The sequence below is a fragment of the Vibrio sp. Vb1574 genome (assembly GCF_033338675.1).
In genome coordinates this window covers 1-57671 of sequence record NZ_JAWOTC010000022.1, presented here as the reverse complement: position 1 = coordinate 57671, position 57671 = coordinate 1, and the positions used below count along the sequence as shown (strand labels likewise).

Below are 57671 nucleotides of genomic sequence, written 5' to 3'. Positions count from 1 at the left end.
CGCGTTTGCTGCACTGAAACATTACTCCTTCCCGGGGGGCCGCCACTTCCAAATTCCGTTTACGGCAATGGGCGCGGCTTACTATAACCTACGTGACAAACTGGCGATTTAAGAGATAAGGAATATCCAATGAGCAAAGTAGTGAAATTTGCAGCCCTTCAACTGACGAAAAGCTGGGATCTGGAAGATAACTTAGCCAAAGCAAAAAATGCGATTCGTGAAGCAGCACAAAACGGTGCGAACGTGATTCTTCCTCAAGAGCTGTTCGCCGCACCTTACTTCTGCAAAAAACAAGAAGCGAAGTATTTCGAGCTTGCAGAAGAAACGGAGAATTGTCGTCTTATTAAAGAGATGAGTGCGTTGGCTAAAGAGCTCGGCGTGGTGATTCCTGTCAGCTACTTTGAAAAAGCGGGCAATACGTTTTTTAACTCGCTAGTAATGATAGATGCCGATGGCACGGTACTAGATAACTACCGCAAGTCACACATTCCTGATGGCCCGGGCTACAGCGAAAAGTACTATTTTAGCCCTGGCGATACCGGTTTCAAAGTGTGGCAAACCAAGTTCGGTAAGTTCGGTGCTGGCATTTGTTGGGACCAATGGTTCCCAGAGCTTGCGCGCAGCTTGGCTCTGCACGGCGCGGAAGCGATTTTTTACCCAACTGCAATCGGTTCTGAGCCTCAAGATCCGACACTGGATTCACGTGACCACTGGCAACGTACAATGCAAGGTCACTCGGCAGCAAACCTCGTTCCAGTGATTGCGTCAAACCGAGTGGGCACTGAAGTCGATGATGGTATCGAGACGACGTTCTATGGCTCTTCTTTTATCACTGACCACACTGGTGCAAAAATTGCCGAAGCACCGCGTGAAGGTGAAACCATCATTTACGCAGAAATCGACCTCGCTACGACAGCGAAAGCGCGTCACGCGTGGGGCTTGTTCCGCGACCGTCGTCCAGACCTTTACACCAGCGTTGGCAAACTAGCCGTTTAAAGAGGCGTTAAAATGAAGTTATCGACAACACCAGCGCAAGATGGCTTCTATTTTCCGGCTGAGTTTCAGCCGGTTAGTGAAGTTTGGCTAGCGTGGCCAGAAAGGAAAGACAACTGGCGTGATGACGCATTACCCGCGCAAGAAACCTTTGCCAGAATCGCGAACTTAATCGCGGATGTGACCAATGTGTGCGTGGCGGTATGCTCGCACAACTTTGACCGAGCGCGTCAAATGCTCCACTCAGACGTACGTTTGGTGGAAATCCCATTTAACGATGCGTGGATGCGCGATATCGGGCCGACCGTGCTTGTTAACCGAGCGGGCGAGCGCCGTGGGATTAGTTGGCAATTCAACGCGTGGGGCGGCGAATACAACGGGCTTTACGACAACTGGCAGCAGGACGATCTTGTCGCTGGCTCGGTGTGCGACATCATCGGTATTGATTATTACCGCGCACCGTTTGTACTTGAAGGTGGGGCGATTCACACCGATGGTGAAGGCACCCTTTACACCACAGAAGAGTGCTTACTTAGTCCGGGGCGAAATCCACAGTTGAGCAAAGCGCAAATTGAAGAGCAGTTAAAGGCGTATCTCGGTATCGAAAAAGTCATTTGGTTGCCAAATGGTTTATTCAATGACGAAACAGACGGCCATGTTGACAACCTGATGCACGTTATCGCTCCGGGTAAGGTGGTACTGAGTTGGACCGATGACCCAAGTGATCCGCAATACGCGTTATCTCGTCAAGCGGAACAAGTACTGAAATCTCAGCACGATGCGAAAGGGCGCAATATTGAAATTGTCCGTTTGCCATTACCGGGTCCGTTGCATTACAGCGAGCGCGAAGCCAATGGCATTGACGCCAGTTCGGGAATGAGTCGACAAGCTGGCGAACGCCTAAGTGCCTCTTATGCGAACTTTCTTATCGTCAACGAGCATGTGTTCTTGCCGATGCTGGACGAAGAGACCGACGCTATGGCGATCGATATTTTGCAAAACGCGATGCCGGAATACCAAATCATCGCGATACCGTCGAGAGAGGTTCTACTCGGCGGAGGGAACATTCACTGTATTACGCAGCAGATCCCTGCTTAAACATAAACTCGCCGCTGGCTTAGCGGCGATGATGAGTTGTCAAAAGGAATGACCATGCAACAGATACAAAACCAAAGCCTTGTTTCGTTTATGGTAGCGAATCCACAACAGGGCATTGCAGTGACTAATCCGGCGACCGGAGAACTCCTCGGGTACGCACCAGTTTCAACCGAAAACGACATTTTAAATGGCATTGAACGTGCCAGTGTGGCGCAGAAAGAGTGGGCGGCACTGCCAGCAAAAATGCGTGCTGGCATGCTCAATCGTTGGTTCCAACTCCTGTTAGAAAACAAAGTCGACCTTGGCCGTTTGATGACGTTAGAGCAAGGTAAGCCGCTAGCGGAAGCTCAAGGTGAAGTGCTTTACGGCGCGAGCTTTATCGAATGGTTTGCTGAAGAAGCGAAGCGTACCTACGGTGAGACGATTCCTGCGCCAAGTGCGGACAAGCGTTTGGTGACCATCAAACAGCCAATTGGTGTCGCCTGTGCGATTACACCTTGGAACTTCCCAATTGCGATGATCACGCGCAAAGCAGGGCCAGCTTTAGCAGCAGGCTGTAGCTTTGTGGTAAAACCATCTGAATCTACGCCGCTGTCTGCGTTTGCGGTTGCAGAGCTTGCCTATCAAGCGGGTATCCCACGCGATGTGCTGCAAGTGGTATTGGGGGAAAACTCCCGTCAGGTCGGTGCTATCTTCACTTCACACCCGTTGATTCGTAAGTTGTCTTTCACTGGCTCTACTCAAGTCGGTAGCGTGCTGATGCAGCAAAGCGCGGCTGACATCAAACGTACCTCAATGGAGCTCGGTGGCAACGCGCCATTTATCGTATTCGATGATGCGGATATTGATGCAGCTGTGGCAGGCGCGATGGCGTCGAAATTCCGTAACGCAGGTCAAACGTGTGTTTGTGCGAACCGTTTCTATGTACACAGCAAAGTGTATGACGAATTCGTTGCTAAGTTTGACGCTGCGGTTCAGCAGCTCAAAGTTGGTAACGGATTGGAAGAGGGGGTCAACATTGGTCCAGTGATCAGCGAGTCAGCGAAGCAAGGCATTCAGACGCTTATTGATGGTGCTATCGAGCAAGGCGCGAAGCCGGTTTCAGAGCTTAAAAAGCTCGATGGTCTATTTATGCAGCCAGTGGTTCTCAAAGACGTTACTCACGACATGAAGATTGTTTCCGAGGAAATCTTTGGCCCTGTCGCGCCAGTGATTCGTTTTGACAGCGACGAACAGCTAGTCGAAATGGCGAACGACACCATCTACGGTCTCGCGTCGTACTTCTACAGCCAAAACATTCACCGTGTTTGGAAAATCGCAGAAGCGCTCGAATACGGCATGGTCGGCATTAACGAAGGTATGATCTCTACTGAAGTGGCTCCTTTCGGTGGTGTTAAGCAGTCCGGTATCGGACGTGAAGGAGCAAAACAAGGTATCGATGAATACATGGACGTGAAATATCTCTGCTTTGGCGGCAACTAATTAAGGACAAAACAATGACAAACCAACAACTACACGAAAGAAGAAGCCAAGTTATCGCTCAAGGCATGGGCGCACTGTACCCACTTTACGTCGAGAAAGCAGAAAACGCTTACGTATGGGATATCGAAGGCAACAAATACATCGACTTTGCAGCGGGTATCGCGGTGACTAACACCGGGCATTCTCACAAGCGCATTAGCGAAGCGGTAAAAGCTCAGCTGGACAACTTCTCACACACGTGTGCGATGGTTACGCCATACGCGTCATTCGTAGAGCTGGCTGAAAAGCTGACAGAACTTGCACCAGGTGAGACTAAGAAGAAAGCGATCTTTCTAACCACTGGCGCCGAGGCGGTCGAAAATGCCGTAAAAGTGGCACGCGCTCATACAGGCCGTAGCGGCGTGATAGCGTTTAAAGGCGGCTTTCACGGTCGCACAAACATGACTATGGGGTTAACTGGTAAAGTTGCGCCATATAAAGCAGGCTTTGGTCCTTTCCCGAATGAAATCTACCACGCGCCGTACCCAAATGCGTTCCACGGCATCAGTGTGGAGCAAAGCTTACAAGCGATCGACGATCTATTTGCTTGCGATATCGAACCTTCACGCGTTGCGGCGATCATCTTCGAGCCAGTGCAAGGTGAGGGCGGCTTCTACAAAGCACCTGAAGCGTTTGCACAAGGCTTGCGTCAGCTGTGTGATAAGCACGGTATTATGCTGATTGCCGATGAAATCCAAACGGGTTTTGCTCGTACCGGTAAAATGTTTGCAACAGAGTACCTAGGCATTGAACCAGATCTAATGACAATGGCGAAAGGCATTGCTGGTGGTTTCCCAATCTCAGCGGTGGTTGGGAAAGCGGATGTGATGGACTCTGCGCTGCCGGGTGGTTTAGGTGGCACTTACGCGGGCTCTCCACTTGGTTGTGTTGCTGGTCTTGAAGTGCTGAAAATCATCGAAGAAGAAGATTTGTGTGCTAAAGCGATGGGCATTGGTGAAGTGGTCAATGCACGTATGACCAAACTGCAACAATCTGTGCCTGCTATTGGTGAAATCCGTACCACGGGTGCAATGATGGCGATTGAGTTTACTGACCCAGAATCAGGCAAACCACTGCAAGAGATGACCAAAGCGGTGATTTCTAAAGCGCAAGAAAACGGCCTTATTCTGCTTTCTTGTGGAGTAAAAGCGAACGTGATTCGTCTGTTACCTCCACTGACCATCGAATCTGACGTACTGAACGAAGGCTTAGATAAGTTGGAAAAAGTGATTCTTGAAGTGGCGTAATTCACGCGCTTTTAAATAGCAATAACAAATCAAGGAAGCGGTTGGCATCAATCGTTTCCTTTTTGTTTTTTAGCGTATCTGCTGCCTATCTAAAAAGTATTGCTCAAGCTCCAAGTCGTCACTTTTATTACGGATGACTTAACAATTGGGCTCGTTCTTACTTTCCACTTAGTCGTTACTTTGTTCTCCTCGAATGTGGTTTGGTGCTCGCATTCTAAATCCCGACATCTGAAAGCCACTTGAGTCTATAATTTTATTGAGCGTCATTCCTCACTTTTTGGACTATAAAAATGAGATAGTATTCATATCCCACTTAGGTTGCTTGTCAGATTAGTAGGACGAACTTTGATAACAAAGAATACAAGGTATGCCATTTTACTCGGCTTAGTTCCCATCGCCATATTTGTAGTGGCCTTTCATTCGATAACCAACTTTTACGTCAACTCGGTAAAAGCGTCGAAAATAGATGCTTACGTAGAATATTTAAATCAAAGGTCTGCCTATTTGGACAGAGCAATAGTGAAGCAGATTGCTCAGTTAGATTTTACTTGTAGTGATAGTGATGTAAGAACTTTACGCGACCCACGTTTTTATAACCGTTACATTCGTTTTATTGCGATGACCACAGAAGGCGGAAAAACGTGTTCCACGGTTGGTAGTGAAGTGTCTCGCCCATCTAGTAGTGAACGATTTCAGATGGATGAGAACTTTTTCGCATCACTCATTTTGCCGCAACAGAATGACCAAATAGAGTGGATGGTCATTTATGATAATGAACACGTTGAAGTCTTCTGGGTACTTGATAACAGTTGGGTTAACGAGGTAATAAAAACGCCTTGCAAAGACTGCCTATTTGTAGAGTTTAAGTATGATGAACCAATATTTGGTGATTTAACGATAAGCCGTGGCAAAGCGAATATTGCAGGAGAAGAAAACGCACTCTCAAAAGAGTTTTTCTTTTCAGGAGAGTCTCAAGCCAACATGCTCATCAAGATATTCAGCGGTGAAAAACTTAAAAATTATGCTCAGGAAAGAGTACTTTTGTGGGGCGGTCTTGTAAGTGTGCTTGCTGGTCTTGTGACTGCCTTTGCATACATATCTGGTAAAAGCTTGAGAAAATCCATTACAGGTCTAATTGAAAATGGGATTAGTAATGCAGAATTTATTCCTTACTACCAGGCGATTGTCGATAGTCGCGATGGTAAGACAGTAGGATATGAAGCTCTGATTCGATGGTCGCGACGTGATGGAATGGTGCCACCAAATATGTTTATTGGTGCTGCAGAAGAAAGTGGCCTGATTATCCCGATGACCAATCAGCTTATTCGTAAAATCATACAAGACTTAAGTGACTTACCCGAGCATACGTGGGTCAGCATCAATATTGTTTCCTCCCATTTAGAGTCAGGTGTATTAACGAAGTTGCTGTCGGAGTTAAATTGGCCAATCTCTAATAGAATTCATTTTGAATTGACCGAGAGAATACCAGTAAAAGACACTGAGGCCGCGAAAAAAGAGATTTTGTATTTAACGAATAAAGGCTACAAGTTCAAAATTGACGATTTTGGTACCGGATATGGTGGCTTTTCTTATCTACAAGACTTGGGCATCCGATGTCTAAAAGTGGATAAGATGTTCATTGATCCAATAGGATCTGACGACCAAAAATTGAAAGTGCTGGACTCAATTGTGTCTGCAGCGAACAAAGCGGAATGTGAGATGATTGCAGAAGGTGTAGAGAGCCAGGCTCAAGTCGAATACCTGGCTCAGCATGCGATTTACCTTATTCAAGGTTATGTTTACGCTAAACCAGAGCCCCTGACTAACCTTGCAAGTGCTTAATAGCCATAACGTCATAACATCCCGCTTTAAAGGTGCCAGTTGCCTAGGTTAGCGCTGATTTCTGCTGGTAGGCTCACACTTGAGGATTCCTAACACTCTCATTACTCCTAGAGTGTTAGGAATTAACGTTACTTAGGAGGAGAGTGCGGCTCTTTTCGTTTTGATTGACGTAATGAGCTGAGGTAGTAATGACATTACGATCATTCCTAGCATTAAGCTGTATTGCAGAGGAGTGAACGTTTCCCCCAATAGCAGTAGGCCCGAAACAATGCCTGCGACTGGGTTTGCAATACCACCAAAGGTAAAATCTACGACCGACATCCGCTGTAATAACCATACATACATGCCATACCCTAATGCGGTGTTCAGAATAACTACCCACAGTAACCCTAGAATATTCGTCATGGATACGTCCTGAACGACCGTAACATATGGCTCTGGATTGTTTATCGCCAGCACACTTGTTGCGATAGACATAATCACGCCACCCAAAATGAGCTGCCATGTTAGCACTGTCCACCAGTGCATTTTTGTACCTAGTGACTTTGTTACGCTACTTCCTATCACGATGCACATAATGGCGGAGATCATCGCAAGTAAGCCCACGGGTTCGAGAGAAATAGAGCTAGGATCAAATAAGAACCAAGCTAAAGCAATCAAAGTTGCGCCGCTTATCGCTTGAATGCCACTAGGCTGACGTTTGTAGACCGCCCAACCAAACAGCATCGCAAAAACGGGGACCGAAACCATACCAACACCAGAGATGGCAGAAGGAAGCGTCAACGCCATGACAAAAATGAGACCAAAGAAGCAAGCGATGTTGATGGTTCCTAAAACAAGCAGCACTTTCCACTCACTTCTTTTTGGAAACGAGGGCTTTATTGCCAGCAACAAAAGACCCGCAGGCAGTGCCCTTAGAGCACCAAGTAAAACGGGAGGCCAGTCCGGTAGAGTAAACTGAGTAACAGCATAAGTCGTCCCCCAAAAAAAGGCAGGAATCATCGCAAGTAAAATGTTCATGTTAAATATCTTTATGTAGAGATAATTAAATGTAACGATATCGGCAAGGTGGCTTTTTGTAAAGTATCTTTATGTTAAAATAAAAAATATATGATGTTTGGAGAGAAATAATGGATGCAATTGATAGAGTGGTAGAGCAGTGGGCTAGGGAGAAGCCAGACCTCGACACTGAACCGATGGCAATAATGGGTCGACTAATGCGAATTGCAAAACACATGGAATCTAGGGTCGCCGAGCTACATAAGAAGTACGATCTGAAAATGGGTGAATTTGATGTGTTAGCGACACTGCGTCGAGCTGGTTCACCATATTGTCTTACTCCCTCAGCGTTAATAGAGTCAATGATGCTCACTTCGGGTGCGATGACCAATCGCTTAGATAAACTAGAGAAGAAAGGGTTTATTACCAGAACCCATAGCAAAGAAGACCGACGTAGCGTCACCGTTGAACTAACAGAGCAAGGCTTAACCTTAATTGACAAGCTAATTTTGGAGCATGTAGACGTTCAGCAATCGTTATTGCATGGTTTAGAAGGCAATGAAAAAGAGCAGGTTAACCAGGCGTTAAAATTGCTATTGCCACAATTTGAGTGAGAACGCAGAAGGAGGTAGGGGATATGAAAAGCAAAGAACTAGAACAATACTTAAGTACCTTCATGTGTGCAGAAAGTGATTTCCCATTTGGGCCTGAAGCGCTTGTATACAAAATCAAAGGCAAGATGTTTGCCATCATTGCAGAGAGAAACGGTCGGGAGTATGTCAGCGTAAAAGTAAAACCAGAAGATGGAGAAGTCTTAACGTCGCAGTTTACGGATATTATCCCGGGTTATCACTTAAATAAGCGTCATTGGATAACGGTTTATTTTAACGGTGATGTCGAGGATGGGTTGATTCAAGATTTGTGTGAACGCTCTTATGCTCTTGTCGTTGCCAAGCTGCCGAAAGCACAACGAGCGTTGCTTGGTGAGTAATCGGCAACGCACTGGCCTCTGTTGTCTTGTCGCTCGTTGCTCGTAGCCTTTACGGAAAAATTCGCACCTTTTTCATCCTCGAGCTATATAAGAATAAGAAGGTGGAAAAGGGGAATGATATGCGAGCATTATCTGAATGGCTAAAAGAATATGGTGAGAGTCACCAAAACCCTATCAACCAAAAGATTCACACAATCGCAGTTCCAGGTATTTACCTTTCTGTGGTTGGACTTATTTGGTCGATTCCCCAGATTTCATTATTAGGCTTCGAACTTAATTGGGTTTGGGTAGCGGTGATCCCCACTTGGGTTTTCTATTTTCGTTTGTCTCTGAGCGTATTCATGATGATGATCGGCTACACATTAGCGTGCATTGGCCTTATTTGGTCTCTAGAGGTATTGATGTTGCCCGTTCTGCATATTTCTATGCTCTTGTTTGGTGTATTGTGGATATTGCAATTTATCGGTCACAAGATTGAAGGTAAAAAACCGTCGTTTTTTGAGGATTTACAGTTTCTACTCATCGGCCCGATTTGGGTGTTCAGAAAACACTAGCGATAAGCAAAATCAGGCATCATCCGAATGACACAAGACATATAACGTTCAGAGATTATGTAGCTCTTACTACAGAATACCTCTCCTTCTTATTGCCACGACAAGCATTCACTTTAGATACGCACTATGATTAAAGAGGTGCCAACGCACTTTACGCTATCGAGATGCTTAAACTTACGGCAAGTTTACTTTAGGGGGGGATGAATGTACGATCGACAATATAAATATGCCTATTGGAGAGAAGAGCGTAAAAAAGGCAAATGGCACTATATATTAAAGTCCTTCTTTATGATTTGTTGTGCATTACTGCTTGGTAAAGTCATCGGTTTGTTCATTTTTGGAGAGCTGCATTCTTTAAGCGACATTTGGGAACAACTCCCAGCGGATGTTTTTATTATGATGCTCGTGGGCTTTCCAATTAGTGTCCTTGGTTGGTACCACGAAGAGTCAAAGTTTTTCCGGGCACTGCGACGCAAAGAAAAGCGGTTAAAAGGCAATCAAAATAAACCGAAATAGAGTAACCTTTGTCTCTGTTTGGATTGCCACTTACCTATCTGATCGATTCTATCCCTTCCAGTTGTTTAGCGTTTAGTTACGTGTTGCAAAAAGCCTTCTTAATACAACAAACAGCCCCCAGTGTTGTGGAAGTTGGTACTGTAAGAAACATTAAAAAACGAAGTTGAGCATTAGCGTATAAAGGCTCGCACTGTCATCCTTTGGGGCTGATGAAAACGCGCCAGAGCTATTATTGTAGGCGTTGAACCTTTGCCATTCTGCGTTTAGGGAAACGTTGTAATCTAGGTCGTATCTCAATCCGAGTAAGAAACTGTCTCCACTTTTTTTATCCCGACTATTAAACTGCTGACCGTAAACAATATAAGGAGTCAGCTTGTTTACATTATAACTTGTTGTCGCGTACCAAGATGAGGAAAGATTGCTGGTCTGTCCTTCTACCATAATCACAATGTTATCGAGCTCGTATCTTAACCCTAGAGAGAACAGATCGATCGTGTTGTTTTTTTCTGTTTCAACTAGACGGTCAATGATTGTGGTTCCGCCACCGGGAGTGGACTGCTCAATGTTAGAGAGCGTCGTTGTTTGATCATAATCGCCGTGGAGGTAGGAAAAATTCCAACGATAGCTCTCTCCGCTTAGCGTTAAGTTCATCCCTGCAGTATTGTTTGACTCAATTTCCAATTCAGTACGTTCATTGATGGTTACGTCACTATTGTCTTTAAACCCGACAAACGGCATGGCAGTAAGTACGACTTGCTCATTGAGGTCATGAATCCAGCGTGCAGATAGGCCGTTATAAGCCGTGATACCTAGAATGCTGTCATATACCTCATTCGGTGGGCGGGCTTGGGTAAAAGCGTGGCCGACATAGTTGTACTCAGACATCAAAAACAGTGGCAGTCTTAAGCGTCCTCCTCGTATTTCTATGTTTTGATAGGTATAAGCCAAATACGCCCACTCGAGCTGAGGCGAGCTCCAATGGTCTTGCGGGCGCTTTACGACTTGTGCGGATGCCCGAAATGCCTTGTGAAAATAATCGAGCTGCATGCCGAAAGTGGTATCGCAATCGAAACAAGATTCATCGCCAATAAAGCGGTTAACTAGTAACGTAGTTGGGTTATCGGATTTTGCCCACGAAGTAGAGCCAAAACCACTTAAAGAAAGTTGTTCTGTTAGTTCAATCGTGGCTGAGCTCGGAAAGGTCGCGATACTCAGCGATAACATGGTTAAATATTTTTTCATATCAATTCTCCGAGCTAACCACACATAAAACATGAGCATTACTAGGGACGCTCGATGTTGGGGCATAACCAATTCTATTGGGCTTCTCTTGCATCCATGCTATGAGGTCATCAATGCTGGAGCGTGCAATCACTTTTGGCGGTCTAGCTTTACCTGAAAAAGACAAGCTTGCCCAATGCGCGTTCATTTGCGCTAAATTTTTGTTGAGAAGATAACGATAGAACTCAGCTCTTTCTGTTGATGTCGCAGGCCAGTCAGAGAGTTCAATTCGCTGGCCTTGTAAAAGTTGCGTCTTCCCTCTGTACAACTTTCGCGCTTTATTGACAGTGAGCGGAGAGAATTCGTCATTAAATGAGAAAACGGCGTAGCTCTCTGCAGCGAGAGCTTGGCAATCTAATGAAAGAAGGGCAATCAGAATAAACAGATAGCGTTTTATGTAACGCAAAGGAAAAGCAACGCGAGAATGATTTCTACTCATAGAATCCACCTACATTGCTTGTTCAATTTGATACAACAGTTTTTCTTTGCGCACAGGCTTTGGTACGTAGGCATCCATTCCTGAATCAAAGCAGCGTTGAATATCATCATCAACGACGCTTGCTGTTAATGCGATAATGGGCGTCTTAGCTAATCCTTTACTCGCTTCATAAGCTCTAATTTGCCTAGAAGCTTCAAACCCATCCATTATGGGCATCATGCAATCCATCAAAATAACATCAAACTTTCCATCTTTTTGGAACATTTCGACTGCAATTTGTCCGTTTTCTGCGACTTCGAATTGATAGCCTGCTTTAGATAGCAATAGAGAAGCCACTTTCTGGTTCACTCTATTGTCTTCGACAAGCAAGATACGTTCGGAGCGAATAGGCGTTACCGTTGCTTCTGGTTGCTCTGAACTCGCAGGTAGTTTATGAGTTGTATCGAGAGTAGTGTTCTCTTGGTGTGGTTCAGCAGGCGTCGTGTTGGAAACACGTAACCCAATTGCCTTATCTAACTTCTCTTTAAGCAACCCTGCTTTAAACGGTTTGGGCACATAGTCATCCATTCCAACGTCAAAGCATTTTTGTATATCGTCATCGACCACACTTGCCGTTAGAGCAATAATCGGAATTCTGAAAGCGCGTTTTTCTTTTACTTCTATTTGACGAATTATTTGGGTGGCTTCAAATCCATCCATTACGGGCATCATGCAGTCCATTAAAATTAGGCTGTATTGATTCTGTTGAAATTTCTCAACCGCTTCTTGTCCGTTTACTGCGACATCAAAGTCGAAGCCAGCTTTTGTGACGTGTAGCCCCGCGATTTTTTGATTGACCGTATTGTCATCAACGACCAAAATTTTCGGCAAAGATTTAACATGTTGCGCTGAAATGCTCTCTTGTTGTGCGTGCGAGAAATTTGCCGCACAACTTTCAAGTGCTTTAATTAAGCGCTGCCCTAGTAGTGGCTGAGTGACCAAGGCGCTGATACTGCTTCTAAAGTCGAATTGTGGGCTATGAAGGTGCTTGATGAGGCAGACACGAATGTTTCGTTTACAAAGGCTTTCTATCTCATCGATATGCATCGCCGCTGCATTTGGTGATCCTTCTACATGAATAACGATAACGCGCTCGTTATCAATCCACGTTGGCAACGCACTTAAGGTATCTACTGACTGCGTTATATTGATGTTGAAAAAACTTAACTCGTTACGCAGTTTTTGTTCTAGTTGAGTACTGCTGCATACAATCCATATGTCGTTGTGATTCAGAGCGTGATAAGCGTTAAACTCTTGCGTCACAACAGGAGCAGTTAGTTCAAAGAAGAAGCGACTGCCTTTACCTTTCTCGGATTCAAGTTGAATTTCTCCACCCATTAGCTCAACTAATTGCGTGCTAATGGCAAGCCCAAGTCCAGTTCCCCCAAATTGTCGGGTAGTAGAGTTATCCTCTTGGGCAAATGGAGCAAATATTTTCTTTTGCTGCTGGGCATCAATACCAATCCCAGAATCTTTAACGGAAAACTCGATGACCGCTTCACCATTTTTTATTTCGCGGGTGATGACCGATAGCTCTACACTGCCTTGTTCGGTAAATTTTACCGCGTTAGACATGAAGTTCATGACAACTTGGCGTATACGATGGTCATCCAACATTACGTGGTAAGGCGTGTTACGGCTAATGTTGACTTGCACATCGATGCCTTTTTCCTTTGCTTTCGGTGAAATGATAGAAGCAATGTCATAGATAGACTCTCGAACACAAGTTGAATGTGGGCTAATGAGCAACATCCCAGATTCAATTTTTGAGAAGTCTAGAACGTCATTAATTAAACTCAAAAGCAGTTGGGAGGAGGTTTCAATCGTATCGACGTAATCGCGTTGTGTGGCAGTCAGGGAAGTATCGGATAAGACTTCAGAGATACCAATAACGCCATTTAGCGGCGTGCGGATCTCGTGGGACATGTTGGCCAAAAAGCTACTTTTGGCTTTACTCGCCTTAATTGCATCATCTTTTGCTTGTTCTGCATCTTCTTTAGCTTGTGTGAGCTTTAGTCTGGACAACATCCGCTCATCACTAAGCTTTTTTACCTCTCGAGCAAACTTACTCAGCTCGTCTTTACCCTTTATTAGTTGAGCAAGAGGTGAATTTTCAGTGTTACTTTGTTCATTGCTTTCGTTACTGAGAAATTTGAGGACTAGATTCAAGTTTCCAGTAACTTTTCGCACCAATCTTAGCGTTAAACTTACGACCAACAGCGTTAAAAGGCTCATCATTGCGATAAAGGTAAAGCGGTGCTGTGTCGTCGTGTTGATTGTCTTTGATATATCATCACTCAGCTGCTGTTCCATTTTGTCGTCAACACTTTGTAATAACGATAAGCGTTTGTTGAGTGCAGATAACCCCGCATCAATCTCATCCGGGGTTAATGATTTGAGTTGAGCTGGTTGCAATAAATAAGCACGAAACTCTTGGCTTTTGATAAAGACTTCACCCGTAAACGTCTCAATGAGCAGATCTACTTGTTGTTGATTGGCATTTAGCGTCACAAAACGCTCTAGAAATAGTTGTTGGTTCTGGATTAAAGATTGGATAGAAGCCTGTGTTGTGAGGTCATACTCGTTATTTTCCTCTGAAGATCGAATCAAATATTCGCTTAATCTATGTTCTTCAGTGGACCAGAACATCAACCATTCAAGTTGCATCAAAGAAGAAAGGTGAGTGTTTGTTTCATAACTCACATTTCTAAAATAGACTTTGTCTAAGCTCATGAGGATTTCTTTGAACGTATCAGCGCGCCACTCTGCCGCATCTAACTTTTCTTCTTGATTTTGCGAAGAGAGCATCGAGAGGGTTGCTTCCTCAAAGCTTGTCAACTGGTTTAGTATCTCAGCGTTTTCACCGAATACTGGTGCAGCGGTGTCGCGTAACAATTGAGATATCTGCTGAGTTTTTAGTTGCTTATCTATTACATCAGGGTTATTCGGTAGGTGATAAAGCGAAGATACGCGGTCGATGTAGACAGAGAATAACTGTGCTTTTTGTAGTTCCTGAGCCTGGATAGAAAGGCTTTGTACATGTTTACCCGCGAGGACAAGCAACAATAAAATTGGCAGCAAAACCAACCCAAATAGCTTTTGTTTTACCGACAGGTTGTTCCAAGAAAAGATTCCTACCACGCGCATTTCCATATCCAAGAAGTTGATATGAAAAGTGTAGTTTATTTATCTCAGATGTTAGATTTTAAGAGAAAATTCATATTAATGAGGTGGGGGAAGTGTGACCGATATTGCATTACGAGTACTAACGCGCTAAGCGGCAATAGTTAACAAAACGGCGTTCTAAGCAAAGTGATTGACGCTTTGAGCGCCACTCCCTCGTTGGTATTCAAATGCAATCAATTCCTCAGCTGGTACAGGCCTACCTAAGAAAAAGCCTTGTACGACGTCACAGTGGAGAGACTCCATTCGTGTGAGTTGAGTTTGAGTTTCTACGCCTTCGGCTACTACTTTCATTCTTAGGTTGTGAGCCATGGATACAATCGCGCGAACTAATGAATCGTCTTGATCGCTTTTTCGGATTTGAGCGATAAATGAACGATCAATCTTGAGCCCGTCAAAAGCCATATGTTGTAGGTAGGCAAGGGCTGAATACCCCGTACCAAAGTCATCTAGCCAAACTTCCACTCCGATACTTTGTAGTTTTTTAAGCACATATTGAGCTTTCTCTGTATCATCAATAAAAAGTGACTCTGTCACTTCAACATGAATGGTTTGAGGGGCGACATCATGTCGTCGTAAATACTTAGAAAATAATTGACTTAAATCTTGGCGATAGATTTGTCTTGGGGACAAGTTTAATGCGATGTGAAAATCCGTACCGAAATGTTCTGCCCACATTGCCCGCTGAGCAACTGCCGTCTCAATGATATGTTCTCCAAGCTCCAATATTAAATCACTTTGCTCTGCGATCGGGATAAACGATTCTGGACTGATATAACCTTTCTCGGGATGATTCCACCTAACCAATGCTTCGACCCCAATTAGGCGATAGGTTTTTAGATCAAATTGTGGTTGATACCACAGCTCGAATTGAGACAAGTCACGTACTGAACGACGCAGTTCTCGTTCTATGTATAAACGTTGTTTAATCGTTTCATCAAACGTGGAATCGTATATCGTCATAATGTCTTTACCGCGTCTTTTAGATTCCTGCGCCGCAAGAGAGGAAAGCTGTAAAAGAGACTCAGCGTTTGAACCAAATTCTGGATACACAGCAATTCCGAGGCTTGCCGTAATTTGAATATCGTTCTCTTCCAAACTAAAGGGAGAGAGTAGTTGGCGATGAATATCGTTCGCTTTTTCTCTAGCTTCATGATTGTCCGAGCACGGAAAGGCCAGTACAAATTCATCCGCACCTACTCGACTTACGATGGTCGAAAGGCGGTAAAGCGGCTTAAAATAACTCGGCAAACGGCCTTGAAGCTCTGAGGCAAGATGGCCTAGCAATTTATCCCCAATGTTATGTCCATAGTTATCGTTAATGTGCTTAAAGTCATCCAAGTCAATAAACACAACCGCGAGTGAGGGGGATTTGTGGTCAGTTATTTGCGTTTGAATATCAATGAGTAACTTTTCTCGGTTTGGCAGGGAAGTCAGAATATCGTGGTATGCCATGAACTCAACTCGGCTGGTGTATCGGTTCACTTTGTTTGACATTTTGTTGTACGCCGAAATAAGTTCTCCCACTTCATCTTTGCTTTGTATGTCGGTGACTGGCAGCGCTTGGGTATTTGACTCTGAAAATTGATCTTTTAGTTGCTTGAGTGGCTTAGTTAACGACCGCCCCAAAGCATAAGCGATGATGCTACCGAATAGAACGGATATCCCACTGATCGTTAGCAGCAAGTTAAACATCTTCTGTTTATCGTTTGAGGTAATCGCTTGGACTTGTTCAATGTTCTGTTCTTTCTCTTCCAGTAGATGTATCAAGTTAAGCTCAAGATACACCGCCCCAAGAGTAATATTTGATTGCTGAATCGGCGCTGCGATCTCCAACTGATGCTTGGAAAAGGAAACGAGAGTTCTGGATTCTTCTATTGCTTTCAAAATAAAAGGAGAGCGGTAATGGGGTTGGGCAAACATCCTTAGCTGAGTAGTGCCGTCGTGAAAGATTAGCCCTTCATTGTCAACAACATGTATTTTCGAGACATCTGGCTGGCTCAATGTTGCCTTAATTTGCTCATACGCTTGACTGATATTGTCTGTATAGAGTGGATCAAAAAGCTGTTTTGATAATAGCTCTGCATAAACCAACCCTTTTTGCTTAACGTAAGATTCGGTTTTTTCTTGAGAGTTGTTCGTGATTTGTTGAGTTAAGCTATTTGAATACGCATCGTAACCGTGCATGTATAACGCAAGATTTATCACCACAACAAACAAGACAACGAACATTGTCGAGCAAATGTATTTGGTTTCGAGTGAGAGCTTTTGAAACATCAATCCACCTTCGGTAACAAGTGAACTGACTTGCGCACTGTACTTAAGGAGGCTCGCATTTCTGGAGTAAGTGCGCTGAATTTTTTGGTGTTCTGAAACTTTTTAAGTGCGAGAGAGCCTTCGTGAGTTGTATCCATATCAAGCAGTATGGACGTGATTTTACGCTGTTGCTCTAGGCTCATGCTTGGAGAAGCGAGAATCAAATCCCTGGGTATTTCAACAGAACGAGAAAAAATCGCTAGTTTGTCTTTCATGTTCTCTGGCAAATCTTTGGGATTGTTCCAGTTGAAGTTACTGAATGCTCCTGCCGCAACTCTCTGTTTATATACCCATACAGATAGGTTGATTTCATTTGACTGAGCGAGTTGCTCATCAAGGAATAAATAACCAATACTGTCTTTGGCCGGTTTGTCATCAGGAGAGGGAAGGTATTGCAGTTTTTCTCCGTGATTCAGCAATGTAATCGCAGGTAGGTAATAGCTGCTGGTAGACGTGCGCTTTTCAAAAACAAGCGTTTTTCCGCGCAGGTCAGAAAGTGACTCAATCCCACTCTCTTTATTAGTAAAGAACACAGTATGATATTTTTGCAGGCCTTTTTTCCATCGTATAGCAAGAACTTGGCTATTAGACTCCTTTTCTAAGGTCATCGCATTAAAGGGGGTCGCCGTTGCAATTTGAACGGTGCCATTTTCAAGCGCAACCGCGAGCTGACGATAATTTTTAAATACCTTTACTGCCCCTTTTGCGTAACCATATTCAGCCATATTTTCAGTTACATACTGAGTAAGGGGCGTCGCTTTTTTGATTTTGCTTTGGGCTTTATTGGACACAATGCCAAACGTGAATGTTTTCTCAATATTTTCTTGTGCACTGACAACAAAAGGTGAACTCAGCAAAGTGAGTAATAACAGAGTGCAGGCAGGTTTCATCCGGCTTCAACTTCCTTCTGGTGCATGTCAGTAATATTTAGTATTTATCAATGTGCCGAAATCAATCTTAAAAACAGTATGATGTACAAATTTCGTTGTGTGCGCACTTTTTATAATGTGACTTGGTCACTTATTCCGTTCAAATAGTACCGAATTTGACGTTTATGTACAGGATGAATGTATCACCGTGAGTCTGAATTCACTGGATTCTTGGTCAAGCGCTGTATTGGCTGTGAGCTAATGCGCCTTATGTATCGCTATTTTGTACTAAGAAAATTTTTCCAATTGTTTTTGATACTTTTTCTCGAGAGCTTCATTGCCTGCTGCACGTTCAAGTTGAATCATGAGTTGCAAAGAGGGCTTCTTCACGCCATACATTTGATTGAATCTCATTAATCGAATTCTAGCTTCAGTATAATCACCGCTATCAATTTCTATTTTAGCGAGTTGCAAAATCGATTTTGGTCTATGAGGGTCATGATCGATAGCTCTAGTAAAGTAGTATCTCGCTTTGTCTTTATCTTGTGATTTTAGCGCACAAAAAGCTGCATTCTCATAGCTTGCTGGAATAAGGTAGTAATAAGGCTGCTCAATGGCTCGATTAAACATCTGATCGGCTTTTTCGAAGTCACCTCGCTTGCAAAGAAAAGTACCGTAGTTATTGAGCACATTTCCGTTTTTAGTGTGTTGGCGTAGAGAGCGTTTATACATCTGTTCGGCTTTAATATCTTCACCAACCGTTTCGTAGTAGTGAGCCATAGATAATTGCGCGCGATAGTATTGAGGTGCGTGGTTTAAGGCTTGTTGTAAGTTATCATGCGCGCGAATCATGTTACCGCCGTCTAAATAACCTAAGCCAAGTGCGATACGTGATTCTGCCATTGCCACAGGATCGGCTTTAACGACAGGGCTTCCATCTTCTTTCACCGTCACGCAACCCACGAGTGCAAACTGAGACAATAATATTAGTGCACCGAGCTTTGCTGTTTTCATTCTTTATCCCTACATCCCTGAATCTTTCTGCATGATATGAATTACTTAGCAAAAGCCTATTGAGGAAAAAACACTATGCGATCAGGTTTGCAAACTGTTATGAAAAAGCCGCCATATGGCGGCTTGGTTCACATATTACATTTCGGTAATGATGAGTGCTTTGTTTGCTTATTTTGAAGCTAATCGTCTTTAGTGAAAGCATCTTCACTGAAGTGATCGAGGTCGTACGGTGTTTGCTGATAAACACAGTAGTTCAGCCAGTTTAAAAAGAGGAGGTGTCCATGGCTTCTCCAGCTTGCAATTGGTGGGTTATCTGGGTTGTTGTTTGGGTAATAGTTGACAGGAATAGCGGGCTCCATACCTTCGCTTAAATCTCGGATATATTCATTATGTAAGGTGTGAGAATCATACTCAGGGTGTCCTGTGACAAAGACATTGCGTTTGTCTTTTGTGGTGGCCAAGTACACACCTGCGACATCCGATGTCGCTAAAATGTCTAAGTCAGTATGCTCTTCTAGAAAGTGAGGCGAAAAATCTGCGTAACGCGAGTGAGGAGCCAAAAACGTGTCATCAAATCCGCGTAAGATAGGGTGAAATTGATGATGGATTTGATGATGATACACGCCTGAAAGTTTTTCTTTACGCGTTTTTTTAGGTAGATCGTAGAGTAGCTTTAACCCTGCTTGCGCAGCCCAGCAAACATAAAGAGTGGATGTCACATGATCTTTTGCCCACTCCATGATGGTTTTGAGATGATCCCAATAAATGACATCTTCAAATTGCACCAAACCTAATGGAGCCCCAGTAATGATCATGCCATCGAAGTTTTTATCTCGCACCATTTCAAATTGGCGATAAAACGTGTCTAAATGTTCAGTTGGCGTATTTTTACTCGGGCGGTTATCAATGCGCAGTAATTCGACGTTAACCTGTAGTGGGCTGTTTGAGAGTAGACGCAGAAACTGAGTTTCAGTCTCTATTTTTTTTGGCATCAGATTAAGGATCAGTACTCTTAAAGGACGTATTTCCTGACTCGCTGCACGCGTTTCACTCATCACGAAGATGTTTTCTGTCCTTAATACATCGGTAGCTGGTAATTGATCTGGAATTCTAATTGGCACGACTTTCTCTCCCTAAGTATAGTCAATCTAGACGTCTATACTTCTAAAGCTAACTTAATTAAGTTTAGATGTCGATACGAAATCCGACTTTTCAATCTACTCTTTACATTATGGTAAACCGTACTCGGGGTTGTCACACAATTGTGACTAAAGCAGAGTTTCTGATGAGATAGGTTTGAAACGCAGTGTGTACTATTTGCTGGTAATTATGCGATCACGTTAATATGTGAAGGTGACTTCGTAGTAAGGAAGTCTCAAATTAATGAGCCATACTAAAAACAATCAGCTCACCATTTTGCATTAATGTGCATATTTGGAAACATCGTCAGTGGAGGACATTATGTTCGGTATTTTCAAGAGAAAGACAAAGATTCAGAGCATCGCTCAAGAAGTTCCTTGCGTGCTACTGCATTCGTTTGGTGATAAAGACATTTATACGCCGGAAGAGATTGATCAAGTTCTTCAAAAGCTGGGTTATGATAAGAGCAAGGATGTGAGTCATTATCAGTATGCGTATGGAATGTTTGCCGATGAAGCCTCTTACGAGCTCCTAGAACTAACGGATGAGCTAGGTAATTATGGTCATTTCCAACGTGAAGTAGGTAAGATGCTACTCAATACACCTGAGCCGATTGATATGCATATCTACTTTGAAATTTCTCGTCAGCACCAAAACGTCAGCCTTTCACCTGGTCATCAAAAAGTAAGCGAAAGTGATGGTGTGTAAACATCGTTAGTGGTATTCCATCGTGAGATGAGTTGGGTATAATGCGCGGCCTAATTATCCGGACATGTTGTCGGTTACATTTCTGTTGAGCGTTAATGCCTTATGTTCAAAATGCTTGTCTCTATGCCACCAATGTTGGCGCTGTCGATAGCGATTGTATGTGAAGTGATTGCCACTTCTTATATTCCCAAAACAGAGCAATTTACGAAAGTAATGCCGAGCACAGTCGTTTTGATTGGTTACGGCATCGCTTTCTTCTTGCTTTCCGTCACAGTGCAAACAATGCCTGTCGGGGTTGTTTATGCCATATGGAGTGGTGCTGGGATCGTTTTGGTTGCGACGGTTGGTTACTTTGTTTACGGACAGCGTCTAGACTTACCAGCCCTAGTTGGTATTGGGTTTATTATCGCTGGTGTGTTGATCGTAAATTTATTATCCAAAACAGTAGGGTACGAATAACGCCACTCTACTTGTTAAGTGAATAAGAAGCCGCAGCGAGAAATTGCTGCGGCTTTTTAGTGCAAATTCAATCGCTAATGGCGAGTATTGATATGATGTCTTATTGTTGCATTCATCACGGTCGCATTATGTGATTGAAAAACAGGCATTATTTAGCGCATTGAAAATACAAAGTTATGTTTCTTCAAACTTTAGGAAAGGGCAGTAGATAAATCACTCCGATAGATGTTAACGTGGCGACTCATCTTTACTGCTTTTTCATTCCCTACATATTTCTGCAAAGTTCTTATTGTGTAGTGTGTCGAAGAACCATAGAATCCGCGCGCTTTAATTTATGTTATTAGCGTTATCAATGATAAAAGTGCAGTCCATTATCATTGTTTTTATCACTTATAGATGGGCACATCTGACAATACTTACATGAACAAATACAAAAAGCCTGCATTCAAGGCCGAATTTCTTTTGCCTCGTTACTGGGGAACGTTAATTATCATTAGCGTGATGTACTTACTTAGCCTCCTTCCTTTTAAAGTTCAACTAGCTTTGGGACGCAACATTGGTCGTTTAGCTATGCGACTCATGAGAAAACGTCAAGTTACGATCAGACGCAATCTTGAGCTTTGCTTCCCTCATATGGAAGAATGCCAACGCGAAGCAATTCTAAAAGACAACATCGACAATACTGGCATCGCACTTTTTGAGACCGCAATGGCATGGTTTTGGTCAGATAAACGGGTAAACAAACACGTCACGATAAAAGGCATGGAGCATCTAGAGGCTTTAGAGAAGTCAGGCAAAGGTGCATTAATGTTGGCCGTACACTCAATGAATCTAGAGTTAGGTGCTCGAGCTTTTGGCATTAAAAAGTCTGGAACCGGTGTTTATCGCCCAAACAATAATCCGTGCTTTGATTATTTTCAGTATAAGGGACGCTCTCGCTCTAATCGTACACTGATTGATCGTAAAAACGTCAAAGCCATGCTTGAAGCACTTAAAACGGGTGAGCGGGTTTGGTATGCACCGGACCACGATTATGGTAACCGACGCTCGACATTTGCACCGTTATTTGCCGTTAAAAATGCTTGTACTACGACAGGCACAAGTTTGTTGGTTGATTCTACAGATTGCGCCATTGTGCCTTTTACGATGGTAAGAGGAAAAGACGGACACTATACCCTAACCATTAGTGCGCCCGTCGAAGGTTTCCCGAAAGAGGATCATCAACGCGCCGCCGCATTCGTGAATCAAATAGTTGAAACATCAATCATGGCAAGTCCGAGCCAGTATATGTGGCTTCATCGTCGGTTTAAAACTAGACCAGAGGGTGAGGACTGTTTGTACAAGCCTAGGCTCATCCCTAGCTTGGCATAACACATAGAGAGCCTAAAAAAAGCCCAAGGAACGTACGAACCTTGGGCTTTTACTTTCTATTCTTTTCGCTTTATAAGTAGCGATCTTTTAGGTGAGCTTGAAAGTGTTTAGCATTCAGTGTTTCACCCGTGGCTTGTTTTACCAACTCATCAGTGGTGAATAAGCTACCTTTACTCCAGATGTTTTCCGAGAGCCAATTGAATATCGGAGCTAAGTCGCCAGAACGAATAACCGCATCTACATCGACGGTTTGTTTCATCGCTGCCATAAATTGTGCAGCGTACATCGCACCGAGCGTGTAGGACGGGAAATAGCCAAAACTTCCGTCTGTCCAATGGATATCTTGCATACAGCCATTTTTGAAGTTTCCTTCGGTTGATAGCCCCAAGTACGCTTTCATCTTTTCGTTCCAGAGTTCTGGTACATCTGTATGTTTGATGACGCCGTTCATGAGATCTCGCTCAATTTCATATCGAAGAATAACGTGAGCAGGATATGTTAGTTCGTCAGCATCTACGCGAATAAAGCCTTTTTCTACGCGAGTGTAAATTTTGGCTAAATTGTCTTTTTCGAATTCACTACCAGAAAAATGGTTAGAAGCCAGTCGAGCGAGGTGATCGATAAACGCGCTGCTTCGTCCTATTTGCATTTCAAAGAAGAGTGATTGTGATTCATGAATACCCATAGAGCGAGCTTCTCCCGCGGGTGTTCCTGATAAATCTTTTGGTAGCCCTTGCTCGTATCGAGCATGGCCAGTTTCGTGGACAATCCCCATCAATGATTGGACAAACTCGTTTTCATTATAACGTGTCGTAATACGCACATCTGTCGGTACACCGCCACAAAATGGGTGGGTACTCTCATCAAGTCGACCGTGTTCAAAATCGAATTGAAGTAGCTTCATGGCTTCCAAACCGAGCGCTTTTTGCTTTTCCGCAGGGTAGTGTGCAGTTGGCAATAAGATGTTGTCTGATTGTTGTTTTTCAAGCGCTTCATCGATCAAAGTAGGAAGCCAGGTTTTCACGTCAGCAAAAAGAATGTCTAACGACGCAGACGTTGTGCCAGGTTCATAAACATCGAGCATGGCATCATAAGGAGTCGTGCCATTTGCTTCGGCTCTAATTTGCGCTTCTTCCTGCGATAGCTTTACGACTTCAGCCCAGTTCTTTTCAAAACCAGCCCAGTCATTTTCTCCACGTTGCGTACGCCATGCATGTTCACATTTGGAGCCAGCAAGAGATTGAGCTTGAACTAATGATTCTGGTAGTAAGTTAGCTTGCTGCCACCCACGCTTCATTTCTCTTAGGATAGATTTTTCTTTTGTAGACAGCGTCTCTTCTTCTGCCTGAGCGAAAAGCTCTCCCAAGTGCGGTTGAGTCATTAAAGAATGGATATGTACATCGAGCTCTGCCGTGGCATTCGAGCGTGCTTCAGCGCCACCAGGTGGCATGACCGCCGCTTGATCCCAATCTATGATGGCTGATAGATGCTCAAAATTTGCCACTTTTTTGGAATGTTCAACGAGTTTTGTAAATGCGTTCATGTGACTACTCTTATTCTTTTGTTCTTTCCCTAAACACCCGATAACGGGTCCTTCATATGGTGTTGCACTAAGCAACCTGCGTTAATTTACTAATAATTAATAATTAACAATTAACTCCAACCCATTGTCCATAAACTCACCCAGTTGTATAGCTCTCTTAAAAAAGAAGCTTGCGAATCTTGTGGATTGGCGGTATTGATGAAGGATTGACAATTAATTATCACGATAATATGGATATTTTGAATTTCGAGGCATTTATTATTGCCATTACGATTTTAACGTTAACGCCAGGTTTAGATACTGCACTTGTTATCCGTAACACTAGCCGATCGGGCCTAAAAGATGGATGTACAACCAGTCTAGGGATTTGCTTTGGCTTATTCGTACATGCTTTTTTTTCTGCGGTTGGTATCTCGGCGATTCTTGCGCAATCAGCAGAGTTGTTCCAAATCGTAAAAATGATTGGCGCAGCTTATCTTATCTGGCTTGGTTTGAGCAGTTTAAAAGCGCTAATGTCGTCGAAAGATGGATTGACCGTGACCGAGCAGATTCACGAAGTGTTTAATGGTAAGCGCTCTTTTAGAGAGGGCTTTCTTTCTAACGTCTTGAACCCGAAAACGGCGGTCTTCTATTTGGCTTTCTTGCCACAGTTTGTGAATCCAGAAGGTTCACCCTTGCTTCAATCAATGATGATGGCATCTGTACACTTTGCTATTGCGATGGTTTGGCAGTGTGGTTTAGCTGGCGCGCTTAACTCGGCTAAAAATCTACTAAAGAATGCAAGCTTTATGAAGTGGATGGAAGGCGCGACGGGCGCAGTATTAGTCGCACTTGGTGTGAAGTTATTAATTGAAAAACCCGTTTAATGCGTAATATTTATCGATTGTTGATACTACTCGCTGTATTTATTGTGGGGATAGGTGCCGCTGTTGCTTGGCATACGTGGCCACAAGTACAGTTTGCGCAACGCGGCATGATCTGGTCTTGGCACTGGGGCTACTTCGAACCTTTTGCTAATGGAATACAACAAACGCGAACTCAAGACACTAAACAGTTATTGCTCAGGCGTGTGTATTTGCATGACGCTATTGTCGTTTTTGTTTCGACAACTATGGACAATAAATTTGAGGTCGACGTTGTAAAAGAGCAAACCTGTGAACCTAAAACGACGACTTGGGCTTCGGTCTCTGTCAATCATCAACGTGTCAGGCATGTACCTATGGTGTGCGATGCGTTTGGGCAAGGCTACTTTTATCGCTACATCGGGAAACATCTGGAATCGATTGAGGTTGGTGTCGGCGACTCGTTTGTAACAGAAGCATTTTTAGACTGGCCGCTATCAGAGTTGAAAGCGGATCAATTCAAGCAAAAAAATGCGAAGTTTTTTGAAGAACGTGGAGAAAACGTTGAGCATCAATGGTTGAGAGATTAACCATTTAACCGAAGATAAATAAAGCCCGCTAAATAATAGCGGGCTTTATGTTTTTACCATTTCTAATGTGCTTTGCTCTCCGTTACTGGTAGTTTGTGACCGAACAGCTGTCGTTTCACTAAGCTTTCACTGCTTCACCTGATTGCGATGTTGAGCTAAAGAACAGTTTGGTTTCTGCCAGTACGACGTGACGCAGTGCGATCAAACCAATCAGGTTAGGAATTGCCATCAGACCGTTTACGATATCAGCCAGTAGCCAAATCATATCGAGGTGAAGGAATGCACCAGATGCCACCAAGCCAACGAAAATCAGTTTGTATGGAAGCACAGCTTTAGTTCCGAACAGGAACACAACGCAACGCTCACCGTAGTAGTTCCAACCAAGAATGGTGGTAAAAGCGAAGAACATCAAACCGATTGAGACGAGCATAGGGCCAAATGTATCTGCATTTAAACCCACCGCAAAAGCATGAGTCGTCATCGCGGCACCAGCAAGGTCACTTTGCCATGCACCGGTCAGGATTAGAGCAAGGCCTGTCATGGTACAAATAATGATGGTATCGAAAAAGGTACCCGTCATTGAAATTAGGCCTTGTTTAACACAAGAGTCTGTCTTCGCTGCTGCTGCTGCCATAGGCGCGCTACCCAAACCAGATTCATTTGAGAACACACCGCGAGCGATACCTGATTGGATTGCCAACATGATGCTTGCACCTAGAAAACCACCAGTCGCTGCTGTTGATGTAAAGGCTGAAACCAGCACTAATTCAACGGCATTGAACAATTGGTCTGCATTCATGATGATCACGCTTAAACACGCCAACACATAAAATACAGCCATGGTAGGAACCACTTTTCCTGCAACGTTAGCAATGGATTTGATGCCACCCAAAGTTACGAAAGCAACCAAAAGAGTTAGTACGAAGGCAGATAGCTCACGGTTAACACCAAGAGATATCTCACTTGCATCCAGAATCGCGTTTACTTGTGGAAACGTACCGATACCAAAACAAGCAACACCCAAAGCAAACACTGCAAACATGATCGCGAGAGCTTTTGAGCCAACACCGTATTGCAAGTAATACATTGGGCCACCAATCATTTGGCCTTTATCATCGACTCTTCGGTACTTAACCGCCAACAAACATTCGGCGTATTTAGTCGCCATTCCGAAAAGGGCAGCGAGCCACATCCAGAATAGAGCGCCTGGTCCACCGAGTTTGATTGCTGTGGCAACACCAACAATGTTACCAGTACCAATTGTTGCTGAGAGCGCAGTACAAAGAGCTGCAAAGCTAGAAACGTCACCTTGAGTATTAGATGACTTATCTTTACTGAATACCATCGCTAGCGCTGTTGGGAGGTGTTTAAACTGGATCAAGCCAAGGCTAAAAGTGAAGTAAACCCCTGTACCTACTAGCAAAATAAGCAGCGGTGGACCCCAGACAAAATTATCGATGGTTTGTAGTAAAGATTGTAGGTTGTTCATGATTTCCCCTTAATAAAACAACTAATAAGGAGAAGAGGGAAAGGACGAGATCAACGATCTCTAAAAGAACTAAGCTATTGGTTGTAGGCGGGAAGGCCAAGCAAAATAGTTAGGTTGTAACTTTCCACTCCTCTGTCCTTTTGCCTGAGAGTTTCACCTTGCGTGAGTGCAAGACTTGCTCCTTCGGCGACCGATTTAACGGTTCTCTCCAGAGGTTCCTCCAACTACAGTCCCCGCTACCTAGGTAGCACCTGAAATAGTTAATTCTTCGGCGAGTTATGCTAATCAAATGTTAAAATTTGATTAATAACCACTCTCCTGCAGTCTTCATCGGAACAATTACTCAATTAAATGAGTAAAGGTTAGTTAATGATGCTGGTCATCATTAACGTGTGAACTCTATCATGTTTTTGGTCCATTTCAACACCCTATGTCAATTTATTTTCAATGAAATAACCTCATCAATTTTCATGAAGGTATGTTTGCCAATCTTTTTGTGCGAGTCACGGCATAAATAAAATTTATTGGGTTAGGGAATGGAACCCAAAAACACTTCAGAACGATAAATGTGTTTCGACCGTTACGACATAAGTTATTCAATTAAGGACACAAAATTGATTAAAATCGGAGCACTTATTTTAAAATCTACGCTAAGTTGACCTTATGGTACGTATAAATGGGTTACAATGAATCTTTGTGAAACAGTCTACGGACCTAGGCAGTTTTTCATGAGTGGACAAGGAGGCGGTATGACCAGATTATTAGCCATTGCGGTGTTGATTGCAGTAGCATTTGTGCTGTTTCGTTATCGAACCAATGAAAAAGTCCAAAAAGCGACCGTTATAACATTAATTGGCGCATTTCTGATTTATACAGCATCAATTATGTTTGCGGAATTGATCCGCTAGCAAAGTAAAAGAGTCCTTGGAGTAGTATACGGTGAGTTCTCAGAACAAAATGGAAGAGCAAGACGACGTAGTTGTCATTGAAGAGCGTGACAAACGTACGCATATCTATATCGCAATCGCTGCGGTGTTAGGCTTGGCATTTGGTGGCCTTGTTGGATCGGTTGTCACTGCGAACAAGTGGGAATCGACTTACCACGTATTAGAAGAAAAGTATCAAGCACTAACGCAAGATAAAACCCAGTTGGCATCTCAAGTAAAAGTGCGTGAAGAGGCGCTTGACCAAGAGATACAAAACCAAGTTAGTGAGTTACTCGCCGCGAAAGATGAAGCTCATCAGAAAGCACTTAAGAAGTTGCAAAAGCAATTGACTGAGGTCGAGAAGGTTAACTTGTCACTAGAGTCTCAATTGAAGCAGCAGGCAGATAAGATCAACACGACGAAGTCAGAAAATGAGAAGTTGAGTCGTCAAGCGGATATGCAAGCGACTATGTTTGAGCGGTCCCGCGAAGTATTCCAGAAAGAGCTAAAAATTTCGCAAGAATTAGAGTCTCTCGAGAAAGAACGGTCGAAATTATTACCTAAGATTGAGAAACTCAAGAAAGAGTGTGACGTATTTTTAGAAGGCAAATCTTGGGACGTGAAGTCGGACGCGTGTGATAAACATGACGAAGCTAATTCACGACTAAGTCAGGTCGATCAAATGATTGAAGTCTATAAAATGGACCTCAAACAAATCAAAGCAATAACGGAAGATATCGGCCTTTAAGTCTTTTGTATCCGATTTTTGAAAAGCAAAAGGAGCTCTTTAAGAGCTCCTTTTTCGTTGTTAGCTATGACTTTTAGCCTATCGCGTATATTAGATTCGTGAGGCGTCATAGCCTGAGGCGAGCAGGAGTTCTCGTTCGTGTTTAATCAGCTGAGCTCGATCTTCAATTAGTTCATTGAGTGCTTGAGATGGCTTACCTGCTAATGCTTTGAACGAATCAAAAGATTCCGCGGTGTCGATTTTATCAATCATCTGACTGATGACATTACGAGCCTCACACGGGTTACTCGTCGTTGTAAAGTATTCTACTTGCTTTGCTGCCGATTTCATCTCAGTTAATAGCTCAAGCGGGCTACTTTCTTTGGCTACTGCCATGTAGTTATCCAGCACGCGCTTTGCATAAAGCAGTTCTTTGAGGGGGATATCTCTTCCGCTCTCGATTAGGGATTCGCTAAGGATCATACTTGAGCTCATGGGCATTCCTTCTTATTACTACGCCGCTTTTGATGTTTCCTTGAGTCTAATTTATTGAAGTCACATTGGGAATGGGTAAAAAGCATTTTTAACGCATTTTTATTCATTTATGAAAACACGAATGCGATGCTTATCTGGATCGATAGCCATAAAATTTAACCCATACACTGATGTCGCTGGTGGTTGAACAAACTCAACACCTAGGTCTTTCCAGCGCTTGTAAATGCGCTCTAGCATATGACTATTGGGCACCGATAAAGACAACTCGGTGCCACCACCTCTAATTCCGCTGTAGGGTGAAAGATTATCTCTTTGCTTGAGTGTCAACGTTAAGCCTTCGGTCAGTGGAATAGCGGCGAAGGTTGGAGACAACTGCGTGACTTTGCGTTCGAACAGTTTCGAATAAAAAACTTGGCTTATGTGGATGTCCTCAACGTAGAGAACGAATGAATTGATAGTCAGCATGGTTTGTTCCTTAATCAATTAGAAATAGTAGGGGCAATCTAACGGAAAGGAACGACAGGAGTTGTCAGTAGAACATTCTCGAAGGTAAGTGACAGAATAAGAAAAAGGAGCCGTTTAGCTCCTTTTTATCAGCGGAATCATTGGTATTAATGAGTGTGTTTGGAAGAATACCAGTTGTTTTGATACGCTTTAGATGCAAATAATGCGTTTGCTTTTGCACGCTCGATAATAGATTCGTCCACCTCTAGCGGCTTCATGGTTTGGTCTTTAAAGTCGTACGCCAGGGTCGATATCTTTTCACCAGGGGAAAGCACAACGAGATTGTCGCGCGTTAAATAACCAAAGTTTTTGTCGTATTGCATCATTGCGCGTTCATCTTCGCGAGCCAGTGGCTTCGTTAAATCACGACCAATCATCGGTGTTTTAGCATCTACCCCAATCAGAGATAACAGTGTAGGCGGCATGTCTATGTTGTTTGCTATGCGGTCATCTTTACGTGGTTGAATGCCTTTACCAAGGATCAATGCTGGAATGTGAAAGTGCTTAACTGGAACAAGGTTAGCGCCAGAAACACGTGCATCATGATCTGCAATTACAATGAAAATGGTATCATCCCAATAAGATGACTTTTTCGCCTTTTCAAAGAAAGTGCCCAAAGCGTAATCGGAATATTTAACGGCGTTGTTACGCGTCATATATTCTGAATCGTATGGCTCAATTTTGCCTTTTGGATACTCATAAGGGCTATGATTACTTGACGTAAAAACTAAGCTAAAAAAAGGTTTGTCGCTTTTTGAAAGGCGTTCAAACTCTTCGTTTGCTTTGTTATATAGATCTTCATCACTAACACCCCAAGAGCCAACAAAGCTTGGGTTGTTATAATCGTCTTCTTCTACTATTTGATCAAAACCGTTACCGAAGAAGAAAGTTTTCATGTTGTCAAAGTTGGCTTCACCGCCGTAAATAAATTGCGTGTGATAGCCTTGAGCTTTCAGTAAGTCCGCGATGGTAAAGAAACCCGTTTGGCTTTTACTCAGCTTCACTACCGCGCGAGACGGAGATGGAGGAAAGCCCGTGGTTACGGCTTCAATTCCACGAACAGAACGAGTACCAGTGGCGTACATTTGTGTGAACTGCCAACCTTCCTTCATGAGTTCATCAAGGTTTGGTGTTAGAGGCAAACCACCCAAAGCACCGACAAATTGGGCGCCTAAGCTTTCTTGTAGCAAAATCACTAAGTTTTTATGTTTACCCTGGTAAGTCGCGGGGTTACTGTTCATGGTTGGGAGTAATGAAGGGGTGAAGTCGGACTTTGTTGATGAAGTGCGAACTAATTCCAACATCTTTTGAGTGTCCATTTTTCCGTAGAACTGCTCAGCACTCTTTTCTGACTTCATGCTATTAACCGCAAACAACAATGAGTAAGATGAGTTCAGTGCTAAGTCGTTAAGCAGTGGATCGTTAGAAAAGGCGACCATAGCAGGATTTAGCGGGCGGTGACCTAAAGATGATCGAGCACCTGCAACCCCAAAAAGAACAACGAAAAGTGCCAATAGTGGTCGCCATTTCCAGTTGACCTGCTGCGCCTTATCGGTCAGTTTCTTACTCCACTTCCAACCTAAAGTGATGGTTAAAACTGTACCTAACGCACCAATAAACAGTTCTAATTTGTAGCCAGTCCAGAGCATACTCAAGACTTCTTTTGGGTAGATTAAGTATTCCACAAACAGGCGGTTTGGACGTAGGTCGTATTCCTGAATGAATGGCGCTGTTGCGAGCTCCATGTATACAAGCACCCAAAGCCCTAAAACCATCCATATGCGTAATATTCGCTTCCAACACTCTCCCATCTTACCGGTTAATGGCATGAAGGTTGAAAACAGTGCTGGAAGAATAAATAACCAGCAAAGCGTTGCAATATCTACGCGCAAACCTTGACCTAGGATGTAAATTAAGTCGTTTAGAGAGTCAATACGGTCAATCTGCCAAAAAGCTAGCAAAACTCTTGAGATAGACAGAAATAGAAGCGAAAACAAAGAAAAGGCAGCAATTGGCTGCAAAGGCCCCCACACAGAGCTCTTTGATAAGTTTTTCATATTTATTCGAATAGTTTAATTGTTATGTTGTGTTGTTTTTAGCAAAGCAAGCGTGAAATAAACGTGAATTATAATGTGGGTTTATGGTCGAGTAGTGTAAGTGTTGGTATGTCCATGTAAGGGGGAGGGGCGTTTGTGTAAAAAAAGAGCCAGTTGATAACACCAACTGGCTCTAGAGGTTGATAAAGGCATGATTACATTGCGGCTTTCTTCGCTTCTTCGACCCATGCGTCGAACTTTTTCTGGTTCGCTTTGATCCAGCCATTTACATGAGACTCGATGTCCGCTGAGCTGTTCTTACCTTGGCTCATCATCATATTCTGCGCACTAACATCATTGATATTTAGTTTGATGATTTCAAACAGCTTTGCAGCAGCAGGGTTGTTTTCTGTAAACTCTTTATTGGCAACGATGCGCATAGAGTTCATCTCGAAGCCGTAGTTCTTACCGTTCTCTAGTGTCGTATCAATGTCCTTACGCTCACCAGGAAGTGAAGAGAATGGCACTTCTAACCACACAACATCTTTCCCTGGAACTAAAACGCCACTTACCCAGTACGGTGTCCAAGTGTAGTAAAGAATCGGATCGCCTTTTTTGTAACGTGAGATCGTATCAGCGATAATCGCTGCGTAGTTACCTTGGTTGTGTGTTACTGTGTCACGGAGTTTGAAAGCATCCAACTGATGTTCAACAACCATTTCACAACCCCAACCTGGGTTACAACCAGTTAAGTCCGCTTTGCCATCGCCGTTTGCATCGAATAGCTTCGCCAATTTTGGATCTTTTAACTGACCAATGTTCGTGATGTTATATTTTTCCGCGGTTTTCTTATCGATCAAATAACCTTGCGCAGCCCCACTTACGTATTGGCCTTTACGGAAGAACTTATCATCACCGCCAGACATCGTGTACTTATCGGCGTGAAGAGGGAACCAACCAACCGCTAAGAAAGTAGCATCACCTTTAGCAATAGAGGTGTAGCCTACGTTGTAGTCCACTTCTTTGGTCGGTTTAACATCGTAACCAAGCTCTTCAAGTGCGCGGTTTACGATCAACGTTTGAAATGTTTCTTCTGCAACGGTTGATTGAACAGGCTGAACAGTGACACCTTCACCCGGTAGTTCACTTGCCACACCATAAGTTGAAAATGCGATAGTACTTAGAGCTCCAACAGAGAGCGCTTTCTTCCATGAATTATTCATTGATGTTTCTCCTAAGTTTTAGATCGTCTTGGTTCGTCTTTGTTTTCAGTTTTAATAGGTATGAAACAGGACCTGTGTGATACCAGCGAAGTTTAGTGTTGCCCGCATTAACCCCTAACACCTGGGTGATACGGTCTAACAAAATCGCAAGAATAACGATGCCTAAGCCACCAACGGCAGCAAGACCCATATCAAGTCGGCCAATACCACGAAGTACCATTTGGCCTAAGCCGCCAACAGCAATCATTGAAGCAATCACTACCATAGAAAGTGACAGCATTAAGGTTTGGTTTACACCTGCCATGATGGTTGGTAACGCCAACGGTAACTGGATGCGATAAAGCATCTGTTTTTTGTTTGCCCCGAAAGAGTGGCCAGCTTCGATAAGCTCTTCAGGTACTTGCTGAATACCCAAAATAGTCAGGCGCACAACGGGAGGCAGGGCGAAAATGATCGTTACTACTACGCCAGGAACGTTACCAATACCAAACAACATAACAATTGGCACAAGGTAAACGAACGCGGGAGTCGTTTGCATTGCATCTAATATTGGCCTAACAAATTTGGCAGCGGTTTGGCTCCTTGCCAACCATATCCCCATTGGTAGCCCTATAAGCAAACAGAAGAAAACGGCGGTTAACACCAGTGCTAGCGTTGTCATCGCTTGTGACCACGCACCAATTAGGCCGATGAAAACAAGGGATACAAGAGTAGAAAAACCAAGTTTTACATTGGAAAACTGCCACGCTAGCAAAAATAAAATGAGTACCATTATAGGCGCAGGTGTAGACACCAAAGCAGTTTCAAACGACGTTAGAATAAAGTCGATTGGAACTCGTATTGCTTGGAAAACAGGTCGACCATGTTCCACCAGCCAGTTCAAACCGGACTCTACCCAGCTATCGAGGGGTAAAACCGCATCTTGGAATGGGTTCATAATATCGAATGGTGCTTGCTCTACAGTTTCTGAGTTGAGCCAATCATTACTTGGCGCGGCCTCTGTACCTTGCGACCAAGGATCATCTTGCGCAGGAGCAGTATTTGACCAGGGATCATTGTTAGTTTGCTCTGAAGACATCGTGTTAATCCTTATCTAGTGTTTGTAGAAGACGTGATTTAGTCACGACACCAAAGTAAGTTCCTTTCTCATCTACGACAGGCACGGCATAAGGAACACCAGCAACCAGACCCAAAATGTCATTAATTGACTGATCAGGCTGAAGAGTAACTTCATCCGGTAATTGAGCACTGGCTAACGAACGGTTTTCTTTATGAGCCAAACGTAGTGAATCAAGAGATACGATGCCGGAATATCGGCTAGATTTATCGACGACAATACCGTAATCACGGTCGTGATCCATCAGAATCTGCATCGCAGAGCCTGGACCGTCATTTTCCGATTTCTTAAAAACAGCCGCTGGCTTCTTGCGCGCGATATCTTTTGCTGTCAAGACACTTGCGATGTTTACGCCGCGGAAAAACGCTTCGACATAATCATTTGCTGGACTGTGTAATATTTCATCAGGTGTACCAACCTGAACAACCTCACCGTTTTGCATGATGGCGATACGGTCGCCAATGCGCATTGCTTCATCCAAATCATGAGAAATGAAGACAATTGTGCGTTTGTCATCGTTCTGTAGACGAATAAGCTCATCTTGCATCTCAGAACGGATCAATGGGTCTAAAGCGGAAAACGCCTCGTCCATTAATAGGATGTCAGGATCACAGGCTAACGCTCTCGCTAAACCAACGCGCTGTTTCATACCACCGGATAATTCGTCAGGGAAAGATTCTGCATAAGGGTCTAAACCCACTCTTTCTAAGGCGGAAAGGGCACTTTTCTGACGCTCATTAACATCGATGCCGGCAAGTTCTAAACCAAAGGCGGCATTTTCAATCACCGTCATGTGTGGCATGAGTGCGAAACTTTGAAACACCATTGAGATATTATTACGACGAACTTCTCGAAGTTCACTCTCGGAGATGTGGGCGATATCTCTTCCTTTGAGATAAACACTACCTTTAGTCGGCTCAATGAGCCGGTTAAGAAGTCGAACAAGGGTGGATTTCCCGGAGCCAGAAAGGCCCATGATTACGAAAATTTCCCCTTCATTTATGGTGAGAGATACATCGTTTACGCCGACTGTTAAACCTGTCTGTTCAAAAATACCGTCTTTATCGACGCCTTTGTCGATAAGCGAGAAGGCTCTATCTGGGTCTTCTCCAAACACTTTATACAGTCCCTTAACTTCCAGTATGGGATCCATGTTATCTGTCCTTTTTCGTGTGTTTATAACTGTTTAACGATTTGTACTCTAATTAATTTTAGTTCAACTTTCAACGAAAGGGGGTTGGTTAACTAGTTCTGCCGTGCATAGAGAATTCGTTGAGCAAGGTATGTTCAATTCTTATTTTTTATATTTAAAACAATTGCTTGTGATGTGTTTTTATCCGCCATAACGTTGCCCTGACGTAGGGTTGAATTTATTTTGAATTTTTTTGTACATTTCAACTCAACTAGCTTGCATAGATATAAGCTGTGATAGCTTAGAACTCTACATATAAAAAGGTTAGAGCTCTAATTTTTGGTTAAGGCTTGGTCCTGTGAAATCGGTTAGGTACTGTTATCCTTAGATTTATTTATTGCTTGATTTCACTCAGGGTGATATTTATCGCTGTAGTTTAGGCAACGTATGGAATAAAAAATGGAAGCCGAACAGTTAGAAGTGCTCAATTTCATTAGCCAGTACCCACCTTTTGATGACCTACCTGAAGAGCAGCTTAGAAAAATTGCTCTCAATGCCGAGGTTGCATACTTTCGGCAAGGAACAAAAATTCTTAACTTCGGAGATACGATCCGCGACTTGTATATGGTGAGAAGTGGGGCGGTAGAGATTTATCGACGTAAAGGTGAACTTTACAACAGGATTGATGCTGGTGGACTGTTTGGTCAGATGGGGTTGTTGATGAACAACCGCGTACGTATGCCAGCCAAAGCGATAGAAGACACTCTCGTTTACTGTATTCCGGAAAACATCTTCAATGAACTTTGTGATGAGTTTGAAAACTTTGCGGACTACATGGAACTGGAAGATAGCGCGCGTTTGCGAAGCGCAATATCTAGCCGCTCCGAAAGCAATGACTTTACCACCGCTAAGGCACGTAAAATCTTAGCAAGAGATCCAGTAACTCTGGAGGCAACGGCTTCAATTCAGGAAGCTGCGATACTAATGGCAGAGGAAAATGTCACCTCTCTGCTCATTATTCGCCCGACAGAGGAGCTCACAGAAGAAGATGATGAACAGCTGCTTGGAATATTGACTGATCGCGATCTTTGCATTCGCGTACTAGCTCAAGGTATTGATACCAATATTTCAGTGAGTGAGGTCATGAGTTATGACGTGGTTTCATTGGATTATAACGCCTATGTGTTTGAGGCCATGTTAACCATGTTGCGTTACAACGTGCATCATTTACCAATTTTAAAAGATAAAAAGCCGATAGGAATTATTGGCATGACGGACATCGTTCGTTACGAATCTCAGAACAGCCTATTGCTAGTGAGCTCTATTTTTCAGCAAACCAGTGTCGAGGATCTCAAGCAGGTTTCTGAACAAGTAAAAGACTGTTTCGTAAGAATGGTCAATGAAGATGCCAACGCGCACATGATTGGTCGAGCCATGTCGGTTATAGGCAGTAGTTTCAAACAACGCCTCGCTGAATTAGCTGAGCAAGAGTTCGGCCCAGCGCCCATTCCTTATTGTTTAGTCGCAATGGGTTCAATGGCGAGGGATGAGCAGCTAATTGTAACGGATCAAGATAACGCGCTTATTCTCGATAACAGTTATGACGTTGAGATTCACGGAGAGTACTTTGAAAAGTTTGCTAAATTTGTTTGTGATGGTTTAGCGGCATGCGGCTATGCTTATTGTACTGGAGACATTATGGCTACCAACCCAGAATGGCGAAAAACTCGTGCAGAATGGGAAGAATGCTTTGGAAACTGGATAGACAATCCAACCCCTGAGAGATTGTTAAATAGTAATATCTTTTTTGATCTCCTCGGTGTGCATGGGCGAGTGAAATGGGCGGAGCAATTAAGCAGCTTTATTGTGAGACGAGCGAAAAGAAATAACCGCTTTCTTGCTTGTATGGCGTATAACGCAATACGTAGGACGCCTCCACTGGGCTTTTTCAAAGACTTTGTGATGGAGAAAGATGGTCGTCATCGCAACTCGATTAACTTGAAGCGAAGGGGAACGGCTCCGTTGGCCGATTTAATACGGGTGCATTCTCTGGCAATCGGTTCGCGATCGCAAAACTCTTTCGACCGTTTAGATGACATTAATGATGCTGGCATTTTACCGAAAGGTCGAGGTTTGGATTTAAGGGATGCGATGGAGCTAATCTACATGGTTCGAATTCGTCACCAAGCCCTTGATATAGAAAATGGAGAAGAGCCAGACAACAATATTGAGCCGGAGAACATGTCTGAATTTGAACGTCGAAACTTAAAAGCAGCATTTCAAATTCTAAGTAACGCTCAGAACTTCATTAAGTTTCGATACCAGAGAAGTAGCAAATGATGTGGTTCTCAAAAAAGGCAGAAAAAGAACATCCCTTGTTGGATACATCCCAGACGCCAGAGTGGTCAATGTTGTTCAAGCAACTCGCTAAAGAAGCGAAAGACGAGAGGCTCAAACGCTATTATTCGACACCGATGGTTAATGGGGAAACACCAATTGAACAAGTGCCATTTGTCTCGGTAGACTTTGAGACAACAGGATTGAACTCGGAAGAGGATGTCATTCTCACGATCGGACTTGTCCCGTTTACTATTGATCGTGTTCAATGTAATGGCTCTGCTCATTGGGTCGTTAACCCAAACAGAGAGTTAAACCACGAGTCTGTCATTATTCACGGTATCACTGACTCTGAGGTTAAAAACGCGCCGCAGCTGTCTCAGATCTTGGGTGAAATATTGGATGCGTTGTCAGGCAAAGTGGTACTTGTTCACTACAAGAACATTGAAAGGCAGTTCTTTAATAACGCCTTGCTAAATAGCATCGGAGAGGGGATACAGTTTCCTGTTGTTGATACGTTAGATATTGAGTATGCGATACAACGCCGTGAATGCAGAGGTTTTATCAATAAGTTGAAAGGCAAGAAACCCGGTTCTGTACGATTAGGGCACGCTCGTGAAAGATATGGCCTCCCTGCTTATCAACCTCACCATGCCCTGACGGATGCGTTAGCAACTGCGGAGCTGTTTCAAGCACAACTGCAGTATCACTTTAATCGAAACATGCCAATATCTTCGGTTTGGCAATAGGCGTTATTTATGGTGAAAACAATAAAATGCAATGAGAGATAGGGGGCTTTAAGATTATGATGGCGGATTGAGTAACCGCTTATAAGAACAATGTTTTATGAACATGTGCTTGGTAGTGATGAAGACGTTTCATTACTCGAACTCCGACGAAAGTAATTTAAACTTGGTCACGTATTTTTAAGGAGATTATCCGTGAGCACCGATAATAACGGTGGCATTCAACGCCCCGATGGAAAAGTAAACGCAATAGATACTGACTATCAAATTGGTCAGGATAACGTTGCGCTAAAGGTAGGCCCATTTGGCCTTGATATTCACAACCGTGTTTTTGCAATTTCTGGCTTAGCAATCGTCATGTTTGTTGTGATAACACTATTATTCCGAGAACAGGTAGAGCCGTTTTTTGCAGACCTACGAGCAGGTTTGTTACACAATTTAGACTGGTTTTTTCTCGCTTCAGGTAATATTTTTGTCATTGTCTGTGTCGGATTGATCTTCACACCATTAGGCCGTGTACGAATCGGTGGTACTGAAGCAACACCGGATTACTCCTATGCTGGATGGTTGGCAATGCTATTTGCTGCGGGTATGGGCATTGGTCTCGTATTCTTCGGTGTATCAGAACCGATGTCCCATTTTAGTTCTGCGATTGGTGGCGTGAGCGTTGAGAATGGTGTACGTACTGACTGGGCACCGCTAGGTGGTGCAGAGGGCGATGCAACTGCAGCTTCGGCATTAGGGATGGCTGCGACGATTTACCACTGGGCACTTCATCCGTGGTCAATATACGCGCTCTTGGCTCTTGGGCTGGCTATCTTTTCATTTAACAAAGGTTTGCCACTCACCATGCGCTCAATTTTTTACCCTTTGTTTGGTGAGCGTGTATGGGGTTGGACTGGTCATATTATCGATATTCTTGCAGTGGTAGCGACGGTTTTTGGTTTAGCAACATCGCTAGGCTACGGTGCGTCTCAAGCCGCAACGGGTTTGAACTTCCTGTTTGATGTCCCAATGACCAATACCACGCAGGTTATATTGATTATTGGTATTACTGCGCTCGCTTTAATCTCTGTTGTGGCTGGACTCGATAAGGGCGTGAAAATCTTATCTGAAATCAACATGGGTCTTGCAGCGCTGCTATTGCTATTTGTTATTGTTGTTGGCCCGACGATTGCGATTTTAACTGGTTTCTTCGAGAACATCGTTTCCTATGTGGCTAATATCCCTGCCTTATCTATGCCATTTGGACGAGAGGATGTGAATTACTCTCAAGGCTGGACGGCGTTTTACTGGGCGTGGTGGATTTCTTGGTCACCATTTGTGGGTATGTTCATCGCACGTGTGTCTCGCGGTCGTTCAGTTCGTGAGTTTATTATTTGCGTTATTCTTATCCCATCTTCAGTTTGTGTGTTATGGATGACGGCTTTTGGCGGTAACGCAATTAGCCAATACGTTAATGATGGCTACGAGGCGGTGTTTAACGCAGAACTACCTTTAAAACTTTTTGCCATGTTAGATGTTATGCCATTGGCTGAGATAACATCTTTTGTCGGCATTATCTTAGTCGTGGTGTTCTTCATTACCTCTTCTGACTCAGGATCACTGGTTATTGATACTATTGCTGCGGGCGGTAAGGTCGATGCACCAACGCCACAACGCGTGTTCTGGTGTACGTTTGAAGGTTTGGTTGCGATTGCATTGATGTTGGGTGGTGGTCTAGCTGCTGCTCAAGCAATGGCGGTGACGACTGGTTTACCGTTTACTATTGTTTTACTTGTTGCAACGGTATCTTTGATAAAAGGTTTGATGGATGAACCTCGTCCAAAGGCGGTTTCTAAGAAATCAAAATAACTAGTATCAGCAGTTAAATTATTGATAAAAGCGGTATGCGAAAGCATGCCGCTTTTTTTTGGATTTCTATTTTTCTCTGAGAAATGAACAGCATGGAAAACGGTCTTATTCTGGTTGTTTTTTGTACTGTGCATTTAGGTTACTATTTAATAAATTAGACCTCGAACTATTTTAACTTTTGGTTAATAGGTTTATTTTTGTGATTTGAATCACAAAAATACCGATAAAAAGGCGGATTATTTGATTTTTAGTCGCGAGGGATGCCCATAATAAAAAGGAAATTTAATTAGACCTCAAAGGATATGTATTTTCACATGATCACATCAGCACCTTGGGTCCTTTATCCAGAGATTGGAGAAGACTCAAGTAAAAAATGGATTTTTCGTGAGCCTAAAATCTCTGATGGTGACGACATTTACAGCTTGATTGCAGACTGTCCTCCATTGGACATGAACTCATCTTATTGCAATTTCCTACAGTCTACGCATTTCAGCAAAACCAGTATTTTGGTTGAGCAAAAAGGCGAAATCGCAGGTTTCATTTCCGGTTATCAGAAACCAGACGAGCAAGACGTTTTATTTGTCTGGCAAGTTGCAGTCTCACCTCGCTTTAGAGGTCATGGTTTAGCATTCCGCATGTTGAAAGAACTTCTCACCCGAGAGGAATTAGGCGGTGTTAAATCGGTAGAAACTACCATCACGGAAGATAATAAAGCCTCTTGGGCACTGTTCAAAAAGTTAGATGCGATGAACGGCAATTCTGGCCAAGTAAGCACATTTTTGGATGAAGAAGCCCACTTTAAAGGCAAACACGATACAGAATATTTGTATCGCATTCCTCTCAAATAATCCTCAAACAATAGGAATTAAAAACGGTCTCATCATGGATATTTTCAAAAAGCAGGAATCCAACGTACGCTCATATTCAAACAATTTCCCGGTCGTTTTTCGTAAAGCGAAAGGCTGCTGGCTAGAAACAGAACAAGGTGAACGATACTTAGACTTCCTTGCTGGAGCGGGATCTCTAAATTACGGCCATAACAATCCAGTACTAAAACAAGCGTTGCTTGAGTACATTGAAATGGACGGTATTACTCACGGTTTGGATATGCACTCAGAAGCGAAAGCATCGTTTCTGGAAGCGTTGGATACTTACATCCTTAAACCAAGAAACTTGGATTACAAGGTTCAGTTTACGGGCCCAACAGGTACTAACGCTGTTGAGGCGGCATTGAAGCTGGCTAAAAAAGTAAAAGGCCGCGACAGCGTCGTTGCGTTTACTAACGGTTTCCATGGTTGTACTGCTGGCGCACTGGCTGCAACGGGTAACCAGCATCACAGACAAGGTAACGGTTCTAGTCTAAGTAACGTCACTCGTATTCCATTTGAAGGTTACGCTGGCGTAGATGGTCTCGCGCTGTTCGAAACCATGCTAAATGATAACTCTGCAGGTATGGATAAACCAGCCGCTGTACTTCTTGAAACTGTGCAAGGTGAAGGTGGTTTAAATGCTGCTTCAAACGAGTGGTTACAACGTTTGAGCAAAATCTGTAAAGCCAATGACATTCTTGTGATTGTCGATGACATTCAAGCAGGTTGCGGACGTACCGGTACTTTCTTTAGTTTCGAGCCGTCTGGTATCCAACCGGATATCGTGACGCTATCGAAGTCGATCGGTGGTTACGGTTTGCCGATGGCTGTCGTATTACTTAAGCCTGAGCTTGACCAGTGGAAGCCAGGCGAGCATAACGGTACGTTCCGTGGCAATAATCACGCCTTTATTACTGCTGCAAAAGCACTAGAAATTTACTGGGCAAACGATGATTTTGAAACACACATCAAGCAGTGTTCAGACAAGGTAAGTGCTGTTATTGACCGTTGTGTTCGTCGCTTTCCACAAATGTTTGTGCAGAAAAAAGGCCGCGGCATGATGGTTGGTATTGAATGTATCAATGGTGACATGGCATCTGAAATTGCGAAAAACTGTTTCGAGAATGGAATGGTGATAGAGACAGCGGGTCCAGACGATGAAGTTGTGAAGTTCTTCTGTCCACTAACTATCAGCGAATCAGAGCTAGATCAAGGACTAAGCATCTTTGAAAATGCAGTAGAGACTATCGCTGCGAAACATTTCAAACAAGCATCTTAATAAGGATTTTAATTATGATCGTCAGAACTCTAGATGAATGCCGCAACAGCGAACGACGTGTTGTTTCAGATAACTGGGAAAGTGTCCGCATGTTGTTGAAAGACGACAACATGGGTTTCTCTTTCCACATCACAACGATTTATGAAGATACAGAAACTCATATTCACTATCAAAACCACCTTGAATCGGTGTTTTGTATGAGTGGTGAAGGTGAGATTGAAGTTGTAGGTGGAGAAACGTACCCAATTAAACCAGGTACATTATACATCCTTGATAAACACGATGAGCACTACTTGAGAGCTTATAAGAATAAAGAAATGGTAATGGCGTGTGTGTTTAACCCACCGATTACTGGCGCTGAAGTGCACGATGAAAACGGTGTTTATCCTCTCGTTGACTAAAAGATGATGGTGGGGTGCTTTGCCACCCCACACTTAACTATCTCTTCTTTTTTCTTTTTAAAGTTACCAATCAAAAAAAGGCTTATCATGACATTTACCGTAGAAAAAATCGGCGGTACATCAATGACAGCATTTGATGCTGTTCTCGACAATATTATTCTTCGTCCCAAAACACCATACAATCGTATTTTTGTCGTATCTGCATACGGTGGTATGACCGATGCGCTGCTTGAGTGTAAAAAAACCAGTAAACCAGGCGTTTATCAGCTTATCGCGAAACGCGACGACAAATGGGAAGAAGCGTTAGCGTACGTTGAAAGCCGTATGTTGCTGACCAATGAAAATATTTTTGCGGACCCAATGAATCGTATCCGTGCGGATAAATTCATTCGCTCCCGCATTGCTGAAGCGAAAAACTGTATCGCGAATATTTTAGAAACCTGTCAGTACGGTCAATTTTCGTTGCGCCAGTACTTGCCTCAAATTCGAGAGTTTCTCTCGTCTATCGGTGAGGCACATAGTGCTTACAACACAGCACTAAAACTAAAAAATATGGGTATTAACGCTAAGTTCGTTGACCTGTCTGGTTGGGATAATCAAGCGCCAAGAAGCCTTGATGAGTCGATCAGTGACGCGTTTGCTGATATCGATGTATCAAAAGAACTGCCAATCGTGACAGGTTATGCTTACTGTAAAGAGGGCCTAATGCACACTTATGACCGAGGTTATAGTGAGATGACATTTAGCCGAATTGCAGCAATAACAAAAGCGGATTTAGCAGTAATTCACAAAGAGTACCACTTGAGCTCAGCGGACCCACGCGTTGTTGGCCCTGAAAAAGTATTACCAATTGGTAGTACAAACTATGACGTAGCAGACCAACTTGCCAACCTTGGCATGGAAGCGATTCACCCAAATGCCGCTGCGGGTTTGCGTGAAAGTGGTATTGAGCTACAGATTAAAAATACATTCGAACCTGAACACGAAGGTACTTTGATCTCTTCAAGCTATCGTCCGGAAGAAGACAAAGTCGAGATCATCGCAGGTAAAGAAAAAGTATTTGCACTGCATTTGTTTGACCAAGCAATGGTAGGAAAAGCCGATAACGTTAGTTACGAATTGATGGAAATCATCTCCGATGCTCGTGTAAGTTTGGTTGGTAAAGAGATGAACGCGAACTCTATTACTTACTATCTAGGTGGCAGTACTGATAGCTTAAACAAAGTATTGTACAAAGCAGAGAAACGTTATCCGAATGCCTCGATTAAAGGCCGTATGGTCGCGCTTATCTCAGCCATCGGTTCTCAAATTGATACCAATAAGACGTTGGCGAAAGGTGTGCTTGCATTGATGAATAATGGCGTTACGCCAGTTGCACTGCACTCATCATTGAGAAATGTAAATGTTCAATTTGTTGTCGGTGATAAGGAATACCAGCACGCGATTTGCGCATTGCATGATGAGTTTTTCCAAAGTAGCAGTTTAGCTAAATCGGTTAATGTGGCTTAGTTTATCCACGGTTAAAATACAAAGGAGAGCAGGTTAGCTCTCCTTTTTTTGTTTTTCAGTTTGTACTCACAATGCCCACTTTGTATAGGCTAAACAGGCGATTTAAGTAAGTTCCTATGTGGCGATACACATAAGCCAGCAGAATGGTCTGCTGGCTTATGTTACTGATTAACTAACGTTAACTTAGTTTACTTAAACTTGCTGATTTCTTGTTCAACTTTGTCTAGTTGTTGCAGCTTCTCTTGCATTTTTAGAGAGTCGTAGTTTAGTGAAGCAGGGTTCATCGCTGTGCCACGTTGCATTGGGTATTCTGGAAGTGTTTTAAAGAACTCTCCCACAACGTCTTGTACAGGTACAAATAGCCACATGTTGTCAGCCATCCAACGCAAGTACATTTGTGATTCGCTTGGGCCTTTTTCGAATGGGTCAGCGCGTAGGTGGATGATTTTAGGCCAGTTCGGAGCAAAACGAACTGCGTTACTTAGGTTCCCTTCAAGCGTTGCAAAGTGAAGTTTCCAGTCATTCCAGCGGACAGCGTTTAATTCACCATTAGACGTAAAGTAAAGCAGCGACTCACGAGGGCCTTTTTCTTCCTTACCTTCAAAGTATGGCATGAAGTTGTAACCATCTAAATGCACACGCCATTCTTTGCCATTTGCTTTGTAGCCTTCTGCCAGTTTTTCTTTTACATCAGGTACGCCAGCAGCTGCCAATAATGTAGGCAACCAGTCTTGGTGTGCCATCATTTCATTGATCTTGGTTCCTGGCTTAATGACGCCTGGCCAACGAACCAGTTGAGGAACACGCATACCGCCTTCCCAAGTTGTACCTTTTTCACCATGGAATGGTGTTGCGCCACCATCTGGCCAAGTCATGGTTTCTGCGCCGTTGTCCGTTGAGTAGATAACGATAGTGTTGTCTGCAACACCTAGCTCATCCAGCTTGTCGAGTAAAACACCTACATGATCATCGTGTTCCAGCATACCATCGGCATAAATGCTTACGCCTGATTTACCTTGGTATTTTTCCTGCAAGCGAGTCCAAACGTGCATACGAGTGGCGTTATGCCAAATAAAGAAGGGTTTATCCGCCTTAACTGCTTTTTCCATAAATGCCAAAGAGCTCTCTAGGAACTCTTCATCTGCGTGCTCCATACGTTTTCGTGTCATCGGGCCAGTGTCTTCAATCTTACCGTCGGCATAAGACTTAATGACACCACGAGGGCCATAGTTTTTACGAAACTCTGGGTCTTTAGGGTAGTAATAAGTTTCAGGCTCTTCTTCTGCGTTTAGGTGATATAAGTTACCGAAGAATTCGTCAAAGCCGTGTTTTGTCGGTAAGTGCTTATCTTGGTCACCTAAGTGGTTTTTACCAAATTGACCCGTTATGTAACCTTGTTCTTTTAACAGATCTGCAATGGTTGGCGCCCAATCAGGTATACCGTGGTCAGAGCCTGGCATACCAATTGTTAACAAACCCGTACGAAATGGCTCTTCACCTGTAATAAAGGCCGCGCGACCAGCAGTACAAGACTGTTGTCCGTAGTGATCTGTGAACAACGCGCCTTCATTCGCTATACGGTCGATGTTTGGCGTTTTGTAACTCATCATACCTTGGTTGTATGCGCTGATATTCCAGTAGCCGATATCGTCACCAAAAATTGCCAGAATATTCGGTTTGTCGGCTGCCATAGCGGCACTGGACGCCGCTAACAGTCCTGCGCCTACAGCGATTTTGCTCAATTGATTTGCCATAAAAACTCCAGATTGTTGAGAGTAAAGATAAGCACAAGTGAGCCTTATGCTTAGTTGCTGCATAAGTTAATGATGTATATAGAAAAATCCTCTTATACTCGATATAACCATAAGTTATTGCTAGGTTGTAACCATTTGTTAATTAAAAAGAAATAGGATTGTTCTGTTAGTTTGTAGAGATTCGTAAAGTAGATTTAGATCACTTAAGAGCCTTATTTTTATTGCGTAGTAGAAGAGGGGATGGAAATGAAAAACAATAGGATGCTCGCTTGTTTTACGGTCCTAAAGCAATACTAAAGTCGTTATGTATTGCTTGTAATTATTTGTATAACCAGTGATTTAGTGTCTATATTGATTTAGGTTGTACATTATAAATATAAGGATATCTATGAGTCAGTGGGCAGGCCGGTTTCGCATTTTATTGCTGGTCAACGTTGTTGTCAGTTTTATGGCTTTTTCTCAAGAGTTATTAACAGAGAAACCAAATATTCCTTCAGGCTTAAATCCAGAATATGCTGGCACACAAGCTTGTATAGATTGCCACCAAAACGAGGTGGAGGCCTGGAAAGGGTCACATCACGATATGGCCATGAAGCATGCAAGTACAACCTCTGTGCGTGGTGATTTTGATAACCATGTTGTAACGCACAAAGGAATGCCTAATCGGTTTTTTAAAAAAGGCGACGAATTTTGGGTCAATATTCAAGGTGCTGACGGGCAATGGCGTGACTATAAGATCAGCTATACATTTGGCTGGGAGCCATTACAGCAGTACATGGTCGAGTTTGAAGATGGCCGCGTGCAGCTTATTCCTTTTGCTTGGGACACAAGAGCTAAAGTTGAAGGGGGACAGCGTTGGTTTCATCTTTATCCAGAAACGACAACAACGGATGAATTCTATTGGACCAATACCGGGCAAAATTGGAACTTCATGTGTGCTGATTGCCATTCAACGAACCTAAAGAAGAATTACGACGCTGACAAAAACACTTACAACAGCTCATGGTCAGAGATTAATGTGGGATGCGAAGCATGCCATGGTCCCGCTAGTCAGCACATAGAACTGGCCAAGAAATACAAAAATGCTGGCACTTCTTTTGAGCATGACAGCCATTATGGCTTTGATCGAAATTTGTCTAAAGCAGTGTCGGATTGGGTGTTTGAGGAAGGCCATAGTACGTTACAGCCGAAATCAATTGAAGCAACCAATCAAGTGCAAACATGCGCTCAATGCCATAGTCGCCGAACCCAGTTAAATGAAACAGGTGATCATGTTAAAGGTTCCTTTTTTGATAAATATCGCTTAAGTCTTATAACACCTGAACTCTACTATCATGATGGACAGATTTACGACGAAGATTATGTTTATGGTTCGTTTCTTCAATCTGAAATGGCGGAGAAAGGGGTCACGTGCACTAATTGCCATGATCCACACACGGCAGAGTTAACGATCCCAGAAGAGGCAGTATGTTCGCAATGCCATATTGCATCGGAATATACACCTGAAAAGCATACCTTTCATAAGGCTGGATCTGAAGCATCGCAATGTACGACTTGTCACATGCCAGAAACGACTTACATGCAAGTCGATCCTCGTAGAGACCACAGTTGGCATATTCCACGACCGGATTTGAGCAAACATATTGGAACGCCCAATGTTTGCATGTCATGCCATGAAGATAAAAGCAATCAATGGGCCGATGAACAGATAGCAGAATGGTACCCGAATTCGAAGTATCGTAATCAGCAACATTTTGCTGTCGCATTTTATGCGGATTCAATTGGTCATCAAGGAGCAGCAAATGCGTTGGCATACTCTGCTCAGGATTCGTCGTTAAAAGACATTATTCGTGCTTCAGCCCTGGAGAGAATGGGGGGCAATACTGACCAAAATACAACAGTATCTTTGGCTAGGGCCGTTAAGAATGAGAATGAAATGGTTCGATTAGGGGCAATTTCAGGCTCGTCTGGTTATGAATTTCATGATCGGTGGCGGATTCTAGAGCCATTGCTTGGTGACCCGGTGCTTTCAGTGAGAGCGGAAGCTGCCTCGGTGCTGGTAACGAACTACGCACAAATGACCCCTTTACAAAAAGATGTCATTAAATCGCCCTTAGAAGAGTATATGGAAATTCAAGAGTTTAATGCCGATCGTGGTTTCGGAAGAACCAATTTGGCGAATGTGTACCGCAGCTTAGGTGAAATCGACAAAGCGGCCGAGCTGTATAAACAAGCGATCAGCATCGAACCCTATTTCGAAAATAGCTACGTTAACCTAGCAGATTTGTATCGCCACCTAGGTAAAGAAGAAGCTGCGCTCACGGTGCTACAACAAGGGATGAAAGCTCAACCTAAATCCAGCACATTACCATACAGCGCAGGTCTTTCTTTGTTACGTCAAGGCAAAGCTGATGATGCGAAACAGCTACTTAAACGCGCCGCAGAAATTGGTGAAACTAATGCGCATTATTGGTACGTGTACGGTCTAGCTTTAGAAAAAAGCGATGTTCTAGAAGCCAGTAAAGCGTTGCATACAGCATTTGAAGTCGGAGGCAATCCACAACACTTGTTTGCTCAATGCGAGGTTCTAGCGAGAAATCATAAAAAAGGTGCTGTCGCTTTTGCTTTCGATAGGTGCATACAAGAGCTTAGTCACTATGCACGTAAACAAGCTATTGATCAGCTTAAAGCCTCTATTGTTGGGGTCAATAGGAGCTAATTACCAAAAGTGGAGCTTTTATCGCTCCACTTTTTTCTTACTTAGTTTAATCAGCGTCTTTCGCTAATCTCAGCCCCATGTCGGACATGATGACTGACTGGCTAGCAAAATCGCGACGATAGTTTTCGGATTCGTCAGCATCATAGGCAAAGCTACCACCTCGTACAGACTTGTGTGCCAGGCTTTCTTTTTCATCTTTTGCGTTTACCGGATTATCACTTGGTGCTGATTTGTAATAGCCTTCATCAAACGCATCAATAACAAACTCACCAACATTACCCGTCATATCGTATAAGCCAAGCTCATTCGGTTTTTTCTGACCTACCTTGTGTGCCTTATTGTTTGAGTTACTGGCATACCAGGCAACGTCGTTAATATCATCAGACCCCGCGTAAGTGAATCCTTGACTTAGATTCCCCCCTTTCGCTGCAAACTCCCATTCTGCTTCGGTGGATAAACGATAGTGCTCTCCCGTTTTTTCATTCAATTTCTTTATAAAATAATTGGCTTGTTGCCAGCTAATGTTATTCACGGGCGTATTTGGGTTTCTAAAATAGCTCAGAGAAGAGCCTGTAACCGATTCGAATAACTCTTGGGTTACCTCAAATTTTGCCAAATAGAAATCATCCACGCGAACGGTGCGAGCCGGGCGCTCGGATTTATTTGCTGATGGATTATCCGAGCCCATCGTAAATGGTCCACCTTCAATAAGAACCATATCTTGATCGATTTTTTGAGCAAGAGGGCTAGGTTGTGTTGTTGCACATCCAGTCATAATTAGCGAAATCGAAATAGTGGCACCAAGGTAAAGAGTATTACTTTTGGAATGCTTCATAGGGGAGCTCCATCAACATTTATGATCAAAAAATTTTATCAGGCAAGTCTATGAAAAACAGTTATACACACTATAACAAGCGCCACGAATAATTGAACATTATCATCACACTAGGCGATTAACTTAATGATTAGTCTTAACGTCGTTGGGCACAGGCTAGCAACTAAGAAGGTGATGAATGCACATAACTCAAGGTCCGCAGTTCAATGGAAAAGCATCCAAGCGATTACATGTCATGGCGAAACCTATCGGTGCAGTGTGCAATATCGATTGCACCTATTGTTATTACCTAAGCAAACAAGATTTACTTGAGTACAAGCCAGGCTGCTCACCAGTCATGGATGAGGAAACGCTAGAGACCTATATCCGTCAATATATAGCGGGACAAAATACACCTGAAATTATTTTCTCTTGGCAGGGTGGTGAGCCGACAATGCTAGGTTTGGATTATTTCAAGACAATTGTTGAGCTACAGAATAAATACCGTCCCGATGGTATTACGATCTCCAATGATCTCCAGACTAATGGCACACTGCTTAACGATGAATGGTGTGAGTTTTTAAAGGCGAACAACTTTCTCGTCGGTTTAAGCATTGATGGCCCAGAAATGATGCACAACGCTTATCGAACAAACCGAGCTGGTAGAGGCACATTCCGGCAAGTTATGAATGCGGTTGAATTATTACATAAGCACGAAGTAAAGTTTGCTACGCTCACTTGTGTTAACAACTTGACCAGCCGTAACCCACTTGAAGTGTACCGATTCTTGCGAGATGAAGTACGCTCCCCTCAAATGCAGTTTATTCCAATAGTTGAGCAGAAAACATTCAGAACAACCGCCCCTCAAACCTGGGAGCCAAACGAGCAACTAAAACAAGGAGATAAACGGTTGATCCCAGGTCATAAAGATGCTGTTGTTGAACCTTTTTGCGTTGCGGATGAAGCATGGGGAAATTTTCTGATCGCGATTTTCAATGAATGGGTTTTACACGATATCGGCAACGTGTTTGTGCAGTACTTTGAAGCCAGTATCGAAACCTGGATGGACAGAAAAAACCCATTGTGTACGTTAGGTGAAATCTGCGGGAAAGGCTTAGCAATGGAGCCTAATGGCGATGTGTTTGCGTGTGATCATTACGTGTACCCAGAATATAAGGTTGGAAACATTCATCACGAAAAGCTCGATACGCTCGCTTATAGCTCTGAACAGCAGAAATTTGGGTTTGCTAAAAGTCGTACGCTGCCCCAACAGTGCCTTCAATGTGATTATCAATTTGCATGTTTTGGAGAATGTCCCAAAAACCGTTTTATCCGTACTAGGCAAGGTGAGCCTGGTCTTAATTATCTCTGCGCGGGTTGGAAGAAGTTTTTTACCCATGTTGATCAGTCGATGGCGTACATCTTACGAGCGACAGGTAACCCAGTGGTTCACGGTAAATACAGTGACCAGATTCTACGCCAGCAAGCTACTCAAACACAGACTGTGTTTGAAACGAAGTTTTAAGATAGTCACTACGCCTGCTACAGGCCCGGAAATGAAAGAATATAGGTTATTGAATGCAAAAAATTAAGCTGCTCTCTAAATCATTACTCGTGATCTCGATCGGCATTGCTACGAGTCAAGCCGTGGTGGCACAAGAAACAACATTGCTAGACCCAGATCAAGTATCGCCGACAACGGTTGTCACTCCACAAGAAGCTCAAATGACACCGGCGCAACGAGTCGAAAAGCTGTCTTATGATGCGCAAAATAAAAAGTTGTCTTCAGAAAAACGTATTGATGCTTTACGTGAGTTAGCCAACTATCCAAGCCAAAATGCATTGGTTGCAGTTGCGCGTGGGTTGCAGGATGAAGATGCAGGTATTCGCGAAGCTGCGATTGTGGGAGCACAGCCATATATGATTGAGCACCGTTGGCGTTTGATTTCACCATTATTGAGTGATGACGCCGCCATGGTGCGAATTACAGCAGCGATTAACCTCGTTCGAGATTACGCCAGTTTGAGTTCAGAGCAACAGCAGTCACTTGAAGGGCCTGTTTCAGAGCTGACAGCACACTTGTCCAGTAAGAACGATAATGTTTCCAAGTTATTACTTGCAGACGTTTACCGTTGGCATCGTGATTGGGATAAAGCGGCGCTGATATACCCAGAGTTAACTAAGCTTGAGCCAAACAACCCTCAAGTTTGGTTAAGCTATGCAGACAACTTCCGAGCGCAACAGCTAGATCAAAAAGCTATCAACGTGCTTGACGAGGGTATCAAGCTAAATTCAGAAGATGCCTCGCTGCATTATTCTAAATCTCTCGCTTTGGTTAGATTAGACAAAAAGAAAGAAGCGGCGTTTGAAATAGACAAAGCTGCGACGATGGCAAAGACGAACAGTTACTTTTGGTATTTAAATGGTGTTCTGCAAGAAGAGTTAGACTTGAAGAAGTCTGTCAACGCTTTTGAGCAAGCGTATTTGATATCCGGTGCTCCAGAACAATTGTATGCCGTGTGTGACATCTATGTCAGATACGGCAACCCTAAAACGGATGACTGTTTAACAGAGCTAACGAAGGTCGCTCCCGACTATGTTATTGAAGAGCTCAATCAGAAAAAGGGACGTAAAAGTGCCTCTACATCAGTTGAAGCCAATGAATTTAAACTCTAATCGGTAAATTCCATGTTCCTATTTCAATAAAATAGTGAACCAATTTAGTGACGGTGTCACTCTTTGGTGGCCGTTGGATATGTCAGTTCAATATGCGCCTGTTTCAATTGAACTATACTTTTGATTGGATTCGCACCTAGCACCTCAATATAAGGAATTAAGATGGCTATAAAGTTAAAGACGATTGTCTTAGCAACAGGTTTTGCTCTGTCTAGTTACGCTGTTGCTGCTGATATGCAAGATCCACTTCCGTCATGGAACAACACTGACGCTAAGCAAGCTATTATGGCGTTTGTTACGAAAACAACGACCCAAGGTTCGGATTCCTATGTTCCTGAAAGCCAACGAATCGCGACGTTTGATAATGATGGAACACTTTGGGCAGAAAAGCCTGTTTATCTACAGTTGTTTTTTGCGATCGATAGAGTAAAAGAAATGGCCTCTGAGCATCCTGATTGGAAGACAACCGAACCCTTTGCTTCCGCATTAAAAGGTGACATGGAGGGGATTGGTAAACAAGGACTCGAAGGTGTAATGAAGCTTGTTATGGCAACCCATTCTGGAATGTCTACTGAACAGTTTCATCAAGAAGTTAAGGAATGGTTGAAAACGGCTGTCCATCCAACAACGGGTAGACCATACACTGAAATGGTCTATCAACCTATGCTCGAACTGCTCGACTATTTAAGAGCTAACGACTATCAGACCTACATCGTTTCTGGAGGCGGAATTGAATTTATGCGCGTTTGGGCGCCGGAAGTATACGGCATTCCAACGCAAAACATCGTGGGAACGACGTTAAAGGCGGAATATCAAAGTGTTGATGGAAAACCTACCATCCAACGTATGCCGGAAATAGACTTTGTCAATGACAAAGCAGTAAAGCCTGTGACGATCCAAAACTTCATTGGCAAACGTCCGGTCATGGCGTTTGGTAATTCTGATGGTGATTTACAGATGTTAGAGTGGACGAAAGCAGGTTCAGGTCCAAGATTTTCTGCGATTATCCATCACACGGATGACAAGCGCGAATGGGCGTATGATAAAGATTCTCATGTTGGTAAGTTAGATAAATCGTTTAAAGTAGGTGAAGAGCAAGGTTGGCTATTTGTCGATATGAAACAAGATTGGAATCAAGTGTTTAAAGAGAGCACTAAATGATAATCTTTGTTTGACCATAAATTGCTGCAACCAAACAATTGCAACGAAATAAAAGGCCTCACAATTGAGGCCTTAGTTAATTCCACAGTAGCTTCGATACCTAGGGTCTAGTTTCTAGGTTGCTGTGTCATTGTTTCTACCACTTTTTCAATACTTAACGAGCTACCTTTCGTTGCAGGGAACTCCTTAAATGTCTCTAGGAACTTACGCACGATAGCTTGAGCAGGAACGAACATCCACATTTGATCAGCGTAAAAATGTCTGACGTAAAGTGCTGCATCTGGACCGACCTCAAATGGATCCATACGAAGGTTTACAATCAAAGGCCAACTAGGTGTTTTGCGGTATGCCTCATTAATGGCACCCTCCATAATACTGAAGTGGATCTTCCAGTCTTTATAACGAACGGCGTTTAAATTACCACCAGCATCGAAGTAAAAGATTTCTTTGCGTGCGCCTTCATCAGCTTTACCAGTCAGCAGATCAAGTTGGTTGTAGCCATCTAAATGTGCTTTAAAGGTTTTGCCCGCTGCTTTATGACCCTTCAATAGTTTTTCTTTCACATCAGGTTCGCCCACAGCTGCTAGTAGAGTTGGCATCCAGTCTTCTTGTGAAAAGATATCGTTGATAACCGTTCCTGGTTTAATGTTTCCAGGCCAGCGTACCATCATCGGAACGCGGAATCCGCCTTCCCAAGTCGTACCTTTTTCGCCCTTGAACGGTGTAGTACCACCATCTGGCCAGGTAAATTTCTCAGCGCCATTATCAGTACTAAAAACAACAATGGTGTTATCTGCTACGCCTAGCTCTTCAAGTTTATCAAGCATGACACCTACTTGATCATCTAGGTCCATCATGCCATCGGCGTATAAGCCGTAACCTGACTTCCCTTGATATTCTTCACTCAAATGTGTCCAGACGTGCATACGGGTTGAGTTATGCCAAATAAAGAATGGTTTGTCTTCTTTTACTGCTTTTTCCATAAATGCCAAGCTAGCATCCATGAACTCTCGGTCTACGTTTTCCATACGCTTACGAGTAAGGGGACCTGTGTCCTCGATTTTGCCATCCGCAGTCGCCTTCAACACGCCTCGAGGTCCGAATTTTTTACGAAACTCTGGATCTTTTGGATAAAACTCAGACTCAGGCTCTTCTTCCGCGTTTAAATGGTATAGGTTACCAAAGAACTCATCAAACCCATGGTTAGTTGGTAGGTGCTCATCTTGATCACCAAGGTGGTTTTTACCAAACTGACCAGACACATAGCCGTGATTTTTAAGTAACTCTGCGATAGTAGGATCTTTCGATTGAATACCCTCTTTTGCGCCGGGCATACCAATAGTCAATAGACCGGTACGAAACGGATGTTGGCCCAGAATAAATGAGGCTCGTCCGGCAGTACAACTCTGTTGTGCGTAAGCGTCTGTGAAAATGGCACCTTCATTGGCGATTTTATCAATGTTAGGAGTCTTCCCTCCCATCATACCATTGTGATACGCACTAATGTTGTATACACCTACATCGTCACCCCAGAACACAAGGATGTTGGGCTTATCGGCAGCAAAGGCTGTGGACGCAGCTAATGTACCGACCAATGCCATTACCTTTTTAATCGAGTTTCGCATGAAAATCCTCCGCGATAAATGAATCCATTATCGTTATATAACGTTACTAATTGTGTTCATCATGGCGAAGTCGAGTGAGATGACACCAAATGAGACAATGTAGTCAGTTGAATATAGTAGAGGTTTTTTGTTGCTTCCAAGTAATCCCTGCTTTTCAAAAATGTTAACTAACATGGACTAGACTTTAGTGTGTTTTAAGTGTGATAAGACGCACTTACAGGATTGAATTTCAATGAAAGGCGACACTATGAAAAATAAAATAGCAACTATCCTGTTTCTATGTATCCCGTTAGAAGTGGTTGCGGAAGAGACACCAAATGTCGTGGTAATGTTGGTTGATAACCTTGGGTGGGGGGAACTAAGTTCCTATGGGAGTACCAGAGGTGTTGAAACTAAAAACTTAGATCAACTTGCTAGAGAAGGTGTACGCCTTACTAATTTTAATGTGGAACCGCAATGCACGCCAACTCGCTCCTCATTCATGACGGGGAGGCGAGCGCTTAGATCTGGGACAGATAAGGTTGTTTGGGGAGTGCCTTACGGTATGGTGAACTGGGAGATAACCATTGCAGAGAAGTTTAAGGAACAAGGATATAACACGAGCCTTTACGGGAAATGGCATTTGGGAGACCAAAAAGGGCGCTTTCCAACGGATCAAGGCTTTGATGAATGGTATGGCATTGCAAATACGACGGATGAGTCAGAATATAGCTCTCAACCCGGTTATAAAGCTATATTACCTAAACCTCAAATCCTTTCAGCTAGAGCAGGGCAGGACCCTAAAGGGGTCAAAGAATATAATTTGGACTCACGTAGAACGATTGACAGTGAGCTAGTTGAACATGCCACAGATTTTATAAATCGAAATGTGAAAGAGAATAAGCCATTTTTCTCTGTAATTACTTTTACTCAACCACATTTACCGACGCTACCTCATCCTGATTTTATTGGTAAAACAGGCAAAGGAAATTACTCAGATGTGTTAGCTGAGATAGATTTTCGAGCTGGGCAAGTTATTGGTGCAATAGAAAAAGCAGGAATTAAAGACAATACACTAGTGATTTGGTTTTCTGACAACGGTCCAGAGTGGCATATGCCATACCAAGGCTCTAGCGGGCCATGGCGTGGTGCGTACTTTACGGCTCTTGAAGGGTCTCTCCGAACACCATTTATTGCCTCTTGGCCTAACCACATCAAACCGGGTAGAGTGAGTGATGAAATTATCCATGTTGTGGATCTATTTGCCTCACTTTCTCATGTCGGTGGATACAAATTACCAAGCGATAGAACAATAGATAGTATTGATCAGTGGGCCTTTTTAAAGGGAGATAGTGAAAAGTCTAATCGAGATGGTTTCATCGTTAACAATGGATCTGAAACCTACGCTTATAAGTGGGAAAATTACAAGATGCACTTTATTGATCAAGATATCATGCCGGAGAAAGGGCGCCCATTACAGATCCCTGAAATATACAATTTGATTGATGACCCTAAAGAGGAGTTTGATTTAAGAAATAATGCCACATGGTTATTTCCTATCATGATAGGAAAGAGAGTAAAGTTTGAATCTTCCGTTGCAACAAGCTGCGATACGATTCCTTTCCCTGCTCCATTTGGATATAAGCCCGATTGTAGCAAGGGGAATTTCAATCAATTTCCAGTGGATGGGTTACGCCAGAAGTAGTTTACCCCAATGGCTCTTTCTCGCATACATGAGGTATGTTTTTGGTTCAATATCTCATTAGAGCCATTTAGGGCCATGTTTTTTCTAGTTTCATTTGAACAGTCACATTCGTCGACCATACTTAAAGTTCGTTGTTTCATATGGGGCGAATTATGCAGCCAATACTCTACATTCAAGTCGGTAATGTTCTTTGGGCGGTTTTAAGTGACGGTTCTTGGATCCAAATGTTGCCTAACGAACAATTAGTTCCAGAAGTAGAGGTGGTTGTTCTTAATACTGACATTCTCGATATTGCATTTAATGAAGATACAACAAGTGAGGATGAATCGAGTTCGAATGATCTTTTAATTGCTTCTCAAAACGGTATTGAATCCACTTTTAATCAGAGCGTTCGAGATTTTAGTGAGTCTTCTGGTGGGTTAAGTTTTGTTGCCTATATTCGCGCTGTTTTACCTGAGCAACTCGTTTCTAATGGCTATGTTACTAGGCCAGCAGTGCAAGAAAGAGAAAACCCAACTTCTGAGACTCAGGCTCCTGAGCGGTTGAATCCCGATGCTATATTAACGGTGGATATTCTTGATGGCGGCGATGGATACGAAAACCAGTTTGAAGTTCCTAGTGTCACGATTCAAGGTGACGCACTCAAGATAAGCGATGAGTGGCTTGTTACTATCACCATTACCGACAGCCTCAATAATTCCATTACTGTTACAACGACCGTAGAGAATGAGGCTTATACCCTATCAGGCGTTGATCTGTCTTCTCTTGCTGAAGGGCCGCTTACGGTGACTTCTGTGGTTTCTGACATTTATGGCAATAACCTGAACGCCGTCGATACGACCATTAAAGATACGCTTGCAACGGTGAACGTCAATTTTGATGGTGGAGGGGATGAGTATTTAAGTCAGTACGAAATCGCGACTACTCGCCTCGAAGGGACGATTGAAAACATTGAAGATGGCCAGCGTATCCAAGTTACGGTAACCGACTCGTTAGGAGCGGTCATAAACTTAGAAACGGTGGTGACTGGTGGAAGTTG

49 protein-coding genes and 1 riboswitch (1 of these 50 running past the window's edge) are annotated in these 57671 nt (G+C 43.3%); of the genes, 30 read left to right on the top strand and 19 right to left on the bottom strand.

Annotated elements, in window-relative coordinates; all coding sequences use genetic code 11:
* From R7O12_RS14675 to R7O12_RS14650, 6 genes are all read left to right on the top strand, one after another.
* Positions 1-112: the final stretch of an NAD(P)/FAD-dependent oxidoreductase gene (locus tag R7O12_RS14675; protein WP_025766732.1), read on the top strand. The gene continues 1166 nt to the left of window position 1, outside the view; the window shows 112 of its 1278 coding nt (coding positions 1167-1278); its start codon lies off the left edge, out of view; it ends in the stop codon at positions 110-112.
* 17 nt (positions 113-129) lie between these two features.
* The gene (gene aguB, locus R7O12_RS14670; protein ID WP_318126075.1) at positions 130-996 is read left to right on the top strand and encodes an N-carbamoylputrescine amidase; all 867 of its coding nucleotides are present in this window, start codon (positions 130-132) and stop codon (positions 994-996) included.
* A gap of 12 nt (positions 997-1008) precedes the next feature.
* Positions 1009-2091, top strand: coding sequence for an agmatine deiminase (gene aguA, locus R7O12_RS14665; RefSeq protein WP_054574097.1), 1083 nt, complete (start codon positions 1009-1011; stop codon positions 2089-2091).
* A 54-nt stretch (positions 2092-2145) separates the two neighbouring features.
* Positions 2146-3573 (top strand): NAD-dependent succinate-semialdehyde dehydrogenase, encoded by a 1428-nt coding sequence (locus R7O12_RS14660; RefSeq protein ID WP_054574098.1) that lies wholly within the window; start codon positions 2146-2148, stop codon positions 3571-3573.
* Between the two features lie 14 nt (positions 3574-3587).
* Positions 3588-4859, top strand: a complete 1272-nt coding sequence (gene gabT / locus R7O12_RS14655) for a 4-aminobutyrate--2-oxoglutarate transaminase (RefSeq protein ID WP_170893828.1) — start codon at positions 3588-3590, stop codon at positions 4857-4859.
* A gap of 519 nt (positions 4860-5378) precedes the next feature.
* Positions 5379-6701, top strand: coding sequence for an EAL domain-containing protein (locus R7O12_RS14650; protein WP_170893827.1), 1323 nt, complete (start codon positions 5379-5381; stop codon positions 6699-6701).
* 132 nt (positions 6702-6833) lie between these two features.
* On the opposite strand, the gene R7O12_RS14645 is transcribed toward R7O12_RS14650, so the two are convergent.
* Positions 6834-7721: a DMT family transporter gene (locus tag R7O12_RS14645; RefSeq protein WP_017820923.1), complete on the bottom strand. Its 888-nt coding sequence runs from the start codon at positions 7719-7721 to the stop codon at positions 6834-6836.
* 110 nt (positions 7722-7831) lie between these two features.
* Here R7O12_RS14645 and R7O12_RS14640 point away from each other — a divergent pair, with 110 nt between their 5' ends.
* The 4 genes from R7O12_RS14640 (at position 7832) to R7O12_RS14625 (ending at position 9761) form a co-directional block, all read left to right on the top strand.
* Entirely contained in the window at positions 7832-8314 is a 483-nt protein-coding gene (locus R7O12_RS14640) for a MarR family winged helix-turn-helix transcriptional regulator (protein ID WP_017633984.1), read from the top strand.
* 23 nt (positions 8315-8337) lie between these two features.
* On the top strand, positions 8338-8691 hold the full coding sequence (locus R7O12_RS14635; RefSeq protein ID WP_017633985.1) for an MmcQ/YjbR family DNA-binding protein: 354 nt from the start codon (positions 8338-8340) through the stop codon (positions 8689-8691).
* Between the two features lie 119 nt (positions 8692-8810).
* Entirely contained in the window at positions 8811-9245 is a 435-nt protein-coding gene (locus R7O12_RS14630) for a DUF962 domain-containing protein (RefSeq protein WP_005377800.1), read from the top strand.
* 204 nt (positions 9246-9449) lie between these two features.
* Positions 9450-9761: a hypothetical protein gene (locus R7O12_RS14625; RefSeq protein WP_005377799.1), complete on the top strand. Its 312-nt coding sequence runs from the start codon at positions 9450-9452 to the stop codon at positions 9759-9761.
* Between the two features lie 150 nt (positions 9762-9911).
* Here R7O12_RS14625 and R7O12_RS14620 read toward each other — a convergent pair whose 3' ends face one another.
* The 7 genes from R7O12_RS14620 to metA all read right to left on the bottom strand — a co-directional run bounded on the left by R7O12_RS14620 (position 9912) and on the right by metA (position 20023).
* Entirely contained in the window at positions 9912-11003 is a 1092-nt protein-coding gene (locus tag R7O12_RS14620) for a hypothetical protein (RefSeq protein ID WP_047100672.1), read from the bottom strand.
* 1 nt (position 11004) lies between these two features.
* Positions 11005-11481, bottom strand: a complete 477-nt coding sequence (locus tag R7O12_RS14615; RefSeq protein ID WP_318126073.1) for a hypothetical protein — start codon at positions 11479-11481, stop codon at positions 11005-11007.
* Between the two features lie 9 nt (positions 11482-11490).
* The gene (locus tag R7O12_RS14610; protein WP_080773706.1) at positions 11491-14667 is read right to left on the bottom strand and encodes a response regulator; all 3177 of its coding nucleotides are present in this window, start codon (positions 14665-14667) and stop codon (positions 11491-11493) included.
* 156 nt (positions 14668-14823) lie between these two features.
* Positions 14824-16980 carry a GGDEF domain-containing phosphodiesterase gene (locus tag R7O12_RS14605; protein ID WP_213874441.1) on the bottom strand — a complete coding sequence of 719 codons (2157 nt, stop codon included), beginning with the start codon at positions 16978-16980 and terminating at the stop codon, positions 14824-14826.
* Complete coding sequence (locus R7O12_RS14600) at positions 16980-17909, bottom strand: phosphate/phosphite/phosphonate ABC transporter substrate-binding protein (RefSeq protein ID WP_005385723.1); 930 nt, start codon at positions 17907-17909, stop codon at positions 16980-16982. Before R7O12_RS14600 ends, R7O12_RS14605 begins: the two co-directional genes overlap by 1 nt.
* Positions 17910-18176: 267 nt before the next feature.
* Entirely contained in the window at positions 18177-18902 is a 726-nt protein-coding gene (gene pilW / locus R7O12_RS14595) for a type IV pilus biogenesis/stability protein PilW (protein WP_017820928.1), read from the bottom strand.
* A 179-nt stretch (positions 18903-19081) separates the two neighbouring features.
* Positions 19082-20023, bottom strand: coding sequence for a homoserine O-acetyltransferase MetA (gene metA / locus R7O12_RS14590; RefSeq protein WP_005377792.1), 942 nt, complete (start codon positions 20021-20023; stop codon positions 19082-19084).
* Positions 20024-20363: 340 nt separating this feature from the next.
* Between metA and R7O12_RS14585 the strand changes: the two genes are divergently transcribed.
* The 3 genes from R7O12_RS14585 to R7O12_RS14575 all read left to right on the top strand — a co-directional run bounded on the left by R7O12_RS14585 (position 20364) and on the right by R7O12_RS14575 (position 22580).
* Complete coding sequence (locus tag R7O12_RS14585; protein WP_042522536.1) at positions 20364-20750, top strand: DUF6559 family protein; 387 nt, start codon at positions 20364-20366, stop codon at positions 20748-20750.
* 123 nt (positions 20751-20873) lie between these two features.
* Entirely contained in the window at positions 20874-21209 is a 336-nt protein-coding gene (locus R7O12_RS14580; RefSeq protein ID WP_169644527.1) for a DMT family transporter, read from the top strand.
* 420 nt (positions 21210-21629) lie between these two features.
* Positions 21630-22580, top strand: a complete 951-nt coding sequence (locus R7O12_RS14575) for an LpxL/LpxP family Kdo(2)-lipid IV(A) lauroyl/palmitoleoyl acyltransferase (protein WP_064369089.1) — start codon at positions 21630-21632, stop codon at positions 22578-22580.
* 70 nt (positions 22581-22650) lie between these two features.
* Here R7O12_RS14575 and R7O12_RS14570 read toward each other — a convergent pair whose 3' ends face one another.
* Positions 22651-24123: a carboxypeptidase M32 gene (locus R7O12_RS14570; RefSeq protein WP_318126072.1), complete on the bottom strand. Its 1473-nt coding sequence runs from the start codon at positions 24121-24123 to the stop codon at positions 22651-22653.
* A gap of 230 nt (positions 24124-24353) precedes the next feature.
* Here R7O12_RS14570 and R7O12_RS14565 point away from each other — a divergent pair, with 230 nt between their 5' ends.
* Both R7O12_RS14565 and R7O12_RS14560 read left to right on the top strand, forming a co-directional pair.
* Positions 24354-24989, top strand: a complete 636-nt coding sequence (locus R7O12_RS14565; protein ID WP_017820932.1) for a LysE family translocator — start codon at positions 24354-24356, stop codon at positions 24987-24989.
* Positions 24989-25555, top strand: coding sequence for a hypothetical protein (locus R7O12_RS14560; RefSeq protein WP_005385713.1), 567 nt, complete (start codon positions 24989-24991; stop codon positions 25553-25555). The genes R7O12_RS14565 and R7O12_RS14560 overlap by 1 nt, the downstream gene beginning before the upstream one ends.
* 118 nt (positions 25556-25673) lie before the next feature.
* Here R7O12_RS14560 and R7O12_RS14555 read toward each other — a convergent pair whose 3' ends face one another.
* The gene (locus R7O12_RS14555) at positions 25674-27044 is read right to left on the bottom strand and encodes an alanine/glycine:cation symporter family protein (RefSeq protein WP_047100667.1); all 1371 of its coding nucleotides are present in this window, start codon (positions 27042-27044) and stop codon (positions 25674-25676) included.
* A 122-nt stretch (positions 27045-27166) separates the two neighbouring features.
* Positions 27167-27266, bottom strand: a riboswitch (glycine riboswitch).
* Positions 27267-27793: 527 nt separating this feature from the next.
* Between R7O12_RS14555 and R7O12_RS14550 the strand changes: the two genes are divergently transcribed.
* The gene (locus R7O12_RS14550) at positions 27794-27952 is read left to right on the top strand and encodes a hypothetical protein (RefSeq protein WP_005377784.1); all 159 of its coding nucleotides are present in this window, start codon (positions 27794-27796) and stop codon (positions 27950-27952) included.
* 31 nt (positions 27953-27983) lie between these two features.
* Positions 27984-28718 carry a chromosome segregation ATPase gene (locus R7O12_RS14545; protein WP_017820934.1) on the top strand — a complete coding sequence of 245 codons (735 nt, stop codon included), beginning with the start codon at positions 27984-27986 and terminating at the stop codon, positions 28716-28718.
* Positions 28719-28808: 90 nt separating this feature from the next.
* Here the strand turns inward: R7O12_RS14545 and R7O12_RS14540 are convergent, their stop codons facing one another.
* The 6 genes from R7O12_RS14540 to proV form a co-directional block, all read right to left on the bottom strand.
* Positions 28809-29192, bottom strand: a complete 384-nt coding sequence (locus tag R7O12_RS14540; RefSeq protein WP_054576467.1) for a hypothetical protein — start codon at positions 29190-29192, stop codon at positions 28809-28811.
* 99 nt (positions 29193-29291) lie between these two features.
* Positions 29292-29657, bottom strand: coding sequence for a VOC family protein (locus R7O12_RS14535; protein WP_005377781.1), 366 nt, complete (start codon positions 29655-29657; stop codon positions 29292-29294).
* A 146-nt stretch (positions 29658-29803) separates the two neighbouring features.
* Positions 29804-31753 (bottom strand): LTA synthase family protein, encoded by a 1950-nt coding sequence (locus tag R7O12_RS14530; RefSeq protein WP_017633995.1) that lies wholly within the window; start codon positions 31751-31753, stop codon positions 29804-29806.
* Between the two features lie 194 nt (positions 31754-31947).
* The gene (gene proX / locus R7O12_RS14525; RefSeq protein ID WP_005385703.1) at positions 31948-32955 is read right to left on the bottom strand and encodes a glycine betaine/L-proline ABC transporter substrate-binding protein ProX; all 1008 of its coding nucleotides are present in this window, start codon (positions 32953-32955) and stop codon (positions 31948-31950) included.
* Entirely contained in the window at positions 32948-34033 is a 1086-nt protein-coding gene (gene proW / locus R7O12_RS14520; RefSeq protein WP_005377778.1) for a glycine betaine/L-proline ABC transporter permease ProW, read from the bottom strand. Before proW ends, proX begins: the two co-directional genes overlap by 8 nt.
* A 4-nt stretch (positions 34034-34037) precedes the next feature.
* Positions 34038-35225, bottom strand: coding sequence for a glycine betaine/L-proline ABC transporter ATP-binding protein ProV (proV, locus tag R7O12_RS14515; RefSeq protein WP_085569505.1), 1188 nt, complete (start codon positions 35223-35225; stop codon positions 34038-34040).
* Between the two features lie 438 nt (positions 35226-35663).
* Between proV and R7O12_RS14510 the strand changes: the two genes are divergently transcribed.
* From R7O12_RS14510 to R7O12_RS14480, 7 genes are all read left to right on the top strand, one after another.
* Entirely contained in the window at positions 35664-37544 is a 1881-nt protein-coding gene (locus tag R7O12_RS14510; RefSeq protein ID WP_132936624.1) for a DUF294 nucleotidyltransferase-like domain-containing protein, read from the top strand.
* The gene (locus R7O12_RS14505; protein WP_025766719.1) at positions 37541-38290 is read left to right on the top strand and encodes a 3'-5' exonuclease; all 750 of its coding nucleotides are present in this window, start codon (positions 37541-37543) and stop codon (positions 38288-38290) included. The genes R7O12_RS14510 and R7O12_RS14505 overlap by 4 nt, the downstream gene beginning before the upstream one ends.
* Before the next feature lie 192 nt (positions 38291-38482).
* Entirely contained in the window at positions 38483-40141 is a 1659-nt protein-coding gene (locus R7O12_RS14500) for a BCCT family transporter (RefSeq protein WP_005377772.1), read from the top strand.
* A 314-nt stretch (positions 40142-40455) separates the two neighbouring features.
* Positions 40456-40989, top strand: a complete 534-nt coding sequence (gene ectA, locus R7O12_RS14495) for a diaminobutyrate acetyltransferase (protein ID WP_005393379.1) — start codon at positions 40456-40458, stop codon at positions 40987-40989.
* Between the two features lie 34 nt (positions 40990-41023).
* On the top strand, positions 41024-42289 hold the full coding sequence (ectB, locus tag R7O12_RS14490; protein WP_017820939.1) for a diaminobutyrate--2-oxoglutarate transaminase: 1266 nt from the start codon (positions 41024-41026) through the stop codon (positions 42287-42289).
* A 14-nt stretch (positions 42290-42303) separates the two neighbouring features.
* Positions 42304-42690 carry an ectoine synthase gene (locus R7O12_RS14485; RefSeq protein WP_005377769.1) on the top strand — a complete coding sequence of 129 codons (387 nt, stop codon included), beginning with the start codon at positions 42304-42306 and terminating at the stop codon, positions 42688-42690.
* A gap of 87 nt (positions 42691-42777) precedes the next feature.
* Positions 42778-44199, top strand: a complete 1422-nt coding sequence (locus R7O12_RS14480) for an aspartate kinase (RefSeq protein WP_005377768.1) — start codon at positions 42778-42780, stop codon at positions 44197-44199.
* 188 nt (positions 44200-44387) lie between these two features.
* Here R7O12_RS14480 and R7O12_RS14475 read toward each other — a convergent pair whose 3' ends face one another.
* Positions 44388-45953, bottom strand: coding sequence for an arylsulfatase (locus tag R7O12_RS14475; RefSeq protein ID WP_213965286.1), 1566 nt, complete (start codon positions 45951-45953; stop codon positions 44388-44390).
* Between the two features lie 388 nt (positions 45954-46341).
* Here R7O12_RS14475 and R7O12_RS14470 point away from each other — a divergent pair, with 388 nt between their 5' ends.
* Positions 46342-48672, top strand: coding sequence for a tetratricopeptide repeat protein (locus tag R7O12_RS14470; protein WP_318126070.1), 2331 nt, complete (start codon positions 46342-46344; stop codon positions 48670-48672).
* A gap of 46 nt (positions 48673-48718) precedes the next feature.
* On the opposite strand, the gene R7O12_RS14465 is transcribed toward R7O12_RS14470, so the two are convergent.
* The gene (locus R7O12_RS14465) at positions 48719-49447 is read right to left on the bottom strand and encodes a formylglycine-generating enzyme family protein (RefSeq protein WP_411913083.1); all 729 of its coding nucleotides are present in this window, start codon (positions 49445-49447) and stop codon (positions 48719-48721) included.
* A 238-nt stretch (positions 49448-49685) separates the two neighbouring features.
* Here R7O12_RS14465 and R7O12_RS14460 point away from each other — a divergent pair, with 238 nt between their 5' ends.
* The 3 genes from R7O12_RS14460 to R7O12_RS14450 all read left to right on the top strand — a co-directional run bounded on the left by R7O12_RS14460 (position 49686) and on the right by R7O12_RS14450 (position 53323).
* Positions 49686-51011 carry an anaerobic sulfatase maturase gene (locus tag R7O12_RS14460; RefSeq protein ID WP_318126066.1) on the top strand — a complete coding sequence of 442 codons (1326 nt, stop codon included), beginning with the start codon at positions 49686-49688 and terminating at the stop codon, positions 51009-51011.
* Positions 51012-51064: 53 nt separating this feature from the next.
* Positions 51065-52162 carry a hypothetical protein gene (locus tag R7O12_RS14455; protein ID WP_318126064.1) on the top strand — a complete coding sequence of 366 codons (1098 nt, stop codon included), beginning with the start codon at positions 51065-51067 and terminating at the stop codon, positions 52160-52162.
* Between the two features lie 162 nt (positions 52163-52324).
* Positions 52325-53323: an HAD family hydrolase gene (locus tag R7O12_RS14450; protein WP_005385672.1), complete on the top strand. Its 999-nt coding sequence runs from the start codon at positions 52325-52327 to the stop codon at positions 53321-53323.
* A 107-nt stretch (positions 53324-53430) separates the two neighbouring features.
* On the opposite strand, the gene R7O12_RS14445 is transcribed toward R7O12_RS14450, so the two are convergent.
* A complete protein-coding gene (locus tag R7O12_RS14445) occupies positions 53431-54948 on the bottom strand; it encodes an arylsulfatase (protein ID WP_005377761.1) in 1518 nt (505 codons plus the stop codon).
* A 247-nt stretch (positions 54949-55195) separates the two neighbouring features.
* On the opposite strand from R7O12_RS14445, the gene R7O12_RS14440 reads away from it, so the two are divergent.
* Together R7O12_RS14440 and R7O12_RS14435 are read left to right on the top strand one after the other, a co-directional pair.
* Positions 55196-56632: an arylsulfatase gene (locus tag R7O12_RS14440; RefSeq protein ID WP_232284621.1), complete on the top strand. Its 1437-nt coding sequence runs from the start codon at positions 55196-55198 to the stop codon at positions 56630-56632.
* A 152-nt stretch (positions 56633-56784) separates the two neighbouring features.
* Positions 56785-57671 (top strand): hypothetical protein (locus R7O12_RS14435; protein ID WP_318126062.1); only part of this gene is annotated, 887 nt, incomplete at its 3' end.

What these genes read in the sequence shown, in the direction of transcription:
- aguB (WP_318126075.1), top strand. Translation starts at nt 130, where the DNA reads ATGAGCAAAGTAGTGAAATTTGCAGCCCTTCAACTGACGAAAAGCTGG.
- aguA (WP_054574097.1), top strand. Translation starts at nt 1,009, where the DNA reads ATGAAGTTATCGACAACACCAGCGCAAGATGGCTTCTATTTTCCGGCT.
- R7O12_RS14660 (WP_054574098.1), top strand. Translation starts at nt 2,146, where the DNA reads ATGCAACAGATACAAAACCAAAGCCTTGTTTCGTTTATGGTAGCGAAT.
- gabT (WP_170893828.1), top strand. Translation starts at nt 3,588, where the DNA reads ATGACAAACCAACAACTACACGAAAGAAGAAGCCAAGTTATCGCTCAA.
- R7O12_RS14645 (WP_017820923.1), bottom strand. Translation starts at nt 7,721, where the DNA reads ATGAACATTTTACTTGCGATGATTCCTGCCTTTTTTTGGGGGACGACT.
- R7O12_RS14640 (WP_017633984.1), top strand. Translation starts at nt 7,832, where the DNA reads ATGGATGCAATTGATAGAGTGGTAGAGCAGTGGGCTAGGGAGAAGCCA.
- R7O12_RS14635 (WP_017633985.1), top strand. Translation starts at nt 8,338, where the DNA reads ATGAAAAGCAAAGAACTAGAACAATACTTAAGTACCTTCATGTGTGCA.
- R7O12_RS14630 (WP_005377800.1), top strand. Translation starts at nt 8,811, where the DNA reads ATGCGAGCATTATCTGAATGGCTAAAAGAATATGGTGAGAGTCACCAA.
- R7O12_RS14625 (WP_005377799.1), top strand. Translation starts at nt 9,450, where the DNA reads ATGTACGATCGACAATATAAATATGCCTATTGGAGAGAAGAGCGTAAA.
- R7O12_RS14620 (WP_047100672.1), bottom strand. Translation starts at nt 11,003, where the DNA reads ATGAAAAAATATTTAACCATGTTATCGCTGAGTATCGCGACCTTTCCG.
- R7O12_RS14615 (WP_318126073.1), bottom strand. Translation starts at nt 11,481, where the DNA reads ATGAGTAGAAATCATTCTCGCGTTGCTTTTCCTTTGCGTTACATAAAA.
- R7O12_RS14610 (WP_080773706.1), bottom strand. Translation starts at nt 14,667, where the DNA reads ATGCGCGTGGTAGGAATCTTTTCTTGGAACAACCTGTCGGTAAAACAA.
- R7O12_RS14605 (WP_213874441.1), bottom strand. Translation starts at nt 16,980, where the DNA reads ATGTTTCAAAAGCTCTCACTCGAAACCAAATACATTTGCTCGACAATG.
- R7O12_RS14600 (WP_005385723.1), bottom strand. Translation starts at nt 17,909, where the DNA reads ATGAAACCTGCCTGCACTCTGTTATTACTCACTTTGCTGAGTTCACCT.
- pilW (WP_017820928.1), bottom strand. Translation starts at nt 18,902, where the DNA reads ATGAAAACAGCAAAGCTCGGTGCACTAATATTATTGTCTCAGTTTGCA.
- R7O12_RS14585 (WP_042522536.1), top strand. Translation starts at nt 20,364, where the DNA reads ATGTTCGGTATTTTCAAGAGAAAGACAAAGATTCAGAGCATCGCTCAA.
- R7O12_RS14580 (WP_169644527.1), top strand. Translation starts at nt 20,874, where the DNA reads ATGCCACCAATGTTGGCGCTGTCGATAGCGATTGTATGTGAAGTGATT.
- R7O12_RS14575 (WP_064369089.1), top strand. Translation starts at nt 21,630, where the DNA reads ATGAACAAATACAAAAAGCCTGCATTCAAGGCCGAATTTCTTTTGCCT.
- R7O12_RS14570 (WP_318126072.1), bottom strand. Translation starts at nt 24,123, where the DNA reads ATGAACGCATTTACAAAACTCGTTGAACATTCCAAAAAAGTGGCAAAT.
- R7O12_RS14565 (WP_017820932.1), top strand. Translation starts at nt 24,354, where the DNA reads ATGGATATTTTGAATTTCGAGGCATTTATTATTGCCATTACGATTTTA.
- R7O12_RS14560 (WP_005385713.1), top strand. Translation starts at nt 24,989, where the DNA reads ATGCGTAATATTTATCGATTGTTGATACTACTCGCTGTATTTATTGTG.
- R7O12_RS14555 (WP_047100667.1), bottom strand. Translation starts at nt 27,044, where the DNA reads ATGAACAACCTACAATCTTTACTACAAACCATCGATAATTTTGTCTGG.
- R7O12_RS14550 (WP_005377784.1), top strand. Translation starts at nt 27,794, where the DNA reads ATGACCAGATTATTAGCCATTGCGGTGTTGATTGCAGTAGCATTTGTG.
- R7O12_RS14540 (WP_054576467.1), bottom strand. Translation starts at nt 29,192, where the DNA reads ATGAGCTCAAGTATGATCCTTAGCGAATCCCTAATCGAGAGCGGAAGA.
- R7O12_RS14535 (WP_005377781.1), bottom strand. Translation starts at nt 29,657, where the DNA reads ATGCTGACTATCAATTCATTCGTTCTCTACGTTGAGGACATCCACATA.
- R7O12_RS14530 (WP_017633995.1), bottom strand. Translation starts at nt 31,753, where the DNA reads ATGAAAAACTTATCAAAGAGCTCTGTGTGGGGGCCTTTGCAGCCAATT.
- proX (WP_005385703.1), bottom strand. Translation starts at nt 32,955, where the DNA reads ATGAATAATTCATGGAAGAAAGCGCTCTCTGTTGGAGCTCTAAGTACT.
- proW (WP_005377778.1), bottom strand. Translation starts at nt 34,033, where the DNA reads ATGTCTTCAGAGCAAACTAACAATGATCCCTGGTCAAATACTGCTCCT.
- proV (WP_085569505.1), bottom strand. Translation starts at nt 35,225, where the DNA reads ATGGATCCCATACTGGAAGTTAAGGGACTGTATAAAGTGTTTGGAGAA.
- R7O12_RS14510 (WP_132936624.1), top strand. Translation starts at nt 35,664, where the DNA reads ATGGAAGCCGAACAGTTAGAAGTGCTCAATTTCATTAGCCAGTACCCA.
- R7O12_RS14505 (WP_025766719.1), top strand. Translation starts at nt 37,541, where the DNA reads ATGATGTGGTTCTCAAAAAAGGCAGAAAAAGAACATCCCTTGTTGGAT.
- ectA (WP_005393379.1), top strand. Translation starts at nt 40,456, where the DNA reads ATGATCACATCAGCACCTTGGGTCCTTTATCCAGAGATTGGAGAAGAC.
- ectB (WP_017820939.1), top strand. Translation starts at nt 41,024, where the DNA reads ATGGATATTTTCAAAAAGCAGGAATCCAACGTACGCTCATATTCAAAC.
- R7O12_RS14485 (WP_005377769.1), top strand. Translation starts at nt 42,304, where the DNA reads ATGATCGTCAGAACTCTAGATGAATGCCGCAACAGCGAACGACGTGTT.
- R7O12_RS14480 (WP_005377768.1), top strand. Translation starts at nt 42,778, where the DNA reads ATGACATTTACCGTAGAAAAAATCGGCGGTACATCAATGACAGCATTT.
- R7O12_RS14475 (WP_213965286.1), bottom strand. Translation starts at nt 45,953, where the DNA reads ATGGCAAATCAATTGAGCAAAATCGCTGTAGGCGCAGGACTGTTAGCG.
- R7O12_RS14470 (WP_318126070.1), top strand. Translation starts at nt 46,342, where the DNA reads ATGAGTCAGTGGGCAGGCCGGTTTCGCATTTTATTGCTGGTCAACGTT.
- R7O12_RS14465 (WP_411913083.1), bottom strand. Translation starts at nt 49,447, where the DNA reads ATGACTGGATGTGCAACAACACAACCTAGCCCTCTTGCTCAAAAAATC.
- R7O12_RS14460 (WP_318126066.1), top strand. Translation starts at nt 49,686, where the DNA reads ATGCACATAACTCAAGGTCCGCAGTTCAATGGAAAAGCATCCAAGCGA.
- R7O12_RS14455 (WP_318126064.1), top strand. Translation starts at nt 51,065, where the DNA reads ATGCAAAAAATTAAGCTGCTCTCTAAATCATTACTCGTGATCTCGATC.
- R7O12_RS14450 (WP_005385672.1), top strand. Translation starts at nt 52,325, where the DNA reads ATGGCTATAAAGTTAAAGACGATTGTCTTAGCAACAGGTTTTGCTCTG.
- R7O12_RS14445 (WP_005377761.1), bottom strand. Translation starts at nt 54,948, where the DNA reads ATGCGAAACTCGATTAAAAAGGTAATGGCATTGGTCGGTACATTAGCT.
- R7O12_RS14440 (WP_232284621.1), top strand. Translation starts at nt 55,196, where the DNA reads ATGAAAAATAAAATAGCAACTATCCTGTTTCTATGTATCCCGTTAGAA.